Consider the following 57,149-nt stretch of genomic DNA (forward strand, 5'->3'; position numbering starts at 1 on the left):
TTGCCGCCTCAGTACTTTCCTGAGCCGTACTCTCACTGAGCCCCGTCATGGTGCGGCTCAACTGTTCAACAGATCCTCGTGTGCCACTCGCTTGATCGTTAACCTCTGTCAGCGCGTCGTTAACAGAGCGTAACCCATCCTCGACCTCATGACTCGTTCCTTCTGTTTGGCCTAGAACAGTATTCGTTTTAGAAAGAGCATCTGAAACCGCAGCTGCACCGGAGGAGGATTCCTGTAAAACTTCGTTGAATTTCTCCGTTCCAGCACGTTCTTGATTTGTACTCTCATGGAGCCCCATCATGGTGCGACTTAACCGCTCGACAGAGCCTAATGTGCTGGTTGCTTGTCCCTCAATGTCTGCCATGGAAGCATCAACGGAATGCAATCCATTCCCGGCTTCATGACCAGCAGCTTCTGTTTGACCTAGAACTGCATTCGTTTTGGAGAGAGCATCAGAAACCGCAGCCGCCCCGGAAGAAGATTTCTGTAAAGCCCCATCTAGCTTGTCAGTCGTGTCGGTAACTGTTTTCCCATGGCCGTTAAACTGCGTTAAAACACGGTTTAAACCTTCAACATGATCGAGCACTTCACGCAGAGGGCCGCTCATGCGGTCAAGCAACTCAAGCTCAAATTGTGCCGTTAACTCGCCTGCCATGCGCGGCCCTTTACGTCTTTAATGGGAATTTTGTTGGCTCTGAACCAGAGCCACATAGTCAGATTGGGCATGCGACCAAAAAGCTAACTCACCGAGGGTTAGAGCCCGTAAATCGGTTCGATTAAATCTCAGCGTATTGGCCAGAGCCGCCAGCCTTACTGGCCAGTCGGCAGGCCATCGTTGAAAAAATACGCAACAACCTTTTGAGCCGCCAGAAAGTCCCGCGCAGGCAGAGCACGCAGTAATTTCTCTCCCAGAAGGGACTTGTTCCCCGTGACACTGGCCAAAAGCGCAAGGCCCTGTGCCCCTGATGCGCCTGTTGCTCCGGCATCAATGAGATCACCGGCTGTAGGCTCCCGAAATTTCAGCACTGTGAGAGACTCATTAAGACCGTCAATGGTCACCGGGCGGCTTAATGCATATTCAACTGTCCCATCATCGAGAAGTGTTGCCCGTGGTGGAAGAGCCTGTGCATTTGTTTGTGACATCATGAAATTTCCTGATAGGTGTTAAAAGACCATGTAACGGCTGCTTTACCATCGTCGCTCCATTCTGGGATTTCACGCACATAGGCGTCTGAAATCACCCAGACTTTTCCAAGGTCAGACTGCAATTGAAGCTCCCCCTCTCCAAGAGCAGGAGAGAAATCCGTCGGACTACTTCCCGTAATCGGGATGATCGTGGCTTGGACTTGTCCCACTTGATACTGGGTTGATCGCAACGTGCGGAAATTGCCTGCCACATCATCATTTTTGACACCCGGAAGCCGAAACTTGACGCCTTTCTGCGTGTCATAGAGTTTGCCGCGCCAGAAGAGGCGAATAATGCCTAATGTCTGTGCCACGTTAGACCTCCATATTCAGGATATTGGCCAAGACCATCAATGATCCCATCGGTTTGATAGGAAGAGTGCTGTTCACCCGATTGCGATCAGAAAGATCACGCTGGAACACTGCTTGTGGGGCTGTTATTGCGACGTCATCAATCCAGCCGAGGGCTTCATAGAGTTTACATTGTCCGGCCCACGATCCCTTGAGGGTTTTAGGCGTCACCACCCCATCCGCATTGGCGAGTGGTGAGCCATCATCAGCTAGTTTTGAGCGGAAATACGTGGCCTCAATGTAGGTATTCCACTCATAGCGCACACGCGCTGCAATGGCTGGGATCATCACATCCCATACCCCAGAGAGTGTGCCACTCGCAGGATTGATGGTGCGGGTTGTCACCACGCGCTGAAGCGTGACCGTGCCATCATCATTCACGACTGCCGTTGAGCAGCCATTGTTCAACAACACATTTTTCTGCTGGTCGCTGAAATCGTCCTGCTTCTCCGGTCCGAGCCCCGCCAATGTGTTCAACGGCAGACCGCGCAACTGTCGGGCTGGGTCCGTATTTAAGCTCTGCGCGACCTGCGCGGCCAGAGCACTGACCATTTGCCATGACGAGGCTTTAGGAAACCACCACGGGAACAGAATAACATTTTCGGAAGTTGAGACTGAACCTTGTAAATTCAGTGCTTGTCCTTGCGTGCCTATCATCCCCACATGAACCCGCATATCGCGAGCCACCATCGCCCCAGACCGACGTTTGGCTTCCTGTGCAAAGAGAGTTACAGCCGCTGGATCATTTTGGAGGAGGACCACATCTGTATACCAGCGGTCACCTAAGGATAGGATGGCAGGGCTCATATCAGGTGTGCCCGTTCCTCCCGCCATGCTGTTGACGAGCACGCCCATTCCCGGGATTTGATCGACCGTGGCGCTAGAAAAACGAACATTAAAATCATTCGTTAACTGCCCAGCTTCCCCAGCCGTTAAGACAATATTATCACCACCATTGCCAATTTGCGCCGTGATGCCGAGGTTTTCACCGATGAGACTGGCATTAATCGCCGTCAACAGATTGGTCGCGACCGTTGACGGGGTATCCCCGCTACTAACGGTCCAGCTGACACGAATACCGCCGATATAAACACCGCTCGTCATGTTACGCCACGAGCTGCCAGTGAATTTGATGGTCGCGGTAGCAGCCCTGGCATCACCCGGTGTCAATATGCCAATCGTATCCACGGGCAGATTAGGGTTTTCCGCCATGAACGCCCGAACGGCCTGCGTCATAATGGCAGAACGCCCGTAGATATTTTCAACTTGCGGCACCGTAACATTTTCGTGGAGGATATTATTCTCAAACTGCTGATTGGTCTGCCCCACGATGATCACACGCAGCGGCATATCGCTCACACGGTCCGCCGCTGGTAGGTCATGGACTTCCATGTAGCTGCCAGGAACGGCGTATGATCCGGGAATTTCTCTAAAATCAGGCATCCTTGACCTCCGGCTTTACCGCCACGCTTTTCTGTCTCGCCATTTGTGTGTCTTGAACATCATTCAAAGGCACGACGTCACCATTGGCCAAGCAGACGCCCCACCATGGGTCATAGGGGTTAACGCGGAACCCTTCCTTTGGTACAGCGCTGCCATCAGGAGCCAATACGCGCCGTCCTTCACCTGCTCGGACAAGGACAAGCCGTTGTTCTTCATTCGCCATTTTGTTGTCCCATAATTTTCAAATGATCTCGGTGACTCAGAAACTCATCCAGCTCCTCAAGAGCTTCTGTGTTATCCAGACCCACATTAGGAAACACGACATCCGCCACTACCAACGCTGCCCGGTCGCCAAACCAATCTTCTGTGTTGGGCAGCGTGATAGACCCCACACGGCATGACGCGACATCAGGCAATTTCCAGCCATTTAAGCCACCAGCCAGTGCAGCCATGATCCCGGCCACGCCCATGCCACGAATTTTTCCCGTGCCCAGATACAAATCCTCGGAACGGCTCTGACTTTGAAGAACCGCCACAGGAAAGGTTAGATCGCCAATGAAATTACCAACTGCCTTGCCTGAAGCCTGCCAGGTGCCGATCCCAACCGCGACAGCAGGCGTATCATTCACAATCTCGTCCCACGTCCTACGGCTGGCATGAGGCGGCAACGCTATATGCTTAAACACCTCAGTCGGAAATAAACTCTCTAACCGTCGCCGTAAGCCCCGATAGGCTTTGGCAACAACATCCCCTTTAAGAATCGCTCCAGGATAGCCGGGTGGGGTAATTTCCTCTTCATTCATAGGAAAACCCTTCGCGTGAATGAAAGGTCGAGCGCGATTGGAAGCGTGACCAATCATCGCTCTGATCTACCTTAGCCACAGCGTCCAGCGTGGCTTTCCCCGCTACGACATCGCGTAACCACGCCATAGCAGCCTGCTGGCCTGCACGGATTTGCTCACTGGGCACATTGCTACCGCCATTAGCGAGATCGAACCGCGCCAGCTGACAGCAGATACGCACCACGACAGGCGGAACGGGCTGGATGGGTACGACATAGCGGCGCTGCAGATAGCTATCGACTGTCGAAGAGGCATCACTGAGAATACGGCTGACCCGCGCTTCATCCAGTGTTCCTCTGGGGCTGTCGCGATCTGGTGTCGTGGTCTCGATCTCTTCTCGGCCATAACGGTCAATCATGTCAGCGAGTGTCGCGTAAGACATCTCAACTAACCTTCACAAGAGTCAGCAGAGGCTCGCGTCGCATCTGTTCGATCTGTCCCTCGGTCAGCTCGCCAGCTTCCCAAACCTTTAGGCGTTCATGCTCAATACCGGCGCGTCTAAACCCTGGCTGAGTGCAGATCACGAGTAATTCCCCAGCTTTTAAAGAAAGGGAACTAGAAGACATGAGGACTTCAGCTGCGACAGAATGGATTTTCGGGTCTACAGAACTCTGCGTTGCTTGCTGGTATGTTTCTTCAACCTCGTTCTGAGAACCTTTTTTCTGGGGCATTAGTCATTCCTCACGAGCGGATCGAGATAGGGGCAAACGTTTAATTCCAGCGTGTTGCTCCAGGGGTTAGACCCGGTGATGTAGGTTTTCCCGTCAGGTGCCAGCTGTGGGATGAGGTCTTTTTCCAACAACGTCCGGCCTGCACCTTCTAAAGAGGTGGGGACAAACATGATATTCGGGCGACTGTTATAAGGCTGGCCGTCTTTACGATATTGCGTCTCCATCATGGAGATGGCCTTACCCAGATTTTCTGCTGTCAGTGGCGCTGTGGATCTAAAGGCAAAATTGTGTAGTCCGAACCCGGCATTGCAGCGCCCGTCAATACCCCATTGTAATTCGTTATGATTAAAGACAATCCCGTCAGTCAGTTGTGTCCGTGACGTAACGCTGAAGGGGCGCCTGGTTTGAAAGATCAAGGGTTTTAGGGGGTTTTGTGTATTAAACAAATACCAAGCCGGTGCCGCTTGTTCACCGTCACCAGGGCGCATGATATTAGCGAAGGCCGTCGGTTGGCCATTCTTTCCCGTTCCCACATGATCGGTATCAAAAAAATACTGCCCGTCAATGCCGATCTCGCGATGCCCATTTTCTAAGAGACCGAAAACAAGGCGATCTGGTAACTTCGCAGCATCCGCAGCTAATTGTTGGATTGCCGGCGTTAAAAATCCGAACTGGTCATCTTCAAAGTCCTCACGTCGTATCCCAAACGTTTCTTCAAATGTGCGGTTTACGATTGTGAACCGCTCCTGAGTATTCAGGCGATGGACGACGCGCTGTCCAGCCCATTCGCGCATGCCAGGCAGTTCAGCAATACGCGGATAGAAATTCTCCCCAGCGTTTGATGGAATGGTCATTGCGACTTTGACGTAATGACTAGGAACTGTCGAAATATATTTGTTAAACACCAAAGACGTTCGAGCCGTCAGGGCGTTAATAGAACCCGCATTAATATCCACGATGAACTCTCTTTCAGGAAATCAAAACGTAAGGCGTGCCGTTGGTCTCGAAACCAGCCAGCGTGCCAACTTGCAGCCGTGAACCGCTCGAAGAACTCTCACCAGAAGAACTCCCCTCATGGGAAAGAGACACGGTCTCATCATCAATGGCGTAAACAGGCTGATTGACATTTGCCCAGCTCGGAGCCGTATCAAACGGTAAGGCAAAACAGCCTTTTTTGACCCAGATAGGGTGCGGTCCCACCATATCGCCGTTTAATGTTGAGCCTGCTGGACTGTTATCTTTGAATTGTCGCGCTATCCCGACAATTGCCACAGGAGGTGACGGCGTATTGGTTGAGCCAGCAGGAACAATCGTGCCATCGGCACAAACCGCTACGAGAGAGCCCCGGTAAACTCGAAAGCCGCTGGCTACCGAATGCCCAAACTCAGGGCCATGAGGGACATTCTTTTCTGAAACAGGCCGGTCGCTTTTGAGAGCCATTACGCAAGCCCCCCAGCTTTCAGGTCATCTGCTGTCAGTCCTAAAGCCTTATCCGCCTTATCAAGACCGGGAATATTCTGGCTGGTTGTCCCATTATGCTGGCGTCCATGGTGAAGCGTAACCGTTCCTGATGGAGCAGCGGGCAAGCTTTCCACCATCATCTCAGCTGTTGTTGGATCAGAAGCATGAAGGGTAAGCAATCGACCACGTAAATCATCTGAGATGATTTTCTGACGTCCTACTTTTTCCATCCAACTTTCAGCGGCTATCCGATTATTTTCAGCCTTGAGGTCATCAAGCTGTTTCTGAAAATTCACCGCATCCGCTGCATGCAACGTTACCTTTTCATGCTGCTTCTTTAGAGCGTTGAGAACATCCTCATTAGAAGCACTCTCTGGGAGGCCTGCGAGGACGGCTGCCTGAGAATGAAGCGACACGGCTCCACGAGCGCCATCCAGCGCCTTATTAATAGCTGCTTCATCCGCATCAGCCCCGAGGCCAAGACGAGAACGCAGCGCAGCCAGCGGATAAGTCATCGCGCTATTTTCCTGTTCTGTTGTTTGGGATGTTTTGGAATGGAGAGATGTGAGCAAAAGATCAGGGTTGTTGGTGAGAGCAGCCCGCAGGATTTGCGTCACAATCCCCGCTGACGTGCTTTTCAACACAGGGGAAATGGAGCGATAGCCATGGTCATCCATGACCGTCCGTCCACGTTTCGTCCAACGCACGTGCCCCCAAATGCCATCTGGTCGGACTTCCATGCGCTCGATCCATCCCATCGCTGGAGATGAATGTCCCTGTGGAGCCGCAAGGTCAGTAGAATGGTTTTCATCAAGGACAATTTTGCCGCCCTTCATGGACGCCGTGATGACATCTCGAAGACTTTCAGCACGCAATGTCTTACGACCACCGACGGCTGGGAAAGACCCAGCAGGCAGAAGATGTATCCATTCAGGAGGCGTTGTGCCTGTTGCCGGTAGCGGCAAGTGCGTCATCTCGTTCATGGTGTCAGAATAAGATGACCATCCCCCCTTTATTCAGGGTTGCATCCTTTACCCCGGATGAGAGGGTTTATTCTCAAATTGCGTTGGCTTCATATTTGCCCGCACAGAGCGTTTTCCCTTTTAGAGGTAAAATACCTCAAGAGAGATTGGAAAGCGCTTCTAACCCCGTTTGAAAACGTTTGAAAGGCGTTTGAAAAATCACCACGCCCATGCAGAAAGCGTCAGCCGCGTAAACATTGCTTGAAAAAGACCTCAAGCGTGCTGGTCAATGCCTCACGATCTTCTGCGTTAAACCCAAGATAAGGACGCGCGGGGATCGTTACATAATCACGTTTAAACACATGACCGCCCATTCTAAAGACAAGAGCGGGCGCTTCCTTCTTTTTAATCACTGCGCCGAATTGATGGACTGCTGCGTAAATCTCATTTGAACCCCAAATCAGCGTATTTCCTTCCTGCCGTGACACGAGCCGGTTGAAGAGATACCCACGTTCTCTCAAAATGCCTAGGCCTCGCTTGCTCTGAGCATAAAGAGGGTTCAGCGGCGCAAAGGGTGTTCCTTCTGGCGTAACACCTTGTTCTATACGTTCACGGGTCCGATCCACCATTTCAAGACCGAGCGCCGCCAGAAACTCTTGCGGCTGCTTGCCCAAAAGCTCTAGACGCGACAGAGCTTCAGAAATTCGGTTTGTTGTTCCTTCAATCTTAATGACAGCCATCATCTTTCCTATTGCTGAATGTGTTCGTCGCCCCATTATGCTTGATTCATGACATCGTCCTGCTTACTATAAGCAGCGCGGCGCGTGGTGATCTGGCGATATTCTGCCGACCAGGGCACGCCCTTTGGGTGGAGCACTATTGTGGGGTTACCGGCAGGCCCCACCCACGTGCCGCGCTATTTCTTCTCCTTGTGACGTTTATCAAACAGAACTTCGCGGTTACGCACGAGCTGCGCGAAATGATGATCGCCAATGTCCGTAACGGATAGAATAAAGTTTTCGTTGCCGTTCTGCGTTCTTTTCAAAACAATACGATAGGGTCTTCCTGTCCCAGCCAGTAGTGTCAGTCTTCCTTCTTGTTTTTCTTTAAGAACGTAGTCAGGGTCGGCAATCATCGCGGCTAAATCAGCATAATCATCTGGACTGATATTGGGATGATGTGTCTGATTCTTCATCAATGTTTCTGAAGACAGAAAGACTTGACGACTCTTACTTCCGAGAAGATTTTTCACATGTTCTGATAAGGTAGCAGCGTCAACGATACCCGTTGGCCTTTCCATGCTGGCTAATTGTTTAATCTGTTTCTTTTGCACAGCTTGACGTTCCTGCTCAGGAAGCGCCTCCACAGGCTGCCCCTTTACATGCGTAAGCGGCGTCATCGCAGAAGCCTGACGTGCTTTCTCCGCCTTAGCCCATTCTAGTCCCGGATTATGCTGGAAGCCTGGATCAATCCCGACAGGGACATGGATGATTTCTCCTGTCGCTGGATTGCGCCATGGCTTCAGATCAATAGGCGGCGCTTTATCAACAGTCCATTGATTGCGCCGCATGCGTGCTTCAGAAACCACTTCGATAGTGCAATGGCAGTTATAACCATTGGGAGTATAATGTGACTCCCACCAGGAATCACTATTGAGAAGGATCGTGCCAGACCATGCTAAATGCATCGGGCGTGGATGAGCGCATTCATGATGCACATACCGCCAATATGGATAGAGTTCCAACGCCTCAGGCGTGGTCATTTGTCGGTAACGACCTGCCGAATAAGCATCCGCTATGTTCGTCTCATAGATGACTTTGGCACGCCATCCTGGTGTGCCTGTATGGTCCCATCCATGTTTTTTGACGATACTATTAAAGCTCTTTTTGAACTCCTGAAGGGTCGTGCCATCACTTAATGCACGGCCCACAGCCGTTTTGAAATCATTTAATAACGCTGTGCTGGCAGCACCTGCTACCGCAAAAGCCCGAGAGTGGGCGGCTGACTCGAGTTCACCCCAACGCTCGGTAGGCACATTAACTTTCTGCCGGAAGTAACGAATAGCCTCACTTGGCGGCAATCGCACATGCGACAGAACGGGATCAGGCATGTTTCATCTCTTCAAGCATTTGTGCTTCACCCGCTAATTCACTGACGAGCAATGCCTGTTCCATGGCCTTAGCGAATTGTTCGTCTGGGAGCTTCAAATCCTCCAACCGTCGCTTCATATCCTCCCATGAGGTCGCCTGTTCCATCTGCTCACGCACAGCCTCCGTCATCGCGCCCAACCCTGTGGCGGCCTCATAGGCCAGATGATCGGTCAAAGCTTCGATAATCTGAGGCGACCGACTCACTGACCGATCCACCAACCGCCCAACGGCCGCGTGTAAACTCAACTTCTCTGGTTGTTCTTCTGGAGCGGGCTGCTCATCACGGCTCGTCGGTGTGGGAAAATGCGGCGGTGTTTCTTCCCCCGCCATTTGCTTAGGAGACGTCACCTTGGCAGGGAGTGCCGGTTGTGGTGGCACCGCAATGCCCACCACATCATCACCTTCTTCCGGCGGTTCCAGATTAAGCCGTGCATAGAGATCCTTGGCCGCCACTTTAAATCCTTGCGGTCCGGCTTTTTGGACAGCATCAATAATGACTTCAACTGGGGCTTCATCAGGGCGGCCAATATTAATGCGTGGATAGTGGCCGTCCTTTGGTGGTCCAAAACTATAATCAATCATCTGCTTGACCAGCTGACTGTTCAGTGTTTCCGCTAACAACGCCGCATCCGACCGCTCAATATCTTCCTGCACGAGCCGATGTGTGGCAGCCGCTGCGTGCGTGCCATGGCGTGCATCCGTTGTACCTGTCTGGCCGAGCACGGCCTTACTGGTTTGCTCGTCTAGCCATTTAATACGCCGTTCATGGGTGTCATTGCTGCCGGCGCCATTCTTGGGCTCAACAAATGTCATTTGCATTCGATCTGGGATCATGCACGCACCGGCACCGGCTACATCTGTGAGCGCCCGCCATAGGGTTGCCCGATCATCAGCGGTAGAAGACGCGTCAAATTTACCAATGCGCAATGGCACGCCATAGGCTTGCACAAACAAGCCCCAATCACGGTTTGAAAACAGTTTAAACAGGGAATTAAATGCTACCGCACGCGTCAAACCAGATCGAATGGTAAGCCCTGACCAAGAGGGATGGCGATGCACCAACGTGCGGGCTGGGTCTAAGGGGCGCATGGCCGCTTCGTCTACAGCACCCTCAATGGCAGGGCGGCTTGTGCGTGTATCATCACGCAGCCAGATCGTCTCGCCATCTTGATAGCTGATCTCGAACCAACGTTGGGGCCGATACACCAAACGTTCCGGCCAGTAATTCCCGGCTTCATTATGCCAGAAAATCTCATGGATCGAGAAACCCTTGGCAATCGCGTCCAAAATGTCAAAAGCGGCCCGCTGTGCGATACCTTTATCCAACCAGTCCCGCACGAAATCACCATGACGGCGCTGCATCCTACTTGGGCCTGCATCCACGACATTCATCGGTAATTGAGCAACCGAACGCTTACGAGTATTTAACACCCCCAAATAATGAAGGTCGCGCTCTTCAATGATCTCACAGAAAATCTGCCAGTCCCAGCTGTTCCCGACAGCGGCTGAGCGCATCAGAGCCCCAACATCCGCAGGGTTTAATCCCAGCGTGACAATGGAGTCCGTAATGGCAGGGCGAGAGCCGACAACGCTTGCCCCCATGCTTTCTTTCTGCGTTACAGGAGCCTTAAGAGGCTTTCCATATTGATCAACAAGCGCCACCGTTTAATCTCCTTTGCAGATCACCTTTAAGGCTGCTCGTTGCTTGCCATAATCGCGCAAATAAAGATGCGTCACCGGAAGCGTCTGTCCGTTCTGATCGGCTATCTGTAATTCCGCGAGCAAACTCTGATCGTCATCCTGGCTATAATGCACATATCCGGGGCATAGCCCTTTAACCTCGGGTGCCGCACAGCCTGCCAAGCCGCTCAACATCACAACACTGATGACCGTTTTAAAACGTGCCATGACTTAAAGCCTCATTGAGCTGTGCATCTGTATTATCAGCATCTGTCGCGGCCTGTGTGGCCTTCGCCTGGATATCCAGAATAGAGTGCGCGTCATCTTGCGCCTGCCGCGCGGCTTTCTCTCGTGCAGCCTTCCAGGTCAGCCGGAGAATGACCCCCATCAATCCCGCTATAATGGCCACAATGACGGCCGTGCAAATCGCCTTCATCGTCACAGATACACCTTCCCGTTTTTACGCTTAGATGGTCGCGCTTGTTTCAAAGACTGATCTGGCGTCGCGTCTGTCTTACTAAGGTCCAGAGAAGCCTGCATGGCACGTTTCTCAAGGCTGCGTTTCACGATGCCTAAGGCAAATTCGTCACTCTCCTTTTGCATTCGTGCGACGTCTATCCGTTCTCCTAGTCCGCATATCCAGCCTATGAGGAAAACCAACCCGACCCAAAGAGCCGCCAGAAGAACTACAATAACCACAGTTCTTCCATTAAGATGACCGTTCGTGTCCCAAATATTCATTTGGCTACGCGTCCGTTATCACGCGCCCATTTGTCCAAATAAGCCTCTGCCTGTTTCTGTCGCTGTGTGACTTTCTTCTGTTTTTCCTTTATCGTCATAAGTAAACCTTTCCATTGAGCCCAAACGTTCCCGTTTTGCCTCCAAATCGGTCGCGTCGTTCTTCATCTTGTGCGGTTTCTCGCAGGCCAGACCCATCATTCTGCATCCACGGCAGGGGAACAGGCGTATAGCCATAGTCAAACGGCGTGGCGCGGCTAGCGGCATACGCCAAAGAAAGGGCAATCGCCGCATCACCGTGTCGCTTGCCTGTGCTGCCAGTTGTGCGTCCTTCCGGCACACGGGCAACGCCACGCACTAGCGTGAGTGCTCGCAGATCATCCACAATCTCGCGGTCTTGCGGAAGACTAATCAAACCATCCTCAAAGGCCGCTTTGAGGGGCGGCATATTCTCTCGATACCAGCCCTCGCTGAGCATCACCGCTTCGATACGACTGCCATATTTCTGGACCGTAACTTCTGCGAGATATTGCCCATTGCCGCGCCCATCTAAGGCACCGGCCCGTAAGAGAGGTGTCGCGTTTAAAATATGGTGCAATATCTGCTTTTGCTGTTCAAACGGCACATTCCGAAGCTCAACAACAAAACTCGTCTGCCGGTGCAACCGCTCTCCCAGAGCTAAAAGCCAAATGACCGTCAAATCTCCTGAGCGTCCAAAATCCACTCCAAAAACATGCGGTGTTTTTTGGTCTAACTCAGCCAGTAATGGATCGAGTTGCTCACGAATAAAGAAGTTCGTTTCTGCTTCGCGGAGGCGCTCAGATAACAGCACAAACCCACTGTCACAGCCCCAACGCACAACGGGGAGGTCAGCCTGAGTCCGCGCCTCGATCAGGGCGAGCGGCAAATAGGCTCCCGATCCCGCTGAAGGAATACATTCCAGTTCCTCAGCGGCAGCTTCTCCGTAATTGCTAAATATCTCGTCTCGCCAGAGCAGCTCGGCTTCTGGGGACCATGTTTTTCCGGTCTGTTCACAAATCTTTTTATAAAGACCATCACGCAACGCATCATCGAGTGTCAGCCGTAAGAGATGATAAGGTTTTCGGCCAGATCGGGAATCATTGACCAGCGTATTAAAGGGGTTCGTATCGCCATTATGCGTGCTGATAATGAGAACTTTCCCACCCCACATGAGAAGGGCGAGAGCCGCTTTGAGAAGCTCGTCAAGATTATCATGGAAGGCCGCTTCGTCGATGATCACTAGCCCTTGCATACCACGCAAGGCACGCGGCCTGCTGGGAAGGGCAAGAACCTTATGCCCACTCCTGAAGTCAATTCGAAAGACCTTAATATCTTTCTCTTCACGGTCGGGGTCGTTCCAGAAGCTTTCTTGAACCTGCATAGAAGCAGCCTGCATCGCCTTGGCATGCTCCGCGCAGTAATCAATAAACTCGCGAGCCATTTCCAAATTATAGCCGATGTAAAATACATCGGAGCCGCCCGCTTCAACAGAAGCCGCAGCCATCAGATCGGCAATAAAACTGGCTGCCCAGCTTATGCCCGTGCGTCGGCTTTTCTCAATGACGACCACTGGGTGCTGACGCACGGCCGCCATCAATTCAGACTGATAGGGCAAGAATATCACAGGTAGTATCATGATTTTACTCCAAATGCCCCAGCCATAATTTGCTGTACGGTCTCAGCCGAAAGACCCTGTCGCTTTGCCGCTTTTTCTACTGCTGTTTGCGCTTCACGCTCTGCTTTCTGACGGGCCCGTTCTTCCAGATCAGCTCGCACATCTACATCAAGCCGGTTGGCTCTTGCCAAAGAATGCAAAGCATCAGCCAATTGGGAAATCCCTTTGGGGCTCCCTTTGAGGGCTGCTATACCATCTCTGCTAATGTCTCCCGTTTCTCTGTTGAGAAACAAATCCAACATGACCGTATGGAAAAGCTCAATCAGGAGCGCTTGTTGTTTTCCAGGGGTTTTGTCGCCCAAATTGCGGACGATAGAATCAGAGACCTCGCGCGAACGACGCACATTTTCCGCCAATTTATCGCGCTGTTGGACGTACCGTCCCACAGATGAACGGCTAGCATCAACGCCCTCAAGCGCCGCCATAATCTCATCAAGAGTGTGTCCGGCATCATACAGCTCCCCAATTCGGGTCTTTATTTTTTGGGGGAGACAACTGATTTTGGAGCGACGCGGCATGTTACAAGGGCTTCCTTGCAATCACGCCTGGGACAAAGCGCTCACACTGCCATGTTTGCTGACCTTCAGATGTCAAAGCAATAACCAAAAGATACCGTGCCTGCCGTAATCTGTAGCGCGTCAGCGTCACACAACTATATTTTTCTAAATGATCAATATCAGCCCGCAATGTTTCTACATCTGTATGAAACCCAGCCTCTCGAAACAAATTGCGGACAACATCTTCATTCAGTGTGTGACCTGGAGCCATCTCAAGAAAATCAAGCACTCTCCACCGACGCTCTTCCGTCAGTCTGCTATGAAGGCTCATTATCGACCTCCTACCGCCGCTATTCCGCAAGAGTGCAGTGCTTCCAACTCACCACCTCGGACACCCAACAGCATACCCACACTCAGCGCCACGAGCCCTGTCAGAATGGCGAGCCTTATCGCGGCCCATCGATCAACCATGATGCCCCTCCATTAGAATTTTTGTTATTCCGGCCAGTGTCGTGCGGATCGTCTCTAATTCACGAGACAATGTGCGTGTCTCGACAGATTGTTCCCGCACTTCACCAGAGAGCCGATGAATCCAGAACAGCAATGACGCCATCAACATGCTGGCGAGAGCTAACGTCCCAGTTAATGCCAATTCTAGAAACATCCGCTCACTCATGGTCAGACCTGCGGGTGCGGTGTCTGTGGCGCCTGTGCTGTGGACGTAGAGTCAACAACGGAAGGTCCGTCCAATGTCACAAAAACAGAGGCGACATCATGAATAGCCGCACGAATGTGGCTCGCAAGATCTTCTGCCTCTGGCACTTTTAGTCCAGCAATACGGAGTAAATTCTGAGCCTCCGTAACGGCCATTTGAACCAGAGGATGGCTCGCGTCATATTTGCGATAAATCGCCACCAATTCATCCAGACCGTTATCTGTTTTTGTGACGGCCGAACGCACCGCCGTCTGAGCAACTTCGCCGTATTTCTGAAGAGTGCCACCTAGAACGTAATCCACTAATGTGGTTAGTGCTGGGGCAAATTTTTTAAACCACTCCATTGATAAACTCCCATGCGCTGCGTCTGCGCTTTCACATAAAAGGCCGCTGCGCCCAGCAAGCCCGATCTTTCTGTCAAGCCAGCAGCGGCACGCACTTTTTATCAGCGAGCGATAACGCCAATTTTAGGCGTGCTCTGGCCCGTTCCAACCAACCTGATCCGAAGACTTTAAATTGAGATTTGCAGCGATAATCAGCCATTTGCAGGCTACTTAGGGCGTAGCATATCAACACAATACGCTGATTTTTCTGCTCAATAATGCTCAATGTCTGAGCATCCAATAGACCCGTCTGTGGGCATTCCAGCCGCGCTTGTAAATCTTGGATCATCACCGAAGAGCAATGCCGTCCGACATCGGTCAGCCGCACCGTATCAATAGCCCGCACTGTGCCGGGTCCAATGACACCATCCGTATCAACCTGGACAATCGTTTGAAGCAAACGTGCAGAGGTTTTAACCCCTGTGTTAAAACCGTGATCGAACACTAACGCGTCAAGACCTGCCGGGAGCTGGTTACAGCGCATCGGCTGCCAGAAATAACGTTCCGCCAAGGCTCTGTAATCGTCTTCACTGAGCGTTTTCATTTGTTGGGAAGAGACACACAGCCCACGGTCTCGACACACCAATGGAGCAGAGAGACCGTATTTCGTGCCAACTAATCGACCAGAGCCGATGCGGCCACCGGTCCAGTTGCCTGGATCAGCCCGGTTGGAGGAATATCCTCCCTCATATTTCAGCGTAAAATTTAAAGTCTCAGTCAGGCTCGTTTTCATACCTGACAGAATAAAAAATTAAGAGCATTCTGCTCAGGTATCCACCCTTTACCCCGATACGCACGGGAGGGGGTGAGAGTGACTTAAAACACTCTGCAAATAGCTTTTTAATGCCGTTTAAACTATTTTAAAAATCAATCAAACAAGTTCATTTGGCGTTCATCGGTAATCCGGTTCCGTCGGGCCGCGACTTCACCTCTGATTTGATAGAGAACACCATGGATCTGTGGCCTAGACACCCCAACTCGAATTACAATTTCATTATGTGAAAATCCCATAAGAGCCAACCGTCTTATGCGTCACGCTTTTAACATGGGCACGCCATAATGATCACCACCGTAACGGTCCGATAAGCATTGAGCTAACGGCACGCCCCATGTCTTAGCGAGATTACTTTTCTCAACTCTGACAGCAGGTACCCATATTTTCTGACCGGCGCACGCTTCGACAAAAGAGAATGTTTGTTCTTCTCCTACCACGTCGGCAATCCAGCTGACCTCAACCGGCACTGGGACACTAAAATCCGCCACTGCCACAACTCCTAATATTCCGCAGAAATTCAGTCTTTATTATAAAAGAAATACGCTTCGAGTACAAAAGAAAACGACAGTTTTAATTGAGATATGTTAGGCAGTTCTCATGACAAGGCTTCTTATCTTGTGCGCGTTTTTCTGGTCTGATGCGGCTATGGCTGATTGTCCTCAATTCTTTGTGGGAGGTCAGCCTCCTCAAGCAGGGCAGTTATTATGTAATGCAGGTTATGCTGTCGGCTATTCAACTATCTACAAAGCGCCGCTCTGGGCTGCTGAACATTTAACGGATGAGAGCGTTCCAAAGGCACTTGCCTTGCATGGACGTACTACATTCTCAATTGACTACCGGCTGCCAGAAGAAGGCCAAACAGGGAAAGTCGATTTTCACGACACCATTTACGCTCGTGGCCATCAAGCCCCATCAGGGGATATGCCGGATTGGCCAACGCGCATTCAGACATACTTCTATTCCAACGTTGTCGCACAGGACGAGCAAATGAATAGTGGTCCATGGAACCAAATTGAACAAGATACGCGGCAGGCCGCAATCAATGATGGGGAGATTTATGTTGTGACAGGGCCTGTGTTCCCAGCGATACCCCAAAGAATAGGGCCTGATCGGATGGCCGTGCCAATGGCGATGTTTAAATTGGTTTATGATGCGTTAGACGGTGGAACGGCTGCCATCATCTGCCAAAACAATACGCCAGCCCATTGTCGTCAACTCACGCCAGAAGCCCTTGAAGCAACCATAGGCTTCGACCCTATGCCAGGGCTCTCTGGGCATGAAAAAACCATCCCCTTAATGATAAAAGGATGGTCTAAAGTTATTCGACGATCTCAATATTGAGTCTTATTCAGCTTCTTCATCTAAGCGCATCTGCTCTTCAGCGGCAATGTCTTGCATTTCGTCACAAAAGGACTCCCATTTACTGGCGCTTTCATCTGTCAAATAAAGGGTTTTCTGCCCCTTCATAACGCTGACACGCCCCTCATCATCCGTGGCCAGTGGGTATTGAACCTTCCTATCGTCTACTTTGGTTTCAATAACCACATCCACGATCAACTTAGGATGGCCTTTTTTCCCTACCTTGATGGTTTTTCTTCCAAAATGGAAAGTCACCTCGACAGGATAAGGCCCCTCTTTTCTCTTCGGGTCATAAGCTTCTAACGCAACGGTTCGTTCCATGATGTGTCTCCCTGAGGGTTTCATTACTCTACAAACGTGTCGTTCTATGCTCGTTTGCGCTTCTGCATGGCTTTTAAAGCCTCAATCACCTGTTGAGCCTTCTGATCATCAAGGAAGTTCGGATCAGAGACGCCTGTCATACGCTCGACAAACACCCGCAACCCAGCCCGCGATCCCTTGCACGCCAAATGATCCCGTAAGCTTCCCCAAAGAACGAAGATTTTCCGCACAGAAGCTCGATTAGCCGCAACATAACGCTTCTTCCTGGGGGATTTCTCCCATCCCAATCGCTTAAATTCAGCCAGAACATCATTCAGCTGCTTCTCTGTCATACCCCTGGCAGAGTTTTGTCCTGCGATCCGGTGAAGAAGAGAGCGATAGCTCTCATCCTCAAGGGCAAGGTCTTTCTTAGCAATATGGACCAGAGCCAGAAGCCTCTTCTGATCCTGCCTAGAATGTCTCATGCGCCCAGTCATAAGATTTACCCCGTCTTAATTTACGGATAGCCTTGTTATTTTTAATAAGCTCGTTAATACGCGTCGCCGTAATCGTAGCGACATCTCTTACGGGGATAGGATACCACTCAATGGGATACATTTCCCGTTCCAGACGAAGGAAATAGGAAATCATTCCTGAAAGAGCGCCTTCTTGAAATTTTGGGCTTTTCCCAGCCTTGTTTGCTGCATTTAGATATTCGGTAATAATCTTATCCAAAGAAAGTATTCTAAATTCGAATTCTTTCTTAATTAAAGAAACGTTCCCATCAAATTCAGCCATGATTTTATACCTCCAGCGACGAATAATTGAGGTCAATCAGTTGCCAAGCTTCCCGAGGCGTCTCGCGCGTGTAGAACCGCATATAACGGCGTGGTGCTACATTTTTGATGGCGTCTCTCAAGGCTCTCTGAGCAGCAGGCCATTTGGGGTGATTAATATCCAGCGTCACCAATCTAAGAATGCGACTTGTCGACATTTGACCCGTTAACTGATTACGCACAAAGGCTTGATCTACGATCTGACGAAGCCCCGCTGATGCGCCGTCCATCAGATCATCCATCACTTCACGCACTAACGCTTCAGCGGCTATAATGGCCGGTGCGACGTTCTTTTGATCAACGATAGTGATCTGGACTTTCCGTAAGCTGTCCAACGTTTCTAATTCGGCCCCGCCACGAGTTCCACCTACACGTGCGCCATAATGTTCCACGATAAGATCACGGATCAGGTCAAATTCAACAAAGTCTTTCTTTTTGGCGTCCTTCATCATTTGTTGCATAGTTGAAGCAGCCTCTACACACTCAGATACCCAATCATGGACAAGAACATCCTGAGGCTTAAAGCTTTCAATCGCGCGTTGATGGCCATTATAATAAGTGATCTTCCGACCCGGTTTTGTCGCCTTGTCCAACAAGGCTTTCTTCTGCATTTCAGTCATGATCTCTGTTCCGAAAATCTCGCTTTGCCCTGGCACCGGCGCTCCTGGAGGCGCTATGATGTCAGACATTATTGTGAAGCTATTCTTGACACTCATGGTCAGCGCCCCTTCAGTATCGAGCCCCAATCAGCTGTTCCATCATGCGAGCCCTCCGTGCCTTGGAAAGGAGAAATCCTCGCAAACCCGGCACGATACATTTTGCCGCGCGACGCTCCAGCTTCTCAGCAACGGTGAGCGGTAATTCAGCTTTCTCCAGCTCTTCCACCACACAACCCAATTGATCATTCGGGTTTAGGCTCATGAGAAAACTCAGCACTATCCGCTGGAACCAACGATCATGCGGTAAGAATGGGTCATGTCTTTCTAGGAACGCACTGAACAATCCCACCTGTTCGTATGGATCGGTGTTTTTGCGGAGATACGCGACGGTAGCGTCTCGGATAAGCTCAAGATCACCATGTGAACCCATCGCATCTGAAAGCTTTTGAATAAGGGTTTTCTTAGCCATGATTACGCCTCCTTCTTGAAGGAAGGTACTGGTTTCATTGTCAGCTCTTTCCATGCTGACTGCACATCATCAAGAGACAATTCATCTCTATGATCGGCTCGGCATAGCTGCACAGCGTATCTCAAAACCTTATTCATTGTCCGCAGCGCCCCCTGCTGGGAGGCAATCGCAGTGACTAACAGACGCAAATTTTGGTTCTCGAGCTGCCATGCATTCAATAATGCCTCTACATCGCCACGCGAGCATTTCTTGCGGTCCTTGCGAATACCGATGCGACTAAATAGCTGGGCATGCGTATCCAAACGCCCAATGCCCTCTATGCGCCCTCGCAATGGTTCATTGCCACTAAACACCACACCAATCTCTGCCTGATCGTGAATAGCTCTGATCTGATCAATCGCATCTGTGGAGAGGTGTTGGGCTTCATCGATAATGAGTAGCCCTTGTGAGCCTTTCACTCGTCGAACGATGGCACGCAGCCAACTTCCGTCATTTCGACTAACGTCCCCCAATACAAAAGCAATTTCCTTGAGTGCTTTTAGGGGCGTTTTCATGCTTGGATCAGCAGTCACGACCCATACATTTACACCTCGGTTAGCATAGGTATTAGCGGCAAAGGTTTTACCAACACCAGCGCCGCCGGTAATCAACCCAATATCTGGTGTAAATTGGCTATGGGTAAATACTAGCTCAAAGGTTGTGTAAGCAGGCGTTTCAACCCAACTTGGCACTCGCATGGAAGAAGCAAGAGTCCGCTCTCGTATCGTGCGAGCATCCAGCCACTTGCTGATCTTTGCCTCCACTTTTTCGAGGATTCCCTTATAAGTTCCGCTAAGCCATAGACTTAATGTGCTAGATGGAATCCCAATCTGTTCACCCGCAACTCGTTGCGAGATACGGTCTTCTTCCATTGCTTGCCGGACCCGCTCAACCAGTTCTTTGCTTGTGTCTACGGAAATTTTGTGTGTATCTACCATAGTCTGAATGCCTACCTATCATTTAGACAGGTCATCGGGTGGCTGCCCGGTGACCACTTACTGATCAGACTTGATCAGCCTCAACAGTCGAGCGTTACGCCCAACTTCTTCCTCATCATCAGCGATAAAGGCAGGTTCTACCGCCAAGGCAGCGGCACCGCTTGTCTGTGGCCTAAAAGGTCGAACCACCTTGCTTTCAAGGAATTCCTTTTCCGGTTCCTGCGGCGTGCAGTGATCAGCTAATTGCTGAGGCGTCATCTGCACTTCCGCATCCCGCTGTTCTTTAGCTGCTCGCATAAACTGCCGTCGTGCGCGGCCATGCGTCTGAGCAGCTTGCTGGTCTGCAAATCCAACCGCGTCCACACACTCTGCCGAGCAAAGATAAGCACCACTTTGCAGATAAACGTGAACAGGTTGGTGCATATTTTCTGGGTCGAAGCGAACCACAAGGTTCTGCCCTCGATGCTCCAGAAGCTCAGAGGACCAGTAGCGGTTACCGAGTAATCTTAGCGATCCATCGCGTGTATTGGCCCGTTGCCCTTCAGCAGCGAGTAACCATAGCCGCCGTTGTTCTGCTGTTGCCTTGGTAATCGCAGAGGCCGCGTAAGACTCAGCAAACACTTCATCAAAAGAGCGTATCCCAGCGCAAACAGCGCTCCGCCGTCCCTTACGGGCATTATGCTCGGCAATACCTTCTGCGACGACCGCTAAAAACTCTTCAATCGAGACAGCCTTAGAAGCGTAATTCTCCGGTTTTGTCACAGGGCTATTACCCGTATAAGCGCCTTCAAAACGTGGATGCTTAGCAATGCTCTGAGCAAAATCCCGCCACGCCCGTTCAATCGGTTTTGACTGCCCAGCGTAAGGCGTGGCCCAGTGCACCTGAACCCCTAGTTGAGGAAGTAAACCAAGCGGCTCTTCTTCTCTGACCTTAAAACGAAACCTATTCGGTATTCCGCCCGTCAGCCATTTACTGGCGAAGTTACGTCCGTTATCCAGAAAACACATTTCTGGGATGCCGTAATCTTCCACCAGATCACCAAAGGCTAGTCGTACAGCTTCAGTGTTCTCGGAACGATCAACCCGCCATGAGAGAATTTTCCCAGAATAGAGATCCTGAAATCCTACCATCACAGGGCGGCCAATCGTATTATCAGGCCATTTGACAAACACATCCCAGCGGTGCCCGTCTGAGTTCACAGCCTGTAAGGCATGAAACACAGTCCGGTCACGTTCTTGTGCGGGGTAGAGTTGTTTCAGCCGCTGCATCCCGTCACGAGATAACACCCTAACTTCTACAGGAAGCTCCTGTATCCGTCGGTAAAGTGTTTTCTCACACGGTAATGTAATGCCATGCTCATCTGCCTTGGCGACAATGCGTCGATAGCAGTCCGAAAAGCGGGGCTGAGAGAGCCGCAGATAATCCGCCTTAAGCATCTCCCAGAGATCCTCTGGGATATCGATTTTCTTGCGACCGGCTCGTTGAGCTCCATCCGCTAAAGCAGGGAGCCAGTCCGTTCGTGCAATGCCGCGAACTTTGCGAAGATTAGTGTATAATGTGCGCCGTGCTATTCCACTAGTCTCGATAATAGCAGCGACAGCTTCACCTTTCTTCACACCACTATCAACCAGCGTTTGATACGCCATTAAAATGCGATGGTTTCGCTGTGCACGCTCCTTAGCACTATCACTCAGGCGTTCATAATTCTGCCAGAGAACCGAACTGCTTTCTTCTTTCTGAGGAACGATAGAGGTCTTGAGAGCCAGAGCAACTTTAGTTCCAAGCGGGAACATGTCGGTATTAAATTCATATCCACCACCACGACCTGATCGAATACGCCACAATTCTCCTTCGCGCCGTGGATCAAGCCATCCTTCATTTTCTGCACGTAAGTGTAAACCTCGGACAGTTGTTGGTATGCCAGGTAATTTGAGGTTCGTCAGCTCGGCTGAACTTAACCACGCCATCTTCATCTCCCCAGCATCATAGAGCGCTGCAAGGCACGCTTGCGACGGGCGACGTCATGTTGATGAGCATCAAGATAAGCCAGCTCGACAACAGGGAGATAACGCCGGTCAATCACAGCTAAACCACGCGACATGCAAAGAAATTCGAGCAAGCGTCTGTCGCCCGTTACATTCATCAAAGCATCAAAACGGGGCACACTGATCTGGTGACGTTCACGGGCTGGACTTGCATAAGCATTGAGAACATTCTCACTAATGCGGATGCCCATGACATCGCCCATTCGTTCCGCCACCTCAGCTCTGGAAAATGAACATTCATCCAAGGAAACCGAAATTGCACGACTCAACCGATGTTCAAACGAGTTTCCACGGATCAGCCTCTCATCAAAAGAGGCATGGGTAATCGGAGCTTGCCAACTCAGCAGATCAAGCTGCTCGCTATGTTCAATCCGCCCCCGTTTCATGACACATTACCATGATGCAACTTGGCGTAGATATCGAACAGCTCGAACACTTCTTCCCGAGTGCAATCCAGAGCGCAGAGTAAATCAAGGAATGTTACGCAATTCATGGCGAAAGCGCCTCTTTCATGCTGAGATAGGCTATTATTTAAAATGCCTACGGCAGCAGCCAATTCCTTCTGAGTAAGTCCTCTGTCAAACCGTTTGCCGCGGAGTCAGCGGCCAATGCTCTTCTGCATTTTCTCGCGGTATTTTTTCCTCGACATGTTCATGTTGCACCGCCGCTTTTACGAAGATTAACACTCTGTCTTGCTGCTATCGCTCTATCCGTACGGAATGAAACGGGAGTACCATCACGATGATAACGGTCTGGCCATATTTCATGGGCGGGAGAGCCTAGCTCATGAGCCAAACGGCCCTCCATGGGAACAGAATAGCCCGGTTGATTAATTGTATTGGGAATGGCTGTTCTCGAAACACCCCAAAGGCGTCCCAATGCGGCCATACTGCCATAACGCTTTCTAAGTATTGCCCTGATATCTTCAGGGTGCATTCCAGTGCGTTTTTGTGCCATAATACCTACCTCGAAACTCACTACCCGGTGGCTGCCGGGTTTCTTTTTTACAACCTCAACGGTAACTCAACCGGGGCTACGTCCTGTATTATGCACTATAAAAATAGCGATGCAACAATAAAATATCGCTTCAATGTTCAGTTTGTTGTTTGTCTTGTGGATGAAACTTTAAAATCCGCAGAAATCAGCTGTATTTTTGTTGGATAATTTTATGTCGAAAAATTTCAAAGATGAAGCGTTAAACCTTGAAGAGAAAGACTTTGCCAGTAGGTTTCGTATCGTCGTGGAGAAAGCCGGTGGGTTTTCTGCTTTATCTCGTTCCGTTGGCATATCGCCAGCGTCTGTAACGAACTATTTAAAAGGCCAAAAACCAAAGATAGATGTCGCTATAAAAATAGCGCGATCATGTGGGGTTGATCCAGCTTGGCTGATACTGGGGATTGATGAGAATAAAACAGAAGAAAGCTTATCCGTTCCACTTAAAGTAGATGGCTTGCCAGAGTCAGAGTTAATTCAAATACCGCTATTCAATATAGAAGCATCAGCAGGTAACGGCCTCATCCCTTCGGAATGGGAACATGCCGAGATGGTCCCGATCTCCCGAGATTTTATACACCAGCTCTTAGGAATGGTGCCCAAAAGCGTTTTCATGATGCGAGTACAGGGAGATAGTATGGCTCCCACTATTTATTCTAGGGATACCCTTTTTGTGGATTATGCCCCTCGGAGGCTTACACAAGGCATTTATGTCATGCGTGCTGGAGAAACCACGCTAGTAAAGCGCCTTGGCGTCAAAGACCCATGGACCTACTCAATCATCAGTGACAACCCAGTCTATCCATCATTTGACATCCCTATGGAAAAAACATGCTGGGGTAACGCTAACACAGAAGCTGATCTCAGGATCGTAGGGCGTGTTGTTGGTGTATTTCATGATTTTGATTGAAAGGCGTTTAAAACGGTTTTCAAACGCATAAAAAAGACTAGAGAAGAAATGCATACCATTCTGTCTCTAGTCTCAAAAAGTGCCGTTAATTTCTTCCTGGACAGTTTTCGCCTGCATGCCGATTAACTCATACTGCAAAGCGAATTTTTCCTAGAAAACTACCATTCCTTATCCCGATACGTCCCGGCATATCCCGGTTTATCCCACATCCTCTCCAGTGTTATTCTTTCTGTCCCCTTACATAGAGGATAATGGTGCGTGTTTTACGATAGTTATGATTGGATGCTGGGTTGGTGAGAATGCATACCGAACATAATATTATGTGTTTGGTTTTTATACCACTCTCTCTACTTTAGGTGCGACAATGATGAGGGAGATGTTAGGATGTCGCAGAAAATTTTGGTTATTGGTGCTGCTGGAAAAGTGGGAAAGCGCCTTGTGCCATTACTCGTAAAAGCAGGTCATCAACCCTTTGCGATGCACCGTCGTCCAGAGCAGTCCAAAGCGTTAGAAAATGCTGGGGCTGTGCCTGTTTTGGCTAATTTAGCTGAATTATCCGTCGAAGGTTTGGCTGCATTGATGGAAGGGATGGATGCGGTTGTTTTTTCAGCAGGTGCTGGCGGGGCAAGCATTGAGTTGATCAATGCTATTGATGGAGAAGGGTTGAAGCGGAGTGTGGATGCTGCTCATAAAGCGGGGGTAGGACGTTTTCTCCATGTGTCGGCCTATCCGAAGTCTTGGCGAGAAGAACCATACTCTAAGGTATTTGAACATTATTTCTATGTAAAAAAACAGACGGATATTTACGTTACAGAGAGTGAACTTGATTGGGTCATATTGCGTCCGTCTACACTCAGTGACGAACCTGGCAAAGGGCGTATTAAGGCTGGTCTTGCTGTGCCGTACGGTATTATTTGTCGTGATGATGTGGCAGCGACATTAGTGGTTTTAACAAATATGCCTAAAATATCACGCCGTATTATTGAGATGACTGACGGTGATGATGTAATTAGTGAGTCTCTGCAACAATTCATGAACAAATAAAATTTATGTATTAATGATAATAATTATTATCAGTATGATTTTCATTTGTTGTTATGTAGTGTAGAGTGCATTATTCAATGGAATAAAGGGGAGGAATATGCTTTAAGGGGCGATCTTTTTTTGTCAAAAGAGGAAAATGACTGTGCCTCAAAGGAAGTCTTTAACTAAGGGGAGGTTGATGTCTTCTCTTATCCTAACTTTGCTTCCCATGATGGTTGGGTTTTCCTTAGCGTCTTCTGCTTTAGCTGAAGAGCTTCCTTTTTGGCGCCAACCTGTCGTCTTGAGCGTGGAAGCACAACGTAATGAGGGGCTGCACTATGCTCCCGTCACGCTAGGTGATATTGCGCCGCATATTTCAGCAATGGCGAGCATTCTTGCTAATCGAGCAGGTTCCGTGGCGATTCATCCAGCGGGTGAGGGTAAAGTCGCTGAGATTCTTGCTCTCCCGGGGCAAATTGTTCGTAAAGGTCAAGGGCTTCTTGTCTATACAGATCACTCATTACATGAGTTGCATTTGGCGATGGAGCAAGCTTCTTCACGGTTAGAAAAAGCTCAAGCTTTTCTGAAAGATGCACGTTTTTCCTATCAACGTGGCGTTAGCTTATTAGGGGCAAGTGTCTCTCAAGGTGAGTTAAGCACTCGGCGTGCACGGTTGAATGCCGCACAAAGTGATGTTGAATCACAGCGTGCTGAAATTCAGATGTTAGAGCATAGAATGACAGATGAATTTACATCGCCGACGGAGAAAATCATACGAGATGAAACGTCCTTATTAAAATCTCCGGTTGATGGAAGCGTGGAGGAGATCAATACCGCTGTAAATAATACCATTACGCCGAGTGATATCGTTATCAGTGTGACGGATACATCGACAATTTGGGCGGTTGCATTTGTACGCCAGGAAGATATCGCTCAAATTTCTTTGGGAAGCACGATGATTTTGTCGCCTGCAGGGGCGATGGCCATGCCTTCTTTTACGACATACGTAAAAACCATTGAGAGTGTTGTCGATCCCATGACGGGGCTAGTACGCGTTATGGCTACCTTGAATGATCCGACGCATCGCTTCCGCCCAGGAATGCAGCTCGATGCGACACTTTTATCATCGCATCCCGTTCATGGGCTGATCATTCCAGCTGCCGCCCTACAGGAAGTTAGTGGCCATATGCTTGTTTATACAAAGGTGGGTCAGGATCATTTTCAACCCCACATGGTTGTGCCTGTCGTAGAGTTGAATGACCATGTGGTTGTGACGGGTGATATTAAGCCGAATGATCAGGTGGTTGCTCAAGGCAGTTTTTCATTAAAATCGGTGGCGTTCTCAGCAAATATGGAAGGGGAATAACGCCTCATGTTTGCTGCGTTTCAGAAGCAAAGATTCTTTATTATTGGGTGTGTTGTAGCGCTATGGGGCGTTGGTGTCTTCTGTATGGACACCCTGCCTGTTGAGCCTGTCCCCGATATATCACCTAAACAAGTTCTCGTGTCTGCAACGGTTCCGGATTTAGCAACTGAGGAAGTAGAAAAGCTCATTACGTTTCCTGTTGAAGCGAGTTTGACCGGCATAAAAGGGGTCACCGATTTGCGGTCAGTGTCGCGGACGGGGGTATCCGCCATTTATCTGCAATTTGATGACGCAACAGATATTGATCAGGATCGTACCTTTGTTGCTGAATGTCTGCAGGAGGCACATGACACTATTGCTGTGCCTGGTGTCTCCCTAACACTGGGACCGCGTGCAACAGGCATGGGTGAGATCATGCAATTTCAGATCAAAGGGCGTGGTTATTCGCTGATGGATCTGAACAGGCTTATGCGTTGGAAGGTGGTTCCACAATTGAAGCTCGTGCCTGGTGTGGCCGATGTGAATGTGAACGGGGGAACAGAGGAAACCTTTCAGGTTGCTTTAGATCCCGTTAGGTTGAGGACGTATGGTTTAACGGTCTCTGATGTTTATCAGGCAATTGATAGAAATAATCAGTCTGCCGGCGGTGGTTGGATTGTCCATCAAGCTGAACAACAGGTCGTTGTGGGGCGTGCTTTAATCAGTACTCTTAACGAGTTTGCTAATATCCCACTGAAAATCACGCCAAGCGGTCCGGTGGTGCGATTGAAAGACGTCGGGGATATTTCTCAAGCTCCACGGACACAGCTTGGAGCAGTGACACGTGACGGAAAAGGGGAGATCGTCACAGGATCTGTTTTAATGCAAGCCGATGCGAGTTCTAACGCTGTCTTGGCAGCAATACACAAAGCATGGCCTATCATTCTGCAGTCTCTGCCACAGAATGTTACCTTAGAGACTTTTTATCAAAGGTCTACTTTAACGCATGAGACGATCACGACGGTTAAAGATAATCTGCTTTTAGGCGCGGGATTGGTTGTTGTTGTCCTAATTGTGATTTTAGGCGAATGGCGTGCATCTTTGGTCATTGCATCGGCCATTCCAGCGGCTTTGTGCGCAGCGATGATAGGAATGCGTTATTTTGGGGTATCGGCGAACCTATTGAGCTTGGGTGCAATCGATTTTGGTATGATTGTCGATAGCTCTCTTGTGGTGGTCGAGCATTTCATCAATCGTCGTCGAGAAAAAATAATAAGTGAAACCGTAGCAGAAACAGCGATTGAGTCTGCACGTGCTGTTGTGAAGCCGGTTAGCTTCGCCATTTTTGTTATTATTCTGGTTTATCTTCCCATTCTGACGCTGGAAGATATTGAAGGAAAGATGTTCCGCCCCATGGCCCAAACAGTGGTTATGGCGCTTCTAGCATCGCTCGTTTACTGCTTCGCTGTTATTCCTGTTCTTTCCGTATTATTGCTTCATAACGTTAATAAAGGGCATGAAACACGCGTTATTACATTTTTACATCATTATTATACGCTGTTTCTGACGTGGAGCTTATCACACCGCAAGCTTGTCTTAAGTGCTATGCTTTGTGGATGCGCTGGGGCGGGTTTGTTGGCGCTCCATCTGGGAGGTGAGTTTGTCCCGCAATTAGAAGAAGGTGATGTCACAGTGACGGCCGTGCGCTTACCGAGCGCGTCGTTACCAACCGTTTTGGACGCCCTTAAAAAGCAAGAAACAATTTTGCGGTCCTTCCCAGAGGTGAAGACGGTTGTGACGACAACAGGAACCTCTGCCATACCGACGGATCCAATGGGTGTTAATGAGTCTGATAGCTATGTGCTGCTAAAGCCGCGTTCTGAATGGTCTGTGGGGCAAACACAAGCACATCTCGTTGCTCAGATGGCTGAAACGCTTGAGGAAAAACTCCCTAGTGCAGACTATGAATGGTCCCAGCCAATTCAAATGAGAATGGATGATCTTTTAGCCGGGGTGAGAACACAACTGGCGATTTCCATTTACGGCAATGACCTGCAAGAGTTGGATCGTCTTTCTCATCATTTGACAGGAATTCTAACAAAAATTCCTGGTGCTGTAGATGTAGCCCCCCAAGGGGCGGGGACAGTGCCTTTTATTCATATTGATGTCGATCGTGAGGCCGCAGCACGACATGGCGTGCAAGTGACGGATGTCATGGATCAGATCAGCGCTATCGGTGGGTGGATTGGCACATCGTTGATGACGGGGCAAGCCATCATCCCTACGCAGATCCGCTTGAAACCTGAAGTTATCCATTCTGTTGAGACGATTAAAGGATTGCCTATAAGAAGAGCTGATGGATCGGGGTGGATACCATTGTCTGATGTTGCGCGGATTTCGGTCGAGAATGGTGTCTCGCGCATTGATAGAGACCATTTGCAGCGGCGTGTTGTTGTCCAAGCCAATGTTAGAGGGCGTGATGTGAGTTCCTTTGTTGCGGAAGCACAGAAAACGGTGGAACGTGATATGCCGCTCCCAGCAGGATACCACATTGAGTGGGCTGGGCAGTTTCGTAATCTCAATTCCGCTCTTGCACGTCTTTCAATCGTGCTGCCGATTGCCTTAGTGCTTATTTTTGGGCTGCTCGTAGTAGCCCTAGAATCCGTCGGGGCTGCTGCTCTGATTTTTGTTAATTTGCCGGTAGCTGCGAGTGGCGGTGTTTTTGCCCTCTACGGACGAGATATGCCATTTAGTATTGCTGCCGGGATTGGGTTTATCGCTTTATTTGGTGTCGCTATTTTGAATGGTGTTGTTTTAGTAAGCCAAATACAGACGTTACGAAAACAGGGAATAAATGTACGTCGTGCAGTTATAGACGCAACACAATCACGTTTTCGGCCTGTTGTGGCGACGGCAAGTGTGGCGAGTATTGGGTTTTTTCCTATGGCTTTTTCTGGGAGCATGGGAGCTGAAGTTGAGAAGCCACTGGCAACTGTTGTGATTGGTGGCCTTTTAACCTCCACCTTACTCACATTGTGCGTTCTCCCAACTCTTTATATTTGGTTTTTTGAACGCCATTCGTTTGAAGCCTAAGTGGAGTCCTGGAAAGCCCATGATACGACATATAAGAGTTTTCCCTTTGTTTTTTCTTGCGGGTAACATGAGCTTTAGGAAGAGTTAATCGTTTTGTTCTTGTTTTTCAGCCGTATCGATAGCGTGTTGTTGTGTATTCAATTCATTCATGACTTGTTGAAGGGGAGTTCCGTGATGAATTTTGATGGCACTATCGATAATAACATTTGTAAGATCAGGGCCTAATTCTTCGGCTTTTCCAGCATTTTCAGCTTTTTGATGTTCAGCAATTAAACGATGCAAATCATCAAGGGTAAATTTTTGGTTGTTTAGTGCTGTTACGATGGGATGGATATTGTTAAAAAACTCTGCGTTGTCTGTATCGGGGTGATGCGCGTCTGAAACAGTTTGATCGAAAATCTCATTGAGAGCGGTGGCTGTTTTCCCATCTTTAACGCCGATACTGAACCAATATTTTGTATCATTAGGTGGAATTCCAGCATCGCTGAAGCTCTTCAAAACATCAGGAGAGGGAGGTGTTATTGTGGCTTGTGTTGGGCTTGCCGGAGGCTGAGCATAGGCTCCTCCACTGACAAGTAATGTAGCTGCTGTAATGAATACCGCGATTCTATTCATGAAGCCTCCTTCGGCGAGCTTATATGATCTTCTTGATGGACGTTTCTTACGATAGATAATTTTAAAAAGATGGTTTTTATATGTAAAAATCATGAGGTCCAAATTGCTGGGAGACAGGGAGCTTATAAGGAGTGGTTTATTCACGATTATATTTTAATAATAATTCATCTTTTATATGAGGTAGGGTAATGCATTTCTGATTGATCTGACTTAGCCTCTTCAAGTGGGAATATCTTCATAGAAGAATGAGCATATGAAAAAATATTTATTATTAACAACGATTGCTTTGATAGCGAGCTGGGAAGGGAAAATGGCCTATGCAGAGGCGCCTTTTTCGTTTTCAACGACCCCAGGGCAGCTCCCTAAAAATGTAGTACCTTCCTATTATGATTTAGATCTCAGGTTAGATCCGCAAGCCCTTTTAATGAAAGGCCATGAAGCTGTCACGATAGATGTGTCATCCCCAACGCGATCCATCACGTTGAATCAAGCAGGGTTACAGATTTTTCATGTTTCTTGTGATGATCAAAGCGCTAAGGCCGTTATTAAAGATGACAAGCAGCAAACAGCGACGTTCCGTTTTGTGCATCCGCTTCGACGTGGCAAACATATTTTACGCTTAGATTATACAGGGCCTATATTAGACACGCCCAATGGGCTTTATCATGATGATTATCAAGATGCTGAGGGGCATACGCACCGTTTACTCGTAACGCAGTTTGAAGTTGCTGATGCACGGCGTATGCTCCCTGTTTGGGATGAGCCGGCATTTAAGGCGCGTTTTGATGTGACGGTTACACTGCCGGCTTATGAGCATGCTGTGAGTAATATGCCGATTGCACGGGAGCGGGCTATTGGAGCTGGATGGAAAAGTGTTTTCTTCCAAACGACGCCACGCATGTCGAGCTATCTGTTAGCTTTTGTTGCTGGCGATATCTCGTCTGTTCGAACAGAAAGTTCGGGAGTTGATCTGAGTGTTTATGCGCCTTCAGGCCGGCAGAGCCAAGGAGACTATGCGCTTCACGCGGCTGCAGATATTCTGCCTTATTATAACGATTATTTCGGCGTGCGTTATCCATTACCGAAAATGGATATGCTCGCGATCCCCGGCAATTACCAGGCTGGCGCGATGGAGAACTGGGGGGCGCTCACATATATTGATAATTATCTCTTGTTTGATCCGAAGAATAGCACGCCATACACAGGTGAGATGATTTATGAGGTTGTCGCACATGAGATGGCCCACCAATGGTCAGGTGATTTGGTCACGATGGGGTGGTGGAATAATCTTTGGTTAAATGAAGGTTTTGCCAGCTGGATGGAGATTAAAGCAGCAGATAAATTTAATCCAGAATGGCAGCTTTGGCCACGCCAACATGCAACGCGTGAGGCTACCATGGCGGTTGACGCGTTATCGACAACGCATCCGATTCAGCAGCCCATTCATAATGTGGAGGAAGCGGAGACGGTATTCGATAATATCAGCTATGGTAAGGGCGAGCAGGTTATCCGCATGTTAGAAGGGTGGCTTGGCGAGGAAAATTTCCGTGATGGAATGCGGCGTTACATGCGCGATCATGCCTATGGAAATACGACAAGCCAAGACCTATGGAATGCTCTGTCGTTTGTATCTGGTCGTGATGTTACGAATGTTGCACGGAGCTTCACGGAACAAAAAGGATTTCCACAAATAAATGTTTCATTAACATGCCATAATAACAAGGGAATTTACAAAATTACACAAAAACGTTTTACGATCCATGACCGTAATGCGCAGCCATTATTTTGGGATATTCCTATTGTTTCCAGAAATTTTTATGGAAAACCACAAACGTCTGTATTGAAAGGGAATAGTAGTCTTTCGTTTATAGGGTCATGTGATAAACCATGGATATTTAACGAAGGAGAAAGTGGGTATTATCGTGTAAATTATGATAAAGTCTCATTTTCTTTAATAAAGAAAAACTTTAATGCTTTATCACCTGTTGATCAGGTTAATATTTTAGGTGATCAATATGCATTATTCTCCTCTGGTCAGAAAACATTAGATTTTTACTTTAATTTGTTAGGGGGTCTTCCTGATTCTCAAAAAAAGAATATTTCTCTTGTTGATGAAATGTTCGATCGTTTTACAGAATTAGATCAATTTGAACAAAACAAAGCCAGTCAGCCAGAGTTCCATAAATTTGTTCAACGTATATTAATGCCGATATTCCAGAAAGTCGGATGGGATCAAAAACAAGGTGAAAGTGAGCTGGATGCGATCATGCGACCGCGGCTTATCACCATGCTAGGGCTTGCTGAAGACCCAGCGATTATACAAGAGGTAATGAAACGCTTTAAGCAATGGAGTAATGCCCCTGAGTCATTATCTCCGACCCTTGTCGGGCCTGTCACACTCTTAGTGGCTCGTCATGCTGATGAAGCGATTTGGTCCTTGTTGGTGGATCGCCTTCAGAATGCAACGAGTACGGAAGTGAAGCTCCGTTTATTCAATGCACTGTCTTATGTTACGAATCCTCAATTAATTGAGAAAACCATTCATTTGGCGTATAGCGGTGTCATTCCTAATGGTCGTATTGATCGTGTATTGGCGATTATAGGTGCCCATAGCGGGGACCCTCAGTTTGCTTGGCAGATTATTGTACAGCATAAACAGGAAATTCGTCAGCATTTAACGCCTGATGCGCAGAATGTCTTCTTGGCAGACATAGCTCGTTATGTTGGCGGGGCTGAGGTTATCTCTGATCTAAAAGAAGATGCACGTCAGCGCCATAATCGAGGCACTGATATTGCTACAGCACGGGCATTAGAAACAATTGAAGCACGTGAAGAGCTTAAACTGCGTGCGGTGAAGCAGTTTGATGCATGGGAAAAAGGGCATGAGCAGTGAGGTTCTTTCAGGAGGTACAGGGGAGTTTTGTGCTGTTTGTGCCACATATTCGTGCGCGGAGAGAGAAGGCCTTCTTTTGCGAAGAAAGAAGTTGATAGAGCGATAGGGCGGTGATATTTTAAAATTGATAATGATTATCATTATCAAAAGTCATCCGCACATACATCATACAGCGAGAAGGGAAGATTTTCTTCTCGCTGTATGATGTGCTGACTGTGTGAGAGTGCGTCCTGTAGGATATGTTTAAAGAACGCATATAGTCTATGGGTAAACGCCATAAGTCTTGTGCAATGTATCTTATGCACAAGACCTTTTCCGTAAAGAAACTATGTATTGACTTACAGTGTAATATTAGGATGAAGCATTAGATGTGGGTCGGCGATACGGTCATAGTCTTCGGCTGTCATCACACCAAGGTCCAAAGCACTTTGACGCGGAGATAATCCCTTTTCCATAGCATGATGGGCCACCTGTGACGCTTTATCGTAACCGATAGCAGGGGAGAGAGCTGTGACAAGCACCAGAGAATGTTCTAGAGCTTCTTTGATATGTGTCTCGTTAGCTTCTATTCCCTCAATGAGGAACTTACAGAAATTGTTCATACCATCATGAAGAAGTGTCATGCTCTGCATGATGTTATGGATGATGAGTGGTTTGTAGGCGTTCATATCAAGCATACCACTCGCGCCCCCCATACCAACAGCAACATCATTGCTCATCACTTGTAGACATAGCATTGTCAGGGCTTCAGCCTGTGTCGGGTTGATTTTCCCTGGCATAATGGATGAGCCAGGTTCATTGGTGGGTAGAGTAAGTTCTCCTAACCCAGCACGAGGGCCACAGGCTAATAAGCGAATATCGTTTGCAATTTTAAAAAGGCTATTGGCGAGGCCACGTAAACAACTTGAGAGATGAACAAGCGAATCATGGGCTCCTTGGAGAGCAAATTTGTTCGTCCCGCTCGTAAATTTGAGCTTTGTTAAGCGTGTGATTTCTGCGCAGGCACGCTCTGCAAACTCTTCGTCTGTATTAACTCCCGTTCCCAGAGCGGTACCACCTAATGCAAGGGGGAGAAGAGCATCACGTGCTTGCTCTAGTCGGTCAATATGCTCGTCAAGCATACCGACATAGCCATACCATTCCTGCCCAAGCGTAATGGGCACTGCATCTTGTAAATGTGTGCGGCCAACCTTAACGATTTTTTCCCACTGTTTAGATTTTTTCGCCATGGCATTGCGTAAGCGCGTTAGTGCTGGGAGTAGCTGACGGTGCACACCAATGACGCTTGCAATATGCATTGCACTTGGGAAGGTATCATTGGTGGATTGGGCCATATTAACGTCATCATTAGGATGCAATGGCGTTTTGCTCCCTAATTTATAGCCTTCAATTTGGCTTGCACGGTTTGCAATGACTTCGTTGATATTCATGTTGAACTGTGTGCCAGATCCCGTCATCCAAACATGCAGCGGGAACATGCGGTCATGCATTCCACTCATGATTTCGTCACAAATAACGAGGATGAGATCTTTTTTCTTTTTGGAAAGGCGGCCACTTTCGGCGTTTGAGACAGCGCAAGCACGTTTAATGATGGCATAGGCTTCAATCATCTCGCGTGGGATGATTTCACGACCAATGCTGAAATAATGCAGAGAGCGTTGAGTTTGAGCGCCCCAGAGTACGTCATTGGGGACCTCAATTTCGCCCAAACCGTCCGTTTCTGTGCGTGTGCTCATGAGGGATTTTCCTACTGGTGACAATATGATGTTTCTATGAAGCAAGAATGCCGCATGACGCGGCATAAAACTGGTTGTTAGGCTGGGACATAGGAGGAGTAGAGGGGAGCCCAACTTAATTCTGCGAGGCGCTGGTTAAGCGTGGCGTCATCAAAATCAGGGCACAGTTTTTCTTCGCGCGCTTGGTAGGCCACAGCGCGTGCGACAGCAAGAGCGACATTTTTCATCTCTTCTAGTGGAGGGAGTAATGAGGCTTGCTCGGGATGATCAGCGGAGTGTTCTGCAATGGCTTGTGCTGCTTTCATAAGCATGCGGTCGCTGATTTGTTGTGTATGACAAGCCAGAGCGCCAAGCCCTAATCCCGGGAAAATATAGGCATTATTGGTTTGATCAATGGGAATGGTGCGGCCATTGATATGGACTGGAGCAAATGGACTTCCTGTGCTGACGAGCGCACGCCCATCGGTCCAATGCAAAATGTCCTCCGGAGTGGCTTCGACATGGCTGGTCGGATTAGAGAGTGGGAAGATTAAAGGACGGTCACAATGAGCCGCCATTGTCCGAATGATTTCTTCACTGAAGATATCGGCCTGTCCGGAGACGCCAATAAGGATTGTGGGTTTCTCGTCAGAAATGACTGAAGCGAGGTCACGCCCTTGTCCGTTGGAGGAGGGTTCGTGTCGGGCAAATGGTTTTTGGCCTTGGGTAAGGTTCGGCATATCCTGGGTGAGGAGACCAGGACGATCCAAAATAAAGAAGAGCGCACGTGCTTCTTCTTCCTTCAGGCCGTCAGCCAGAAGAGCTTGGAAAAGTTGATTAGCGATTCCACATCCTGCAGACCCACCTCCAACAATGACGATGCGTTGTTGGGCGAGCGTTTGTTTATTGGCTTTGACGCCGCTTAGAATCGCTGCTGTTGTGATGGCGGCTGTGCCTTGAATATCGTCATTGAAACTTGGCAGGGCCTCTCGGTAGCGCTGCAAGAGGGGGGCGGCATTGGGGCCTGCAAAATCTTCCCAATGAAGTAAAATGGAAGGCCAGCGTTTTTTTATGGCTGTGACAAATTCTTCTACGAATTGTGCATAGGCTTCCCCGCGTAAGCGAGGCGAACGAGAGCCAATATAGGAAGGATCATCGCGCAGGGCTGTATTATTGGTGCCGACGTCAAGCGTAACAGGCAGCAATAGTTCGGGGTTAAGTCCAGCACAGGCCGTGTAGAGAGAAATTTTACCGATGGGAATGCCCATCCCATTGGCCCCGAGATCGCCCAAACCAAGGATACGCTCACCGTCTGTAACGATAATAAGGCGAATGTTATCATATTCGGAGGAAGCGATCAGATCAGCAATGTGGCCTTTATGTTCAGCAGACAGGAAGAGTCCACGTGGGCGTTGCCATATCTTAGAAAATTCTTGGCATGCTTGCCCGACTCCAGGGGTATAAACAAGGGGCATCATTTCACGTAAATGCCGATCTAACAGTGCGTAGAAAAGGGTTTCGTTACTGTCCTGGATGGTGCGAAGCGTGACGTGACGGCTGAGAGTGTCTGGTTGCGCCATAACATTGCTGTATGCCTGAGCCACTTGCTCATCAAGTGTATGGACAGCCACAGGAAGACGGCCATGGAGATGAAAAAGGCTGCGTTCTTCGTTTGAAAAGGCCGTTCCCTTGTTGAGCAAGGGAGTGTCAAGTAATGCCTGACCAGAGACCGAAAGACGACGTGATGATTGTGGCATGATGACCCTTCCTTTTAAATGAGTGAAATTATTTAGAGCAGATCCAACGATCTGTACTGAAGCGGTATTGAGCAAAGACGAAACCGACGCCTAATCCTCCAAGAGCGAAAAGTGCATTCCAAAAGGAAAGAGGAATGAGGAGAGAAGATACAACGAGTGCTAAAATTAAGCCGAGCGCACTATAAAGAATATTCTCACGTCGGAGCGGACCAAAACGTTTTTCAGCTTTGCAATGAACACAATAGGCAGCTGTTGTACTAATGGTTTTATGACAGCATGGGCAGCGCATAACACCTTGAGAGGTCGGGAAGATCACGGTTCTGTCTGATCCTTTTCATGTTCACCAGCGGCAATACGCGCCTCGACAGCCAAGCGCCACGGAGCATTCGGAGGCGCCGTAGCAAGGGCGCGATGGTATAAGGAGAGGGCATCCGCTGTCACGTGCCCAGCATTGCGCGTTTCGAGCTCTGCAATGTTCAGAGCAAGCTCAGCTGTAAAAGAAACATCTAGAGCGGCTTTCCAATCAAGAATTGTCTGGTCAGTGAGGCCCATTTCGGCTTCGAGCTGTCCCCTTTTGAGGTGTAGGGCAGCATAATGTGGGTCTTGAGGGGAAAGGTGAGCCAGTTTTGTATTGAGGTCTTCTAAGAGTGTCGTTGATGATTGGGCAAGTGATGGTGTTGGCCCGCGCGTGTCTGCTGATTGAGAGGATAAAAAAGGAAGGCCATTAACACTGTAAAGAAGTAATGCAAGGATGGGTATCAAGAGCAGAGAACTTATGGTGATAAGGAAATGAGCGCGTCTTCCCGATAGGCCTGCCTCAGGCGGGGCCGCTGTACTATCCAGTAAATGGCGCTGGGCTTCCAAGCGTGCAGCTTCGTAATGTGTGTCGTCAATTAAACGAGCTTGATGATCTTTTTGGAGGCTTTTGAGTTGGTCCCGATAAAAATCAGCAGCTGGGTCTTGGGTCTGCCTTTGGATTGTAGCGCGACGCCAAAAGCTCAGCCCAAGTGGAATGAGAATGAGGAGTGTGAAGAGGAGAAAGCCGAAAAAGAACAAAAATCAATCTCCCGTCAGAAGTTTATGAAGGCGCGCTTTTTCCTCACCCGATAGGGGAGGAAGAGGTAAAGGGTGGTGACGACGTCTCCAAAGACGACGGGCTAGGAGAAGAGCCCCTCCTAAGGAAAGGATGGGCATGAGCCATAATAAGGCGGTACCACGATCAAAAACAGGCTTCAGTCGAATAAAATCGCCATAACGATGGGTCATCCACTTTAAGATATCATGTGACGTGCGACCCTGCGAAACTTGCTGGCGCACAATTTGACGCAGGTCTCTTGCTAAGGGGGCGCTACTATCTTCGATGCTCTCATTTTGACACACAAGGCATCGCAATTGGCGCCCTACTTCCTCTGCTTGTGCTTCTTGTTGAGGGTTCGGGAGGAGCTCACGCGGGCTTTCAACACTCCATGCCTGATGAGAGAAGGCCATGAGCATGACAAGGAGTAGCCCAAATTTTTGTCTCACGGAGTGAGCTCCAAAAGTGGAAGCACCTCTCGAGTGATGACCTCTTGATTGAGCCCTGCGCTGTTATGCCAAACAATTCTTCCCCCGGGGAAGATCAAGAATGATTCAGGCACACCGCTTACGCCCCAATCAATGGCAATTTTTCCAGAAAAATCATGGCCGACACGTTGATAGGGTTGGTCATTGCGGTTGAGGAAGGCGCTAACACGCTCTGCTTTGTCTTCATAGACGATACCCCAAATATCGACATGTGTGGAAAGTTCTTTCAGGAGGGGAAGTTCAGTCACGCATGGAATGCACCATGACGCTAAGAAATTGATCAAAACAGGATGATCTTGTTGTCTCAAGGTTGGAGCATCAAAACTGGGTGGAAGTCCAGGCAGAGAAGGTAGATTGGCAAAGTCAGGGATAGGTTGATTGAGCATTGGGGTGTGAATAGCGCGCGGGTCATAATCCCCTTGCTGCATGCGGCTCAACATGCGTGCACAGCCTACAGCAAAGGCTGTTATGCCAACGGCAGGAATGACAGCGAGGAGATGGCGGCGTGTCACAGGCATGGTGTATGATCTCTCGATACGGCAGTGCGGTGTGTCTTCTGAAGGTTGTTTTGCTTACTATAACGGAAGCGGTGATATGGTAGAGAGAGAAGGCCGCCTAGCGCCATGATTAATCCGCCTATCCAGATCCACGGAGCAAGAGGATTATCATGAAGGCGGAGAATATAGGTTTCTGGATTTGTGTGTTGAACGCCGCCAAAGACCGCATAGAGATCGCCCCGAATTGAGGAGTGGATCGCCACTTCTGAGGTGCTCTGATGAGGGGTTATAAAAGTGCGGAGTGAGGGATGCAGTGTGGCGACCTCTTTCCCTTGATGGGAGACGAGAATATCTGCTTGCAGTGCTTGATAGTTGGGGCCGTTTAGAGAGCGAACGGAGGTTAGCAGCCAGTCATTTCCTTCGAGTTGATGATGTTCCCCAATATGGGAGGCGACAATGGCATGTTGTGCTGTATCCATGCCGCAAATACCTAAAATGGTCACGCCTACGCCAATATGGGCCAGACAGGCTCCCCATATCCCACGAGGAAGGTGCCGGAGTGTATGGACAGCACGCAGGCGCATGACGACATCCGTTATACTGGAGGTGATGACCCAGAGTGCCAAACAAGCGGCACTAAAGGCCAGTATGTTTCTGAAATTCCAGTAGAGCGGAATGGCGGTGATCAGTGTGAGAAAAAACGCTGGGCGAAGACGTTTAAAAGTTCGTCCTAGAGAAGCATGCCGCCAGGAGAGGGAGGTGCCTATTCCCATTCCGAAGAGCAGCGGGAGGACAAGCGGTATGGTTGTACTGTCGAAAAAAGGCTTTCCAACAGAAAGGGTGCGCCCAAAAAGAAGCTGCATGAACGGTGGGTATAGAGTTCCTGTCAGGACAACAGCGCACAGTGAACAGAGGAGGATATTATTAAAAACGAGTGCGTTTTCACGTGAAACGGGGGAGAATAACGGACCGTTATTGAGTGTGGGGGCTCGCCAGGCAAAAAGAAAGAGTGCACCGCCAGAGATAAGACCGAGCAACGAGAGGATAAAGATCCCGCGTGCAGGGTCGTTCGCGAAGGCGTGGACGGAGTTAAGAATGCCAGAACGGACAAGAAATGTGCCGGAGAGCGAGAAAGAAAAACTCGCAATAGCCAGAAAGACAGTCCAAATTTTGAGGCCATTGCGCTTTTCAGTCACAATGGCTGAATGAAGAAGCGCGGTGCCACTGAGCCAAGGGATGAGCGATGCATTTTCGACAGGATCCCAGAACCAGTAACCGCCCCAACCAAGCACATAATAAGACCACCATGACCCCAAGGTGATGCCGCAGGTGAGAAGGGCCCATGCGGCAACAGTCCAGGGGCGAACCCATCGACCCCACAGAGAATTGACGTTTCCAGAAATCAGTGCGGCTACGGCAAAGGCGAAGGGCACAGCAAACCCAACATAACCAGCGTAAAGAATAGGTGGGTGAAACGCCAAGCCAGGGTCTTGTAGGAGTGGATTCATCCCAAGCCCATCAGCTGGCATAGGGATAAGGCGTGTAAAAGGGTTAGACGTCAGGAGGCAAAAAAGCTGGAAGCCCCCAGAAATTAAACCGAGTATGGCTAATACATAGGCACGAAATAAAGATGTAAGGCCAGTCTTATGGTGCCCAGAGCAGGCAACGGCTGCTCCGCAGAGACTTAAAATAACGATCCAGAGTAAAATAGACCCTTCGTGATTTCCCCAAACGCCAGCAATTTTATACAGCATGGGTTTGTTCAAGGCTGAGTTCTCAGCGATATTTTTTACAGAAAAATCATCTCTGACAGCGGCTAAGATAAGACAGATGAAAGAGAGAAGAAGCGCACCGCATTGAGAAATGGCGAGAGGAACGGCAAGTGTTGCGAGACTTCGTAACGAACGACATTTGCCTAAAAAGGGAAGTGTTCCTTGAAACAGAGCCAAAACACAGCCGAGGGCTAGGGCATAGTGTCCTTCTTCTGGGCCAAAAAGTTCCATCATGGGTGTTGATCGTGAGATGTGGCGGTCATGCGGTTCCAACTCGCGGCGTCAGGGGGAGGGCCAAAGCGAGGATCCCATTTTCCACTTCGTTTCAGCGCATCCGCAACCTCTTTCGGCATATAGGTTTCGTCATGTTTGGCGAGAACTTCTTGAGCCTTGAAACTTTGATCAGTCTGAAGCTCTCCGACGGCGACAACACTTTGCCCTTCGCGGAAAAGGTCTGGCAGAATACCGGTATAGTGAACGGTAATGGCGACTTGGCCATCAGTAACATCAAAGGTTGTGTCGGGTGTATTAGGATGATGATGTAGAGACCCTGCAACAACCATCCCGCCAAGTCGAACAACACGTGATGGATGTGGGGGATGGTCACGCAGTTGCGATGGAGCCATGAAGAAGACGATATTACTCGAAAAGGCGTTAAGAACCAGAAAGGTAGCGCTTCCTAAACAGAGAAGAGACGCACATAGAATCCACAGGCGGGTCGTTTTTCGAGAGGGCTTAAGAAGAGGGGAACGACTCATGAAGGCGTTTGTTCTTTAACGGCAGAGGATTTTTTTAAAAGAGCTAATCGCCGAGAGGCATGGTTGAAGCGGCGTATCGCTAGGAAGGCTAGGGCGATGATCCACAATGATGTGAGGCTATAGCTTGCGAGAACGAAGCCCCATATATGCAGCCATGAAGAAGAGAGGGTCATGATTTATTTTCCCCGGCGTGAGAAAAATTGAACTTGGCGCTCCATAAGTGAAGCACATAAGCGTGTGTTGACGAGCGTTATGGCCCCCAGTGTAAAGCCACCGGTACAAAGGACCAGAGGCCACATAAGCGACAGAGAGATGGTTGGTGTGGCTGTTAAGGAAATACTGTCAGGTTGATGAAGTGTATTCCACCACTGCACACTAAATTTGATGATAGGGAGGTCAACAATCCCTACGATAGCCAAGATAGCTGCGGCTTTTTGACCACGAAATGAATCATCAAAAGCACGAATAACAGTTATATGACCGAGATAGAGAAAGAAGAGAATAAGCATGGAGGTAAGGCGTGCGTCCCAAACCCACCACGTGCCCCAGCTTGGTTTCCCCCACAGAGAGCCTGTGACCAGGCAAAGGGCCGATGCTGCGCAGCCGATGGGACCAATTTCTATGGCAGCGCGGTCAGCCAAAGGGTGGCGCCACACGAGGGAGAGGATGCCGCAAAGGGCGAGAGCTACATAACAGGCAGAGGCTAACCATGCCATGGGAACATGGATATACATGATTCGAACATTTTCGCCCTGTTGCCAGTCTGCAGGGGAAAAGCATAATCCCCAAATAAGGCCCGTCATAAGCAGTATGACACTGATGGTGCCTAGTGGCAGGAGGCAGGGGCGGACCAGGCGTAAAAAAACACCAGGGTTGGCATAATGATGGAACCAAGATGAAATAGGGGACACGGTTATCACTCTATTATGAAACTTTTCTTCCTTAATCGGAACTCTGTATGATCGCAAAGAAACATATCTTTCCTGACAAGAGGAAAGCAGGAAGGACGAACTCACTATGGTGTATTGGCTTATAAAATCAGAGCCTGCTTCTTTCTCATGGGATGAGCAAGTTCGCAACGGAATCGAGCCTTGGAATGGTGTGCGTAATTATCAAGCACGAAACAATCTGAAGGCCATGGAATGTGGGGATAGGGCATTATTCTATCACTCCGTGAGTGAAAAGAGAATTGTCGGTGTCGTAGAGGTTGTAAAAGAGGCTTATCCTGACCCGACAACAGAGGATGCTCGTTGGGTTTGTGTCGATGTAAAAGCTATGGGGGCTTTTAGACGTCCTATTACTTTGGCAGATATCAAGGCAGATCCGAACTTGGCGGATATGGCTCTTTTGAAACAGTCGCGTCTATCGGTCGCACCGGTGACGGAATTTGAGTTTGATTACTTAACCCGACTAGGTGAGTGGGAAGGACGGTAATCCTTTCTGTATCGTCAAGTGTTGAGAAAATGGAGAAGGCCCCATGAACGCAGAGCACAACACACAACTTCCTAGTACGTCTTTCTTGTTTCAAGAGATGGATGGGGAAGCTTTGGCGCAATTGCACCAGGTGCTTGCGCAAGTAGAGGAAGGGCGTGGCACCTTAGTTCGTTTAGCGGATTTGATGGGAGGTGCCGTAGGGCGCGCGACGCAATTGGGGCTACAAGGGCTTGCTTTGGCCCCAGGACTTCAGGCGAAGCTGCAACGTATTACAGAGGTAGCGATAGAGCAGTCTTTTCGTGTTGCTATTCTGGGAATGGGGAGAGAAGGTCCAGCGACACAAAACAAATTACGTGAAAATATGATGCAAGCCGCTGTAGCGATTTCAGGCGCAGCTGGGGGTTTTGGTGGGTTTGCGAGTATGGCTCCTGATGTTGGTTTCACAACATTGGCTATTATGCGTGAAATTGCCAGTATTGCGCGTGAAAATGGCGAGGATCTACGTGATGAAGAGACACGGAGAGCCTGCTTAGAAGTGTTTGCTTTACGGAGTGTGGCGGCTGGTCGGCGTGAGGATGGCGAAGAAAGCGATTTAGGCTTTTTCGCTGCGCGTGGGCTGATGCGGGGGCAGCCCTTAGTCATGTTAATGGCCGAAGTAGCGGGGCATTATGGGATCGCTTTATCACGTAAACTTGCCGCACAGATGATTCCTGTGGCTGGTGCTTTGTGTGGGGCAGCTCTTAACTCTGCATTTTTGGCACATTATCGCGCTGTTGCCCGGGCACATTTCACTATTCGTCGTCTAGAGCGTACTCATGGGACAGCGGTGAAAGAGGCGGCGCAAGCTTACCGGGGGAGAGCTTCTGAGTCTGATGTGTGAGCGGAGGCAGATAGAGAGCGTTTGTGGGCACGGCTCAGGCGGATATCCTGGTAGGTCTCGAGAATGCCGAAAATCACGACGCCGGCTAGGCAGACAAAGTTTACAATGCTGAGCAGGCGGTTGAGAGACGGAGCGTAGAGCAGACGTATGCCGCTACTGATTAAAAACCCGATGAGATAAACAAAGGTTTGCGGCATGGAGGTTCCTGTCATGCTGTGTGTTCATGTATGAGTGATCAATTTATGGATGATATCACAGCAGAACATCTTTTGCGTGCCTATGAAATAGGTATTTTCCCGATGGCTCCTAGTCGGGAAAGTGATGAGCTAGAGTGGTACGCCCCGCAAGAGCGTGGGATCATTCCGTTGGATGCGCCTCATATTTCTAAACGTCTTATGCGGACGGTTCGTGCCCAGAAATATCGTGTCAGCACGGATGATGATTTCTCAGCTATGATGATGGCGTGTGCAGAATCCATGCCTGGCCGGGAAGAAAGTTGGATTAGTCCACGGATCCGCATGTTATATGGCGAGCTTCATCGGCAGGGATATGCGCATTCTGTTGAAGTCCGCCGTGATTCTGGAGAATTGTTGGGTGGGCTCTATGGTGTTTCTTTAGGCGGTGCGTTCTTTGGTGAAAGTATGGTGTCGCGTGAGCGGGATGTATCCAAAATTGCTCTTGTTCATCTTATCGCAGCGCTCCGTCAGGGAGGATATCGTTTGCTTGATACCCAATATGTGACGCCGCATTTGAAGCATCTCGGGGGCATCGCTGTGCCGTTGCTTGATTACCAGGAAAAGCTTCATGAGGCGTTAGCGGTACCGGCTGTTTGGCCGCAAGATGTCAGTTTTGAAGCCTTGCAGAGATCTATTCTTAATTTAAGGTCAGTTCCAGAAGGGAGAGCGTGATGTCTTATTTTCATAAAATATGTGGTGTGGGAGGGGCCTTGATGGTGTCTCTTTTCACAGCGTTCCCCACGAGTGGGCATGCGGAAGCCTTGGGAGACCATCCAGTGTTGACGCCTATGCGTGATGTGGTTGTGACCTACCAGTTTCAAGATAACCCAAACCCGGGCGCGACGATGAAGAACGTCACGATTTCTTTTGAAGCATCTGGAAATCGTCTCCGTATTGATCGTGCAGATTTGGGTGGGGTGACTATTCTGGATAGGCTTTCTCAGAGAGTGACGCTTATTAAGTTAGATACGCACCAATATATACAGTTCGTGCCTTTGCATGGTTTGAGAAATCCATTCTTGCTGGATTTGAATATGGCCTATCATGCGGAAGAAAAACGGCGCGTTGCTGGGTATGAATGTCAAAATTGGTCCATTGATACCACTCATGGAAAGGCTGAGGCGTGTGTTACTGATGATGGTGTGATTTTGTCGGAAAGTGGCGTGGATGCCGATGGCGTGACAGGGCGTCTTGAAGCCGTTCAGGTAGATTATCGAGCGATTCCTGCGAGTGCTTTTGAGCCGCCTGCAGGTTTTCAAAAATTTCAGCCATTACAAACCCGGAAAGGGCCCCCGGCACAGCCTGCGGGTGGGTCTTCAGCTCCTCCTGTAGCAGCTGGTCAGAATACATCTCCATCAACACCGTGAAGACGACCGTTCAACTTTGAATAAGGGAGAGCAGGAACGTGGAATCAAGTCTTATCCAACAAGGGCAGAAGGCACCTTCATTTTCTTTAGCTGGGGTTAGTCCTCAGGGGGAAGTTATGCTCACAGAGGAGGCGTTGAGAGGAGCCCCTTATCTACTCTATTTTTACCCGAAGGCTTCTACTCCAGGCTGCACGACGCAAGCATGTGATTTACGAGATGCACTCCCTGAATTGCAGACTTTGGATGGAGCGGGGTTACGCGTCATAGGTGTGAGCCCTGACCCGGTAGAGAAATTGTCACGTTTCCTACAGAAACAGGCTCTTACGTTTACACTTTTATCCGATGAGGCTCATCAGCTTGCTGAGGCTTATGGTGTATGGGTACAAAAAAAGCTCTATGGCCGTGAATTTATGGGAATAGAACGCAGCTCATTCATCATTAATGCGCAGGGTGATATTCAAGCAATTAAACGACGTGTTCGCCCAGCAGATCACGTCCATTGGGTGAAGGATATTTTAGCACAGCTATAGAGGGCTTACTTTATACAAGGCGCGAATGGGGATTATGTGCTCGATATAGGTGGACAAGAGGGGTCGTCGAAGAAGCGTCGGTTACTTTTACGGCGTGTGGTGCGCTGGGCCATTACCGCTCTCGGTCTTTCTGTCGTGGTTGGTGGGGTGCTATTGGGATTTGCGTGCTGGCGTTTCACACAAGGCCCTGTGGATGTGACGGCTTTGACGCATTGTTGGGGCCCTATTGCCCTCCACGAGCGTGGGGACCGGCCTTCTACCAATTATGTGCAGTGGGGACGGGTTGTTCTCGAATGGCTCCCTAGTCATGAGGAGCACCCTGCCGCTATTACTATAAAATTGTCCCACATAGAGGTGAAGCGAGCAAGCGGTCAGGTGGTGAACCATGTAGACCGTGCCGAGGTTGTCCTAAATGTAAAGCCGCTGCGGCATAAGCTGTTGGCGTTGCGTTCTGTATCGCTGTCGGGTGTGTCTTTATCGTTACGCCGGCAGGTCGATGGGCATATTATATTGGATGGGGGATGGTCTCCCACGGCACGTGCATCTCAGAAAACAACGTCCCAACAGTCATCCTTTGGGTGGGAGGCTTCGGCGTTAAGATCTGTGACGCTGCGTGATATTTCAATTAGCCTTTATAATGACTACCGTTCAGATGACGGTATTTTTTTGACAATCCCCACGGCAGACATAGCGTATCATCAGCCTTCTGGTTGGAAAGGAACTCTTGTTGGGGCGGTTAGTCGGGCTCACGAAAATATTCCATTCAAGTTGATGGCAATACCAGACCAAGGGGGGGTAACGCACCTTTCTGTCGCGGTAGAGCCATTCATCCCAGCGCATTGGGTGGAAGGGCTTCCTAAAGAGGCGGATGTGCTTGGGCGCTGGACGATGCCTGTATGGGTCTCAGTGGAAGGAGAGATGCTTCCGCATAAAATGGAAGGGCATTTCCTAAACACTAAGGCCATTATTCATTGGGATTCTGGCGATATTTTGCAGCCCGGACATGATGCTTTGCACTTACGAGAGGGGAATGCAGAATTTAAGGCCTATTGGACGGGGCCTCATTTGTTGCGCGATCTTTTGTTAGATCGAGGAACGATCCAGTTCATCATGCAGGATTCACAGCAAAAGCTTGTGCCTGTGAATATTACCACACAATTTCATACAGATAGCCTCTTGGCATTACAGCATATTGGCATTGATGTGCATGCTGAAATTCCAGCCTTTGACTTTGCCTCTTTGGGGTCTATTTGGCCGCAGGGCGTTATGAAGGGCGGGCGACGGTGGATTACGTCTAATATGCCGGTGGGCAAAGGTGAAAACTTAACGCTTTCAGCCCATTTGCAGAGCGATCATGGATTGAAAGAGTTAGCTGTAACGCATCTTGAGGGGGATTTACGCGGGCATGGGTTGGATGTCTTTTGGCTAAGACCGGTGCAACCCATTACAGGCCTTGAAGCACACGCGCACTTCTTAGACGCTGATCGTCTGCAAATTGATGTAAGCCATGGCCAGATAAAAGGTGATCAGGGTGTGCTTATTCGTGTACCTCAAGGTACAACGATCATATCTGGGTTGATGCATAAAGATCAATTTGCCCATATTCATGTTGGGCTCAATGGCACATTGCCATCATTTTTAAAATTATTGGCCCATCCACGGCTCCATCTTTTGTCACGTCATCCTGTCCCATTGATGAAACCGAGTGGAATGGTTTTGGGTGAGTTGTCACTATCCTTGCCATTAGACAGTCGTGTGACAGTCAATGACATCTCATTCGCGGCGAAGGCTCAGTGCTCACAAATTGCTTTTGGTCTGCCCGCATTAGGCGCCATTCGGCAGGGAAACGGGTTGTTGCATGTGACGAGCAAAGAGATGCACTTTCAAGGTCAGGCGAGTTTAAGAAATGTGCCTGTCCAGCTGTCGATGATGGAGAGTTTCCAAGCGAATGTAGAAGGGCGTCTTCTGCGACAAGTTGATGCTCATGCTTTATTGGGGCCAACGACATGGCCTGCTTTTGGCATTAATATTCCGAAAGGAATGTTGATGGGTCCTGTATTGACGAATGTCGCCTATCGCCAGGTAGGGCTTGGGCCGGGGCATCGAAAAGCTGATGTCGATCTTATGTTAGATTTTACACAGGCAGCCGTCTTATTGCCTGTATGGTCGAAATTGTCTGGCGACTCAGCCTCACTTACAGGGCATATAGTGTTACTTGATGGGGCGCTTCAACAGTTGGATAATGTGAAGGCGAAGGGGCCTGGGCTTTTTTTATCTGGGACTGCTGAAATACAGCGCCATCGCGTGCATGGGATGGTTTTTGATCATATGCATGTTGGACGAAACGAGGGGCGCTTGCAGATTGAATGGCCTAATTCACTGACAGCGCACGATCCTTATCGCATTGATGTGAATGCTCTTACGCTGGATTTAGCGCCATGGCTGAAGAAAACATCCAATAAAAAACGTTCTGGATCTGAGGTTGGTAATAAGAAAAAATCATCGTCATGGCGTTTGCCCTCTGGGAAGTGGCAAGTTTCAGTGCAAGCAGATCATGTTTTCTTTGATTCAGAAACCGCGTTCGAGCGTGTTCGCATGGCGGCTGTATGGCAGCAATATAAGATACAGAGAGCAAATTTATCTATTGTTGCTCCCTATCCTGTAACAATGCAGCTGGAGCCTCGTGTAAACGGGCAGCATCTTGATGTGAGTGTTCAAAATATTGGAGATTTTCTCAAGACTATAGGTGTTTATTCGGTCCTTTCGGGAGGGAGTGCACGCATAACAGGCACTTTTTTACCAGAGCGTCTTTCTCAACAAACGGTGGGTTGGGGAATAGGATTGGGAAGTTTTGAGGGGCATCTAGAGGCGCAAGATGTGGCCATTCCACATCCCCCAGCGGTGCTGACGATGGCGACTGTTTTTGCTCCACTGCATTGGGGGCAACTCACGCGAGATCGTTTTGAGGGGCTGAGTTTATCATCTGATATAATGTTGGCGGATGAGATTCTTACATTGAAGCAGACACAAACACATAATGCGATGGTCGGTGGTACTATCGAGGGGACCGTTAATTTTAAAACGGATGCATTGGAAATGAAGGGAACGGTCTCGCCCTTTTTTGGTTTAAATCGCGCTGCTGGGTCCTTGTTTGGGGTATCCTCTAAAGGCAAGGGCGCTATGGCGATGAATTACACCTTGAAGGGAACGCTGGATCATCCAGAATTTCATACCTACCCGCTTTCAGCATTCTTGCCGGATGTTTTGAGTAATATTTTCCATTAGGAAGTGGTAAGGCGGACAGGCAAGAAATGGATGAGATGGTAGGAAAGAGGGGGATATAATGGCTGAGGGATCTGACCTTTTCGGAGCATTAGGCTCAGAGCCGATGCCTATTTCTTCATCTCAGAAGAAAACCGCACAGAATGGACGGCGTCCATTCGTGAAAACACAGCCATTGGCAGATCGATTACGGCCAACCGATTTACTGGATGTGCGCGGCCAGGAGCATTTGTTGGGTCCAGAAGGAACATTGACGCATATGCTCGCGCGGGGGAGTTTGCCTAGTCTTATTTTATGGGGCGGCCCTGGATGTGGTAAGACAACGATTGCTCATCTATTAGCCGAGCGTGCGGGGCTTTTTTATACCCAAATTTCTGCTGTTTTTTCAGGCGTAGGGGATTTGCGCAAAGCGTTTGAAGAGGCTGATCGTCGTTTGGAAGCATCGGGGAAGGGAACGCTTCTCTTTGTTGATGAAATCCATCGATTTAACCGAGCTCAGCAAGATGGTTTTTTGCCCTATGTGGAACGAGGCACGGTTGTTCTTGTTGGGGCAACAACTGAAAATCCCTCTTTTTCGCTCAATTCAGCTTTGCTCTCACGCTGTCAGGTTTTGGTCCTAAATCGGCTAGATGATCAGGCACTAGAAGGATTGTTGCAGCATGCTGAGGCTGTAACGAAGACATCTCTTCCTGTTACAAAAGAAGCGCGTGCTTCGTTACGTGCTATGGCGGATGGTGATGGGCGCTATTTGCTGAATATGGTGGAACAGATATTGGCTATGACAGCATCAAGAGGAGAAGCTGAGTCAGCTCCTCTTTTGAATGTGATGGATCTAGCGAAATATTTGGCCCGCCGTCCCGTGTTGTATGATCGTGACCGTGAAGAGCATTATAATCTTATTTCAGCGTTACATAAATCATTGCGCGGGAGTGATCCGGATGCAGGGTTATATTGGTTTGCACGGATGCTCGAAGGTGGAGAAGACCCCCGTTATATAGCGCGTCGATTGGTACGTTTTGCGGCTGAGGATGTTGGGGAAGCAGACCCTTCATCATTGCCCCTTGCTCAGGCTGCGGCCCAAGCATACGAAAGATTAGGTTCTCCTGAGGGGGAGGTTGCTTTGGCACAAGTGGTGGTTCATTTGGCTGTGGCATCGAAATCGAATGCTGTCTATGCGGGGTATAAAGCGGCACGTGCCTTGGCTAAGAAGACAGGAAGTCTCATCCCACCTGCCCATATTCGGAATGCTCCGACCAAGCTTATGAAGGAGCTTGGATATGGTCGAGGTTATGAATATGACCACGACCATGAAGATGGTTTTTCAGGGCAAAATTATTTCCCTGATGGTATGGAGCGTGTACAACTTTATCAGCCTGTTAATCGTGGATTTGAAGAAAGAATCAGAAAACGACTAGACATGCTGGCGCAGAAACGGGCATCCCGCCAATCATGAGTGTTGAAAATCGTATTGTCAGTGAAGATGAGGCCGATCTACGCCTTGATCGCTGGTTTCGTCGTCATTTCCCGAACTTGACGCAGGGGGGATTACAAAAACTGTGCCGTAAAGGGCAAGTGCGTGTTGATGGAAAGCGTGTGCAGGCGAATCACCGTCTCTTTCCGGGGCAAACGATACGTGTGCCACCTTTGCCTGACCAAACGCGGCCACCACCACCACCACCACCCAATCCAGCGCTGATTCGTCGTTTAAAAGACATGATCTTGTATGAGGATGACCAGCTCATTGTACTCAATAAGCCATCGGGCCTCGCAACGCAGGGCGGTCCTGGCATTATTGAGCATGTCGATATGATGTTGGAGGGATTGCGTCCCCCGGGCGGGGAGCGGCCGCGTCTTGTTCATCGGATTGATCGTGATACGTCGGGTCTGCTGCTTCTCGCGCGTACGCCTGGCGTTGCGGCAAAATTGGCGGCTTCTTTTCGAAGTCGTGAGGTGACAAAAACCTATTGGGCTGTTGTGGTAGGGCGTCCGACCCCAGAAGAAGGCATGATTGACCAACCCTTAGTGAAGGTAGGGGCTGGAGGGGCTGCATTGGTCATTCCCTCAGAACGTGGGGAAGAAGATGCAGTATCGGCCAAAAGTGCTTACGAAACGCTTGATGCCGCAGGGAAACGTTTCAGTTGGTTGGCGTTATCTCCTTTGACGGGGCGGACACATCAGTTGCGTGTGCATTGTGAGAGTTTGGGAACCCCCATTTTGGGTGATCCACGGTATGGTGGAAAGAAAGCGCATCCAGATGGTTTTATGGATCGTCTTCATCTCCATGCACGCGCCCTTGAGTTTCCTCATCCTGCGGGTGGGAGTTTAAGTATTACCGCACCATTGCCATCACATATGATGGAAACCTTTCGGATGTTGGGGTTCATTGCTAAGACGACGCCGCCTCCTAAACGGAAGCGTTAAAAGACGGAAGACGTGAAAGGTCACAGCGAATGAAAAAGCTGGTCGGGGTTCTAATTGCGCTGGTTGTTGCATTACTTGGGGTCAGTATTGGAGCGCGTACGCTTATTGATCAAAAGGTCGTAAAGAAAAATCTTATGCAGGCCTTTCGCGATCAGAGCGGTCTGGAATTGACGATGGATCAAGTGGCTTTCCAGGTGCTTCCTTGGCCATCATTTCACGCAACGAATGTTGTGTTAACTCGGCCAGGTTGTACGCCATTTGTGAGTGCACGTTCTGTGCACGCGGATATTTCGCTTTTAGCGCTCTTACATCGTGAACTTTCATTCCAAGATTTTACAGCAGATGGGGCGCATATTGTCTTCCATCGCACGCGCGAAGGAAGATGCTCCACGTGGCTTCCTTTTAAAACGGATGACCAACCCGAAACCGCCTCTCATCAGGTTCGTGATCAGACGATCCATGCGCAGTGGAAGATTTCCTTTGCGGCATTGCATATGAGTAATGCTGATGTTTCTTGGCAGGATGACCATCAGGGCGACGAACAGCGCGGCGGCTTTGCCATTTCATCGTTTGATATGATGGGGATGCGGAGTGATGGTCCTTGGATCGATTTGAAAGCTCAGCATGATCAAACGCCATTTAGGTTTAGAGGTCGTATTGGTCCCACGCATCGGGTTCTTTCTGCATCTGCGAAGCAAGATACACCCTGGGGCTTTAGCTTTGGGCTGACATTTGGGCCAGAAAATGCACAGGATCAGATGGTCATCGATGGCACGATGATGGATCCGCATCGTTTACGTGGAGTGCGTCTTAGCCTGCAGGGACATTGGGAAGATTTAAAAGATTTGGAAGGGCTTTTCCCTCATCTCAAATTACCCGATGTTGGCCATGTGAGTGGCATGGCTGACTTACGTGAGAAAAATGTTGCGGGAGCAAATGAGCCGCATGGTTTTGCTGAAGCGTTGAGAAGCCTGCCTTCAAGACTTTATCCTGTCCAAGTACATTTACAATTGGGACATCTTGTTTTCCCTCCGGGAACGCTCGGAGTTGAGGAAGCGTTGCATTTACGTAATTTACAAGTTGATGGAGATGCCGCTTTAGCGCCGCTCATGATTCAAGGAGATGTTGATTGGGGACGTTTTTCTTGGACTGTCCATGCCGATTTTCATTCACTCGAACAAAGTGTGATGGCTTGGATGGATCCAGGAAAACCCTCCGTGCCACTTACGATGCAGATAAAGGGCCGAGATCGTACACTGGCAGCGTTATTTTCTCGTAAGGATAAGGACAATGAACCTAATGTGACGCAAGATGGTGTGCATCTTGATATTGAGGGGACAGTCGGCCGGCAGACGAGTACTCTTTCGGTTAAGGGTGGCGCTGATATGTTGCAACTGCCAGAGTTTCCTGGGGTGGGAAAGCAACTGTCGGGAGCCATTCTGCATAATCTTTTTGTACAAAATACTCTGTCGGTCGGTCCTTTATCCCAAGATGGGCTCACCATGATAGGGTTACGTGATGTGCATTTTGAGAGTCAGGAGATGGGCGGTGTGGGGAGCCTCTTACTCGAGCGCCGCGTCAATAAGCCTTCTCATATCGAAGGATCTATTCATTTCTCTCATCTTAATGGCGACGCTTTGGCTGTCTCTTCAGATGAAGCTGCAGAGAACTCTTCTGAAGGAGAAACAGCATTAACACCTGTTGTTAGCGGCAAGAATCCAGACCATTCATCAATGTCGTCTTCTGATAGAATGCAGGCTTTCTTGAAGGGGCTACATGAACATGATCTCATGTTGGATATAATGGCGGATCAGCTTCATGTACAAGAGCTAGACTATCATGATGTGCACATAAAGATGACAATGGGCGGAGGGCGCTTATCACTGGATCCGGTAACGGGAACAGTAGAGGGTGTTCCTTTAATGGCACGTGTGGCGTTCGATAATACAGTATCACCTTCACGCGTGCATATCGAAGCGTCACCGTTGATTGTTCCTTCATCGATTACGTTTCGTTTGTTGGGGCAGCCTGCCTTTTTGAGTGGCCCTATTCAGTGGGATGGAATTCTTGATGCTCAGGGGATCAATCAAGAGAGCTTTTTCCATTCTTTGAACGGAACGGTTGGTTTGTCGCTTGTCAAAGGAGAAGTGAAAACGGCGACTTTGGTGCCGTTGGCGGGACCGGTTGCGACATTCTTAAAATTAGGCGATGCAATGGTGGCATTCCGTTGCGCAGCTATGCATATGGATGTGCATCAAGGGATGGGTACGGTGGATACTTTGGGGCTGCAGAATAAGCATTTAGCCTTGAAGGGAAGCGGTACGGTTAATCTGAATGAAGGCTCGCTAGCTTTAGACTTACACCCTCGTTTTACATTCGTTGGCAATAGTGTCTCCCTTCCAATCATGGTGACGGGCTCTTGGATGGACCCGAAAGTGGCGGCGCAAAATGCAGTGGATGGAGAAAAGCAACTTTCTCTGGATGGTGGAGCTGATGACCCTGACTTATGTCAGCCTTTGCTTCAAAAGGCGCGCGAGGGTCATAATGGTTTGCCTATTCCAGCGATGCAAAATGCTTCCTCAGAGGGAGGGGGCTTTCTGAAAGCACTGGGAATTGGAGGTAAGCCATGAGCACACCGCGGAAACGCTTCTGGAAGCAGGTTGACGTTCAGGCTATGGGCGAGGGGATGTATGCCCCCGTCCTAGATGGACGATCCATTAAACTCCCTCAAGGAGCCGCACTATCGGTCTCGTCTCGTGCGTTAGCAGAGGCGATTGCAGAAGAGTGGCGATCTGTGAAAATGGGAGACGCTCTTACCCCCGATGCTCTGTCCTTAACCCGGATAACCGGTAGCTTTATTGAACGCGTTGAGAAAGATGTATCAACAACAAAAGATGTTTTACTCTCTTATGGGATGGATGACGCTTTAAGTTATCGTAGCGCTGCTCAGGATGAGGTTTTGTTAGGGCGCGTTTTATCGTGGCTTCAAACAAAAGGACTGTCTCCAGAAGCAACATTTGGGATTATGCCACTTCAACAGCCTATGGCGTATCAAGTTGCTTTAGAGCAATTTTTGGATACATTAGAAGCCGATACGTTGGCCGCTTTGGGTGTTATTGTTCCTATATTTAGTAGCCTATTATTGGCTCTTGCTCTCATTCATAACGTTGTGACGGTGGATGAGGCGATGCGTTTAGGGAACGCTGACGAAGAAAAGCAATTGCAACAATGGGGGCACGATGACGAACTGGCACATCAGCTCCAGCAAAAGGAACGTGACGTCCGCGATGCGTTACGTTTCCTAGAGTTGTCGCGCCAATCAGGACGTTAAAGAGACGGAAAACGTTAAAGGGAATCTCACAGGGGGCGAGCCTCTCATGAGATTCCCATTGTGTGTTTTATTCTTCTCCGTCGTCAGGGACCATAATGCTTACAGTCGCCGTGGCGGCAATGCCTTCTTGACGACCTGTGAAGCCAAGGCGTTCTGATGTTGTCGCTTTGACAGAGATGCGATCTATTTTAACGCGTAAAAGCTCGGCAAGACGTGCGCGCATTGCTTGAGCGTGTGGGCCAATTTTAGGGGCTTCGCAAATGATGGTAATATCGGCATTGACGAGCATCCCCCCTTTGGAACGGATGAGATCGCCCGCATGGATGAGGAAACGTGCGGAATCCATGTCACGCCACTGATTGTCACTGGGTGGGAAGTGGCGGCCAATGTCTCCTTCTGCCAAGGCTCCATAAATAGCATCACATAGCGTATGGATACCAACATCGGCGTCAGAATGTCCTGCTAAGCCACGATCATGAGGAATCTCAATTCCACAGAGAATGAGTTTACGCCCTTCGGCAAAGGCATGTACGTCATAGCCGTGACCAACGCGGGGAAGCATGGTTGGTTTATTATGGTCCACGATACGCTCAAGACGCATCAGATCCTCCGTAACAGTTAACTTTATGTTGTCCTCTGATCCCATCACGATGGCAACGTGGTGGCCTTCTCGTTCCAGGAGGCCTGCATCATCTGTAAGGGCTTCAGAGTGGCGATGATGGAGGTCTCGGAGAAGGGGAAAATGGAAGCCTTGTGGTGTCTGAGCACGCCAAAGATCAGCACGAGGAACCGTGGCCGTAATAATATCCTCAGAAACCTTTTTTAAGGTATCACTCACAGGTAAAGCAGGGATGACACCTTGATGCGTCTCAAGAGCTGTGAGGATATCTTGAATAATGCGGCCCGGCACAACGGGGCGTGCCCCATCATGAACGAGTACAATATCAGGCGGATTGGGAAGAGCGGCAAGTGCATCAAGCCCTGCTCGCACACTGTCGTGCCGTTCCGCTCCGCCTTCCACAGGTGGGAGAACATCGAGCCCGGAGAGAGCTTCCTCCAAGAGGGGATCATTCCCCACGGGCTGAAGAACATCGACATACGGCAACAGAGCGCGTGCAGCATGTCGAATGACGGGTTGTCCTTGTAATGACTGGAATTGTTTGCTGATAGCAGCATCAGAAGCCCCTGCAGCAAAACGACGTCCACGTCCCGCAGCAAGAAGCAAAGCAGCAACGCGTCTGGGAGACGAAGAGGAAGAGACGGTCACGATGAACAACTATCCTTATTTTTAATGAATCATGCCACTATGATGCGGACTGTCGAGGCTAAATGTTGGAACTGTGGCATCGAAACGCTCACCTGTTTTAGGTGAGAGCATATGATAGAGGCCCTGCATAAAGCCTGTTGGTGTTTTGAGTTCGGCACCAGACGTATATTCATATCGACCTTTTGCAGAGATGACGGGTTGTTCTCCCATCACACCGGGGCCGTTCACGTAATCTACCTTGCCTGTGGCATCAAGAATGGTCCAGCTGCGGGAAAGAAGCTGAAGACTATCTTCGCCGCTATTCTCAATGATGACATGGTAGACCCATGTATAGCGTTGTTCCTCAGGGTCAGAGTGTTCTTCTAGCCAGAAAGTGCGGACACTGACGGTAACGTCACCCGTGCGTGCTGTGTAGCACGGCGGGGCTTTGAGAGCGTCGCTATCGTCTAGATCAGCAAAGAGAGAGTGGCAGGATGATTTGTCAGACATGGTATCTTCTTAGAACCATCCTAGCACTTTGTCAGGTTTCTTCTTTACGATTCAGGGATAATAGGTGCTATGACGCAGCCAAAATATTGCCCGGATGAGTGATTATGAACCTACAGCAAGGGCTGCTTGTGCGCCGCGCGTCACTTCACTGATGAGATCTTCTGGATCTTCAAGCCCAACGGAAAAGCGGATTGAGCCATCTGTAATACGAAGGGCTGCACGTTCCTCTTCCGTGAGTTTTTTATGCGTTGTTGTTGCAGGATGTGTCACAAGGCTGCGTGCATCGCCAAGATTGTTTGAGATTGAGATAATCTCAAAACTGTTCATACAGGCAAAAGCACCCTTTTTCCCATTCACAACATCAAAGGCGATCATGGATCCACCATCGCGCATTTGTTTCTTCACTAATGCAGCTTGTGGATGGTCTTTCCGTCCTGGGTAAATGACTCTCTGTATGCCGGGGAGGGTTGCTAGGGCATCGGCAACAACGGCAGCATTATGGGCCATAGTACGAGCGCGTAGATCGAGCGTCTCTAGCCCTTTAAGAAGAACCCAGGCATTGAAAGGGGAAAGGGTGTTGCCGGTATTGCGTGCAAAAGGTTGGAGTTTCTCGGTAACCCATTTCTGGCTTCCAAGGACAGCGCCGCCCATAACACGCCCTTGACCATCTAAATGCTTGGTACAAGAATAGATCACAACATCGGCACCGAAGTCTAAGGGTCGTTGCCCTACGGGGGTTGCAAAAACATTATCGACCATAAAAATGGCTCCCGCTTTATGCGC

The 57,149-nt window shown here is 49.3% G+C and carries 65 protein-coding genes (2 of these 65 only partly in view); 16 read left to right on the forward strand and 49 right to left on the reverse strand.

All coding sequences use genetic code 11. The annotated features are described in order from the left end of the window. The 25 genes from GS501_RS02405 to GS501_RS02525 form a co-directional block, all read right to left on the reverse strand. Positions 1-655 carry the 5' end (the start) of a phage tail tape measure protein gene (locus GS501_RS02405; RefSeq protein ID WP_160830264.1) on the reverse strand. 2,156 nt of this gene lie to the left of the window's left edge, so the window shows 655 of its 2,811 coding nt (coding positions 1-655); its start codon is at positions 653-655; its stop codon lies beyond the left edge, outside the window. Positions 656-810: 155 nt separating this feature from the next. After that, positions 811-1,146: a phage tail assembly protein gene (locus GS501_RS02410; RefSeq protein WP_160830265.1), complete on the reverse strand. Its 336-nt coding sequence runs from the start codon at positions 1,144-1,146 to the stop codon at positions 811-813. Then, on the reverse strand, positions 1,143-1,499 hold the full coding sequence (locus GS501_RS02415; RefSeq protein WP_160830266.1) for a phage tail tube protein: 357 nt from the start codon (positions 1,497-1,499) through the stop codon (positions 1,143-1,145). Before GS501_RS02415 ends, GS501_RS02410 begins: the two co-directional genes overlap by 4 nt. Position 1,500: 1 nt before the next feature. Then, complete coding sequence (locus GS501_RS02420; RefSeq protein ID WP_160830267.1) at positions 1,501-2,979, reverse strand: phage tail protein; 1,479 nt, start codon at positions 2,977-2,979, stop codon at positions 1,501-1,503. After that, positions 2,972-3,202: a hypothetical protein gene (locus GS501_RS02425; protein ID WP_160830268.1), complete on the reverse strand. Its 231-nt coding sequence runs from the start codon at positions 3,200-3,202 to the stop codon at positions 2,972-2,974. The genes GS501_RS02420 and GS501_RS02425 overlap by 8 nt, the downstream gene beginning before the upstream one ends. Beyond that, on the reverse strand, positions 3,192-3,782 hold the full coding sequence (locus tag GS501_RS02430) for a hypothetical protein (RefSeq protein ID WP_160830269.1): 591 nt from the start codon (positions 3,780-3,782) through the stop codon (positions 3,192-3,194). The genes GS501_RS02425 and GS501_RS02430 overlap by 11 nt, the downstream gene beginning before the upstream one ends. Then, on the reverse strand, positions 3,775-4,203 hold the full coding sequence (locus GS501_RS02435; RefSeq protein ID WP_160830270.1) for a DUF1320 domain-containing protein: 429 nt from the start codon (positions 4,201-4,203) through the stop codon (positions 3,775-3,777). Before GS501_RS02435 ends, GS501_RS02430 begins: the two co-directional genes overlap by 8 nt. Position 4,204: 1 nt before the next feature. Further along, positions 4,205-4,492 (reverse strand): hypothetical protein, encoded by a 288-nt coding sequence (locus GS501_RS02440; protein WP_160830271.1) that lies wholly within the window; start codon positions 4,490-4,492, stop codon positions 4,205-4,207. Then, positions 4,492-5,448: a Mu-like prophage major head subunit gpT family protein gene (locus GS501_RS02445; RefSeq protein ID WP_370517913.1), complete on the reverse strand. Its 957-nt coding sequence runs from the start codon at positions 5,446-5,448 to the stop codon at positions 4,492-4,494. The genes GS501_RS02440 and GS501_RS02445 overlap by 1 nt, the downstream gene beginning before the upstream one ends. Positions 5,449-5,461: 13 nt before the next feature. Continuing rightward, positions 5,462-5,932, reverse strand: a complete 471-nt coding sequence (locus GS501_RS02450) for a hypothetical protein (RefSeq protein WP_160830272.1) — start codon at positions 5,930-5,932, stop codon at positions 5,462-5,464. Then, positions 5,932-6,936 carry a phage protease gene (locus GS501_RS02455; RefSeq protein ID WP_160830273.1) on the reverse strand — a complete coding sequence of 335 codons (1,005 nt, stop codon included), beginning with the start codon at positions 6,934-6,936 and terminating at the stop codon, positions 5,932-5,934. The genes GS501_RS02450 and GS501_RS02455 overlap by 1 nt, the downstream gene beginning before the upstream one ends. 221 nt (positions 6,937-7,157) lie before the next feature. Then, positions 7,158-7,658 (reverse strand): phage virion morphogenesis protein, encoded by a 501-nt coding sequence (locus GS501_RS02460; protein ID WP_160830274.1) that lies wholly within the window; start codon positions 7,656-7,658, stop codon positions 7,158-7,160. Between the two features lie 173 nt (positions 7,659-7,831). Then, the gene (locus GS501_RS02465) at positions 7,832-9,025 is read right to left on the reverse strand and encodes a phage minor head protein (protein ID WP_160830275.1); all 1,194 of its coding nucleotides are present in this window, start codon (positions 9,023-9,025) and stop codon (positions 7,832-7,834) included. After that, entirely contained in the window at positions 9,018-10,727 is a 1,710-nt protein-coding gene (locus tag GS501_RS02470) for a DUF935 family protein (protein ID WP_160830276.1), read from the reverse strand. Before GS501_RS02470 ends, GS501_RS02465 begins: the two co-directional genes overlap by 8 nt. A gap of 3 nt (positions 10,728-10,730) precedes the next feature. Next, the gene (locus GS501_RS02475; RefSeq protein WP_160830277.1) at positions 10,731-10,973 is read right to left on the reverse strand and encodes a hypothetical protein; all 243 of its coding nucleotides are present in this window, start codon (positions 10,971-10,973) and stop codon (positions 10,731-10,733) included. Then, positions 10,960-11,187, reverse strand: coding sequence for a hypothetical protein (locus GS501_RS02480; protein WP_160830278.1), 228 nt, complete (start codon positions 11,185-11,187; stop codon positions 10,960-10,962). The genes GS501_RS02475 and GS501_RS02480 overlap by 14 nt, the downstream gene beginning before the upstream one ends. Beyond that, a complete protein-coding gene (locus tag GS501_RS02485; RefSeq protein ID WP_160830279.1) occupies positions 11,184-11,444 on the reverse strand; it encodes a hypothetical protein in 261 nt (86 codons plus the stop codon). The genes GS501_RS02480 and GS501_RS02485 overlap by 4 nt, the downstream gene beginning before the upstream one ends. A gap of 136 nt (positions 11,445-11,580) precedes the next feature. Further along, positions 11,581-13,140 carry a terminase large subunit domain-containing protein gene (locus tag GS501_RS02490; RefSeq protein WP_237442372.1) on the reverse strand — a complete coding sequence of 520 codons (1,560 nt, stop codon included), beginning with the start codon at positions 13,138-13,140 and terminating at the stop codon, positions 11,581-11,583. Beyond that, positions 13,137-13,697, reverse strand: a complete 561-nt coding sequence (locus GS501_RS02495; protein WP_160830280.1) for a phage protein Gp27 family protein — start codon at positions 13,695-13,697, stop codon at positions 13,137-13,139. Before GS501_RS02495 ends, GS501_RS02490 begins: the two co-directional genes overlap by 4 nt. Position 13,698: 1 nt before the next feature. Continuing rightward, entirely contained in the window at positions 13,699-14,007 is a 309-nt protein-coding gene (locus GS501_RS02500) for a hypothetical protein (RefSeq protein ID WP_160830281.1), read from the reverse strand. Continuing rightward, positions 14,007-14,147, reverse strand: a complete 141-nt coding sequence (locus GS501_RS02505) for a hypothetical protein (protein ID WP_160830282.1) — start codon at positions 14,145-14,147, stop codon at positions 14,007-14,009. The genes GS501_RS02500 and GS501_RS02505 overlap by 1 nt, the downstream gene beginning before the upstream one ends. Then, the gene (locus GS501_RS02510) at positions 14,140-14,352 is read right to left on the reverse strand and encodes a hypothetical protein (RefSeq protein WP_160830283.1); all 213 of its coding nucleotides are present in this window, start codon (positions 14,350-14,352) and stop codon (positions 14,140-14,142) included. The genes GS501_RS02505 and GS501_RS02510 overlap by 8 nt, the downstream gene beginning before the upstream one ends. 2 nt (positions 14,353-14,354) lie before the next feature. Next, a complete protein-coding gene (locus tag GS501_RS02515) occupies positions 14,355-14,735 on the reverse strand; it encodes a hypothetical protein (protein WP_160830284.1) in 381 nt (126 codons plus the stop codon). A 73-nt stretch (positions 14,736-14,808) separates the two neighbouring features. Continuing rightward, positions 14,809-15,507, reverse strand: coding sequence for a glycosyl hydrolase 108 family protein (locus GS501_RS02520; RefSeq protein ID WP_160830285.1), 699 nt, complete (start codon positions 15,505-15,507; stop codon positions 14,809-14,811). A 299-nt stretch (positions 15,508-15,806) separates the two neighbouring features. After that, positions 15,807-16,037: a hypothetical protein gene (locus GS501_RS02525; protein WP_160830286.1), complete on the reverse strand. Its 231-nt coding sequence runs from the start codon at positions 16,035-16,037 to the stop codon at positions 15,807-15,809. A 109-nt stretch (positions 16,038-16,146) separates the two neighbouring features. Between GS501_RS02525 and GS501_RS02530 the strand changes: the two genes are divergently transcribed. Then, on the forward strand, positions 16,147-16,890 hold the full coding sequence (locus GS501_RS02530; protein WP_160830287.1) for a DNA/RNA non-specific endonuclease: 744 nt from the start codon (positions 16,147-16,149) through the stop codon (positions 16,888-16,890). A gap of 3 nt (positions 16,891-16,893) precedes the next feature. On the opposite strand, the gene GS501_RS02535 is transcribed toward GS501_RS02530, so the two are convergent. From GS501_RS02535 to GS501_RS02575, 9 genes are all read right to left on the reverse strand, one after another. Next, positions 16,894-17,229 (reverse strand): hypothetical protein, encoded by a 336-nt coding sequence (locus tag GS501_RS02535; protein WP_160830288.1) that lies wholly within the window; start codon positions 17,227-17,229, stop codon positions 16,894-16,896. 44 nt (positions 17,230-17,273) lie between these two features. Then, complete coding sequence (locus tag GS501_RS02540) at positions 17,274-17,693, reverse strand: regulatory protein GemA (RefSeq protein WP_160830289.1); 420 nt, start codon at positions 17,691-17,693, stop codon at positions 17,274-17,276. Next, positions 17,680-18,006, reverse strand: coding sequence for a hypothetical protein (locus GS501_RS02545; protein WP_160830290.1), 327 nt, complete (start codon positions 18,004-18,006; stop codon positions 17,680-17,682). Before GS501_RS02545 ends, GS501_RS02540 begins: the two co-directional genes overlap by 14 nt. Positions 18,007-18,010: 4 nt before the next feature. Further along, on the reverse strand, positions 18,011-18,760 hold the full coding sequence (locus GS501_RS02550; protein ID WP_160830291.1) for a DUF3164 family protein: 750 nt from the start codon (positions 18,758-18,760) through the stop codon (positions 18,011-18,013). A 13-nt stretch (positions 18,761-18,773) separates the two neighbouring features. After that, a complete protein-coding gene (locus tag GS501_RS02555; protein ID WP_160830292.1) occupies positions 18,774-19,172 on the reverse strand; it encodes a hypothetical protein in 399 nt (132 codons plus the stop codon). Positions 19,173-19,174: 2 nt separating this feature from the next. Then, on the reverse strand, positions 19,175-20,149 hold the full coding sequence (locus GS501_RS02560; protein ID WP_160830293.1) for an AAA family ATPase: 975 nt from the start codon (positions 20,147-20,149) through the stop codon (positions 19,175-19,177). A 57-nt stretch (positions 20,150-20,206) separates the two neighbouring features. After that, positions 20,207-22,117, reverse strand: a complete 1,911-nt coding sequence (locus tag GS501_RS02565) for a transposase domain-containing protein (protein ID WP_160830294.1) — start codon at positions 22,115-22,117, stop codon at positions 20,207-20,209. A gap of 2 nt (positions 22,118-22,119) precedes the next feature. Further along, complete coding sequence (locus tag GS501_RS02570) at positions 22,120-22,581, reverse strand: phage regulatory CII family protein (protein WP_202405269.1); 462 nt, start codon at positions 22,579-22,581, stop codon at positions 22,120-22,122. A gap of 265 nt (positions 22,582-22,846) precedes the next feature. Further along, the gene (locus GS501_RS02575) at positions 22,847-23,173 is read right to left on the reverse strand and encodes a helix-turn-helix domain-containing protein (protein ID WP_370517914.1); all 327 of its coding nucleotides are present in this window, start codon (positions 23,171-23,173) and stop codon (positions 22,847-22,849) included. Positions 23,174-23,348: 175 nt separating this feature from the next. Here GS501_RS02575 and GS501_RS02580 point away from each other — a divergent pair, with 175 nt between their 5' ends. From GS501_RS02580 to GS501_RS02595, 4 genes are all read left to right on the forward strand, one after another. Further along, positions 23,349-24,098, forward strand: a complete 750-nt coding sequence (locus GS501_RS02580) for an XRE family transcriptional regulator (RefSeq protein ID WP_160830296.1) — start codon at positions 23,349-23,351, stop codon at positions 24,096-24,098. Between the two features lie 384 nt (positions 24,099-24,482). Continuing rightward, positions 24,483-25,142: an SDR family oxidoreductase gene (locus GS501_RS02585; protein WP_160830297.1), complete on the forward strand. Its 660-nt coding sequence runs from the start codon at positions 24,483-24,485 to the stop codon at positions 25,140-25,142. A 178-nt stretch (positions 25,143-25,320) separates the two neighbouring features. Further along, positions 25,321-26,487 (forward strand): efflux RND transporter periplasmic adaptor subunit, encoded by a 1,167-nt coding sequence (locus GS501_RS02590; protein ID WP_160830298.1) that lies wholly within the window; start codon positions 25,321-25,323, stop codon positions 26,485-26,487. Between the two features lie 6 nt (positions 26,488-26,493). After that, positions 26,494-29,559, forward strand: coding sequence for an efflux RND transporter permease subunit (locus tag GS501_RS02595; RefSeq protein ID WP_160830299.1), 3,066 nt, complete (start codon positions 26,494-26,496; stop codon positions 29,557-29,559). Between the two features lie 84 nt (positions 29,560-29,643). Here the strand turns inward: GS501_RS02595 and GS501_RS02600 are convergent, their stop codons facing one another. After that, positions 29,644-30,174, reverse strand: coding sequence for a hypothetical protein (locus GS501_RS02600; protein ID WP_160830300.1), 531 nt, complete (start codon positions 30,172-30,174; stop codon positions 29,644-29,646). A 253-nt stretch (positions 30,175-30,427) separates the two neighbouring features. Here GS501_RS02600 and GS501_RS02605 point away from each other — a divergent pair, with 253 nt between their 5' ends. Then, positions 30,428-33,067, forward strand: a complete 2,640-nt coding sequence (locus GS501_RS02605) for a M1 family metallopeptidase (protein ID WP_160830301.1) — start codon at positions 30,428-30,430, stop codon at positions 33,065-33,067. A gap of 338 nt (positions 33,068-33,405) precedes the next feature. Here GS501_RS02605 and GS501_RS02610 read toward each other — a convergent pair whose 3' ends face one another. From GS501_RS02610 to GS501_RS02655, 10 genes are all read right to left on the reverse strand, one after another. Further along, positions 33,406-34,803, reverse strand: a complete 1,398-nt coding sequence (locus tag GS501_RS02610; RefSeq protein ID WP_160830302.1) for a lyase family protein — start codon at positions 34,801-34,803, stop codon at positions 33,406-33,408. Between the two features lie 77 nt (positions 34,804-34,880). Beyond that, entirely contained in the window at positions 34,881-36,539 is a 1,659-nt protein-coding gene (locus GS501_RS02615; protein WP_160830303.1) for an NAD-dependent malic enzyme, read from the reverse strand. 28 nt (positions 36,540-36,567) lie between these two features. After that, positions 36,568-36,855, reverse strand: a complete 288-nt coding sequence (locus tag GS501_RS02620) for a hypothetical protein (RefSeq protein ID WP_160830304.1) — start codon at positions 36,853-36,855, stop codon at positions 36,568-36,570. Next, positions 36,852-37,595, reverse strand: coding sequence for a c-type cytochrome biogenesis protein CcmI (gene ccmI / locus GS501_RS02625; RefSeq protein ID WP_160830305.1), 744 nt, complete (start codon positions 37,593-37,595; stop codon positions 36,852-36,854). Before ccmI ends, GS501_RS02620 begins: the two co-directional genes overlap by 4 nt. Positions 37,596-37,598: 3 nt before the next feature. Further along, positions 37,599-38,063 (reverse strand): cytochrome c-type biogenesis protein CcmH, encoded by a 465-nt coding sequence (locus GS501_RS02630; protein ID WP_370517915.1) that lies wholly within the window; start codon positions 38,061-38,063, stop codon positions 37,599-37,601. Then, entirely contained in the window at positions 38,060-38,620 is a 561-nt protein-coding gene (locus GS501_RS02635; RefSeq protein WP_160830306.1) for a redoxin family protein, read from the reverse strand. Before GS501_RS02635 ends, GS501_RS02630 begins: the two co-directional genes overlap by 4 nt. Further along, positions 38,611-40,605, reverse strand: coding sequence for a heme lyase CcmF/NrfE family subunit (locus tag GS501_RS02640; RefSeq protein WP_160830307.1), 1,995 nt, complete (start codon positions 40,603-40,605; stop codon positions 38,611-38,613). The genes GS501_RS02635 and GS501_RS02640 overlap by 10 nt, the downstream gene beginning before the upstream one ends. Next, the gene (gene ccmE / locus GS501_RS02645) at positions 40,602-41,129 is read right to left on the reverse strand and encodes a cytochrome c maturation protein CcmE (protein WP_160830308.1); all 528 of its coding nucleotides are present in this window, start codon (positions 41,127-41,129) and stop codon (positions 40,602-40,604) included. Before ccmE ends, GS501_RS02640 begins: the two co-directional genes overlap by 4 nt. Next, positions 41,126-41,302: a hypothetical protein gene (locus GS501_RS02650; RefSeq protein ID WP_160830309.1), complete on the reverse strand. Its 177-nt coding sequence runs from the start codon at positions 41,300-41,302 to the stop codon at positions 41,126-41,128. Before GS501_RS02650 ends, ccmE begins: the two co-directional genes overlap by 4 nt. Positions 41,303-41,305: 3 nt before the next feature. Beyond that, on the reverse strand, positions 41,306-42,040 hold the full coding sequence (locus tag GS501_RS02655) for a heme ABC transporter permease (RefSeq protein WP_160830310.1): 735 nt from the start codon (positions 42,038-42,040) through the stop codon (positions 41,306-41,308). A 106-nt stretch (positions 42,041-42,146) separates the two neighbouring features. Here GS501_RS02655 and GS501_RS02660 point away from each other — a divergent pair, with 106 nt between their 5' ends. Together GS501_RS02660 and GS501_RS02665 are read left to right on the forward strand one after the other, a co-directional pair. Continuing rightward, complete coding sequence (locus GS501_RS02660; RefSeq protein WP_160830311.1) at positions 42,147-42,563, forward strand: EVE domain-containing protein; 417 nt, start codon at positions 42,147-42,149, stop codon at positions 42,561-42,563. Between the two features lie 43 nt (positions 42,564-42,606). Continuing rightward, on the forward strand, positions 42,607-43,443 hold the full coding sequence (locus tag GS501_RS02665) for an EcsC family protein (RefSeq protein WP_160830312.1): 837 nt from the start codon (positions 42,607-42,609) through the stop codon (positions 43,441-43,443). Here the strand turns inward: GS501_RS02665 and GS501_RS02670 are convergent. Next, on the reverse strand, positions 43,410-43,640 hold the full coding sequence (locus GS501_RS02670) for a hypothetical protein (RefSeq protein WP_160830313.1): 231 nt from the start codon (positions 43,638-43,640) through the stop codon (positions 43,410-43,412). The genes GS501_RS02665 and GS501_RS02670 overlap by 34 nt on opposite strands. 30 nt (positions 43,641-43,670) lie before the next feature. Here GS501_RS02670 and aat point away from each other — a divergent pair, with 30 nt between their 5' ends. The 8 genes from aat to GS501_RS02710 are packed head-to-tail and all read left to right on the forward strand — an operon-like array spanning position 43,671 to position 54,610. Continuing rightward, entirely contained in the window at positions 43,671-44,351 is a 681-nt protein-coding gene (gene aat, locus GS501_RS02675; protein ID WP_370517916.1) for a leucyl/phenylalanyl-tRNA--protein transferase, read from the forward strand. After that, entirely contained in the window at positions 44,351-45,046 is a 696-nt protein-coding gene (locus GS501_RS02680; RefSeq protein WP_160830314.1) for a hypothetical protein, read from the forward strand. Before aat ends, GS501_RS02680 begins: the two co-directional genes overlap by 1 nt. A gap of 38 nt (positions 45,047-45,084) precedes the next feature. Then, on the forward strand, positions 45,085-45,576 hold the full coding sequence (gene bcp / locus GS501_RS02685) for a thioredoxin-dependent thiol peroxidase (protein ID WP_160830315.1): 492 nt from the start codon (positions 45,085-45,087) through the stop codon (positions 45,574-45,576). A gap of 36 nt (positions 45,577-45,612) precedes the next feature. Next, complete coding sequence (locus GS501_RS09930) at positions 45,613-48,861, forward strand: AsmA-like C-terminal region-containing protein (protein ID WP_160830316.1); 3,249 nt, start codon at positions 45,613-45,615, stop codon at positions 48,859-48,861. Between the two features lie 58 nt (positions 48,862-48,919). After that, on the forward strand, positions 48,920-50,311 hold the full coding sequence (locus tag GS501_RS02695) for a replication-associated recombination protein A (RefSeq protein ID WP_160830317.1): 1,392 nt from the start codon (positions 48,920-48,922) through the stop codon (positions 50,309-50,311). Further along, positions 50,308-51,279 (forward strand): RluA family pseudouridine synthase, encoded by a 972-nt coding sequence (locus GS501_RS02700; RefSeq protein ID WP_160830318.1) that lies wholly within the window; start codon positions 50,308-50,310, stop codon positions 51,277-51,279. The genes GS501_RS02695 and GS501_RS02700 overlap by 4 nt, the downstream gene beginning before the upstream one ends. A 29-nt stretch (positions 51,280-51,308) precedes the next feature. Continuing rightward, complete coding sequence (locus GS501_RS02705) at positions 51,309-53,909, forward strand: AsmA family protein (RefSeq protein ID WP_160830319.1); 2,601 nt, start codon at positions 51,309-51,311, stop codon at positions 53,907-53,909. Further along, positions 53,906-54,610 carry an ATP12 family protein gene (locus GS501_RS02710; protein ID WP_160830320.1) on the forward strand — a complete coding sequence of 235 codons (705 nt, stop codon included), beginning with the start codon at positions 53,906-53,908 and terminating at the stop codon, positions 54,608-54,610. Before GS501_RS02705 ends, GS501_RS02710 begins: the two co-directional genes overlap by 4 nt. A gap of 67 nt (positions 54,611-54,677) precedes the next feature. Here GS501_RS02710 and GS501_RS02715 read toward each other — a convergent pair whose 3' ends face one another. The 3 genes from GS501_RS02715 to GS501_RS02725 all read right to left on the reverse strand — a co-directional run. Beyond that, the gene (locus tag GS501_RS02715; protein WP_160830321.1) at positions 54,678-55,877 is read right to left on the reverse strand and encodes a bifunctional 2-C-methyl-D-erythritol 4-phosphate cytidylyltransferase/2-C-methyl-D-erythritol 2,4-cyclodiphosphate synthase; all 1,200 of its coding nucleotides are present in this window, start codon (positions 55,875-55,877) and stop codon (positions 54,678-54,680) included. 21 nt (positions 55,878-55,898) lie between these two features. Next, on the reverse strand, positions 55,899-56,366 hold the full coding sequence (apaG, locus tag GS501_RS02720) for a Co2+/Mg2+ efflux protein ApaG (RefSeq protein WP_160830322.1): 468 nt from the start codon (positions 56,364-56,366) through the stop codon (positions 55,899-55,901). A gap of 102 nt (positions 56,367-56,468) precedes the next feature. Further along, positions 56,469-57,149 carry the 3' portion of an aminotransferase class I/II-fold pyridoxal phosphate-dependent enzyme gene (locus GS501_RS02725; protein ID WP_160830323.1) on the reverse strand. It continues 525 nt past the right edge of the window, so the window shows 681 of its 1,206 coding nt (coding positions 526-1,206); its start codon lies beyond the right edge, outside the window; it ends in the stop codon at positions 56,469-56,471.

The sequence above is a fragment of the Saccharibacter sp. 17.LH.SD genome (assembly GCF_009834805.1).
Lineage (GTDB): Bacteria > Pseudomonadota > Alphaproteobacteria > Acetobacterales > Acetobacteraceae > Saccharibacter.

Coding starts and splice junctions, on each gene's coding strand:
- GS501_RS02410 (WP_160830265.1), bottom strand. CDS start 1,146: ATGATGTCACAAACAAATGCACAGGCTCTTCCACCACGGGCAACACTT.
- GS501_RS02420 (WP_160830267.1), bottom strand. CDS start 2,979: ATGCCTGATTTTAGAGAAATTCCCGGATCATACGCCGTTCCTGGCAGC.
- GS501_RS02425 (WP_160830268.1), bottom strand. CDS start 3,202: ATGGCGAATGAAGAACAACGGCTTGTCCTTGTCCGAGCAGGTGAAGGA.
- GS501_RS02430 (WP_160830269.1), bottom strand. CDS start 3,782: ATGAATGAAGAGGAAATTACCCCACCCGGCTATCCTGGAGCGATTCTT.
- GS501_RS02435 (WP_160830270.1), bottom strand. CDS start 4,203: ATGTCTTACGCGACACTCGCTGACATGATTGACCGTTATGGCCGAGAA.
- GS501_RS02440 (WP_160830271.1), bottom strand. CDS start 4,492: ATGCCCCAGAAAAAAGGTTCTCAGAACGAGGTTGAAGAAACATACCAG.
- GS501_RS02450 (WP_160830272.1), bottom strand. CDS start 5,932: ATGGCTCTCAAAAGCGACCGGCCTGTTTCAGAAAAGAATGTCCCTCAT.
- GS501_RS02455 (WP_160830273.1), bottom strand. CDS start 6,936: ATGAACGAGATGACGCACTTGCCGCTACCGGCAACAGGCACAACGCCT.
- GS501_RS02460 (WP_160830274.1), bottom strand. CDS start 7,658: ATGATGGCTGTCATTAAGATTGAAGGAACAACAAACCGAATTTCTGAA.
- GS501_RS02465 (WP_160830275.1), bottom strand. CDS start 9,025: ATGCCTGATCCCGTTCTGTCGCATGTGCGATTGCCGCCAAGTGAGGCT.
- GS501_RS02475 (WP_160830277.1), bottom strand. CDS start 10,973: ATGGCACGTTTTAAAACGGTCATCAGTGTTGTGATGTTGAGCGGCTTG.
- GS501_RS02490 (WP_237442372.1), bottom strand. CDS start 13,140: ATGATACTACCTGTGATATTCTTGCCCTATCAGTCTGAATTGATGGCG.
- GS501_RS02495 (WP_160830280.1), bottom strand. CDS start 13,697: ATGCCGCGTCGCTCCAAAATCAGTTGTCTCCCCCAAAAAATAAAGACC.
- GS501_RS02500 (WP_160830281.1), bottom strand. CDS start 14,007: ATGAGCCTTCATAGCAGACTGACGGAAGAGCGTCGGTGGAGAGTGCTT.
- GS501_RS02505 (WP_160830282.1), bottom strand. CDS start 14,147: ATGGTTGATCGATGGGCCGCGATAAGGCTCGCCATTCTGACAGGGCTC.
- GS501_RS02510 (WP_160830283.1), bottom strand. CDS start 14,352: ATGAGTGAGCGGATGTTTCTAGAATTGGCATTAACTGGGACGTTAGCT.
- GS501_RS02515 (WP_160830284.1), bottom strand. CDS start 14,735: ATGGAGTGGTTTAAAAAATTTGCCCCAGCACTAACCACATTAGTGGAT.
- GS501_RS02520 (WP_160830285.1), bottom strand. CDS start 15,507: ATGAAAACGAGCCTGACTGAGACTTTAAATTTTACGCTGAAATATGAG.
- GS501_RS02530 (WP_160830287.1), top strand. CDS start 16,147: ATGACAAGGCTTCTTATCTTGTGCGCGTTTTTCTGGTCTGATGCGGCT.
- GS501_RS02535 (WP_160830288.1), bottom strand. CDS start 17,229: ATGGAACGAACCGTTGCGTTAGAAGCTTATGACCCGAAGAGAAAAGAG.
- GS501_RS02540 (WP_160830289.1), bottom strand. CDS start 17,693: ATGAGACATTCTAGGCAGGATCAGAAGAGGCTTCTGGCTCTGGTCCAT.
- GS501_RS02545 (WP_160830290.1), bottom strand. CDS start 18,006: ATGGCTGAATTTGATGGGAACGTTTCTTTAATTAAGAAAGAATTCGAA.
- GS501_RS02550 (WP_160830291.1), bottom strand. CDS start 18,760: ATGAGTGTCAAGAATAGCTTCACAATAATGTCTGACATCATAGCGCCT.
- GS501_RS02555 (WP_160830292.1), bottom strand. CDS start 19,172: ATGGCTAAGAAAACCCTTATTCAAAAGCTTTCAGATGCGATGGGTTCA.
- GS501_RS02560 (WP_160830293.1), bottom strand. CDS start 20,149: ATGGTAGATACACACAAAATTTCCGTAGACACAAGCAAAGAACTGGTT.
- GS501_RS02565 (WP_160830294.1), bottom strand. CDS start 22,117: ATGGCGTGGTTAAGTTCAGCCGAGCTGACGAACCTCAAATTACCTGGC.
- GS501_RS02570 (WP_202405269.1), bottom strand. CDS start 22,581: ATGAAACGGGGGCGGATTGAACATAGCGAGCAGCTTGATCTGCTGAGT.
- GS501_RS02585 (WP_160830297.1), top strand. CDS start 24,483: ATGTCGCAGAAAATTTTGGTTATTGGTGCTGCTGGAAAAGTGGGAAAG.
- GS501_RS02590 (WP_160830298.1), top strand. CDS start 25,321: ATGTCTTCTCTTATCCTAACTTTGCTTCCCATGATGGTTGGGTTTTCC.
- GS501_RS02595 (WP_160830299.1), top strand. CDS start 26,494: ATGTTTGCTGCGTTTCAGAAGCAAAGATTCTTTATTATTGGGTGTGTT.
- GS501_RS02600 (WP_160830300.1), bottom strand. CDS start 30,174: ATGAATAGAATCGCGGTATTCATTACAGCAGCTACATTACTTGTCAGT.
- GS501_RS02605 (WP_160830301.1), top strand. CDS start 30,428: ATGAAAAAATATTTATTATTAACAACGATTGCTTTGATAGCGAGCTGG.
- GS501_RS02610 (WP_160830302.1), bottom strand. CDS start 34,803: ATGAGCACACGCACAGAAACGGACGGTTTGGGCGAAATTGAGGTCCCC.
- GS501_RS02615 (WP_160830303.1), bottom strand. CDS start 36,539: ATGCCACAATCATCACGTCGTCTTTCGGTCTCTGGTCAGGCATTACTT.
- GS501_RS02635 (WP_160830306.1), bottom strand. CDS start 38,620: ATGCCTGTGACACGCCGCCATCTCCTCGCTGTCATTCCTGCCGTTGGC.
- GS501_RS02640 (WP_160830307.1), bottom strand. CDS start 40,605: ATGATGGAACTTTTTGGCCCAGAAGAAGGACACTATGCCCTAGCCCTC.
- ccmE (WP_160830308.1), bottom strand. CDS start 41,129: ATGAGTCGTTCCCCTCTTCTTAAGCCCTCTCGAAAAACGACCCGCCTG.
- GS501_RS02650 (WP_160830309.1), bottom strand. CDS start 41,302: ATGACCCTCTCTTCTTCATGGCTGCATATATGGGGCTTCGTTCTCGCA.
- GS501_RS02660 (WP_160830311.1), top strand. CDS start 42,147: ATGGTGTATTGGCTTATAAAATCAGAGCCTGCTTCTTTCTCATGGGAT.
- GS501_RS02665 (WP_160830312.1), top strand. CDS start 42,607: ATGAACGCAGAGCACAACACACAACTTCCTAGTACGTCTTTCTTGTTT.
- GS501_RS02670 (WP_160830313.1), bottom strand. CDS start 43,640: ATGCCGCAAACCTTTGTTTATCTCATCGGGTTTTTAATCAGTAGCGGC.
- aat (WP_370517916.1), top strand. CDS start 43,671: ATGAGTGATCAATTTATGGATGATATCACAGCAGAACATCTTTTGCGT.
- GS501_RS02680 (WP_160830314.1), top strand. CDS start 44,351: ATGTCTTATTTTCATAAAATATGTGGTGTGGGAGGGGCCTTGATGGTG.
- GS501_RS02695 (WP_160830317.1), top strand. CDS start 48,920: ATGGCTGAGGGATCTGACCTTTTCGGAGCATTAGGCTCAGAGCCGATG.
- GS501_RS02700 (WP_160830318.1), top strand. CDS start 50,308: ATGAGTGTTGAAAATCGTATTGTCAGTGAAGATGAGGCCGATCTACGC.
- GS501_RS02705 (WP_160830319.1), top strand. CDS start 51,309: ATGAAAAAGCTGGTCGGGGTTCTAATTGCGCTGGTTGTTGCATTACTT.
- GS501_RS02710 (WP_160830320.1), top strand. CDS start 53,906: ATGAGCACACCGCGGAAACGCTTCTGGAAGCAGGTTGACGTTCAGGCT.
- apaG (WP_160830322.1), bottom strand. CDS start 56,366: ATGTCTGACAAATCATCCTGCCACTCTCTCTTTGCTGATCTAGACGAT.